The organism is Nocardiopsis sp. LOL_012, from assembly GCF_048060475.1.
GTDB lineage: Bacteria > Actinomycetota > Actinomycetes > Streptosporangiales > Streptosporangiaceae > Nocardiopsis.
Map to the genome: position 1 here is coordinate 1 of NZ_JBHMIV010000033.1, position 52,375 is coordinate 52,375.

63 protein-coding genes and 1 pseudogene (1 of these 64 cut by a window edge) are annotated in these 52,375 nt (G+C 70.9%); 38 read left to right on the forward strand and 26 right to left on the reverse strand.

What is annotated here, in order from left to right; translation table 11 throughout:
• The 7 genes and pseudogenes from ACFHWE_RS18680 to ACFHWE_RS18710 form a co-directional block, all read left to right on the forward strand.
• Window positions 1–586 (forward strand): chaplin family protein (locus ACFHWE_RS18680; protein WP_416602964.1); only part of this gene is annotated, 586 nt, incomplete at its 5' end.
• A 106-nt stretch (window positions 587–692) separates the two neighbouring features.
• Window positions 693–1,463 carry an SURF1 family protein gene (locus ACFHWE_RS18685; protein WP_416602965.1) on the forward strand — a complete coding sequence of 257 codons (771 nt, stop codon included), beginning with the start codon at window positions 693–695 and terminating at the stop codon, window positions 1,461–1,463.
• Window positions 1,464–1,471: 8 nt separating this feature from the next.
• Entirely contained in the window at window positions 1,472–2,305 is an 834-nt protein-coding gene (locus ACFHWE_RS18690; RefSeq protein ID WP_416602966.1) for a class I SAM-dependent methyltransferase, read from the forward strand.
• A 39-nt stretch (window positions 2,306–2,344) separates the two neighbouring features.
• A pseudogene (locus ACFHWE_RS18695) lies at window positions 2,345–2,606 on the forward strand (hypothetical protein).
• 47 nt (window positions 2,607–2,653) lie between these two features.
• Window positions 2,654–2,905, forward strand: coding sequence for a Smr/MutS family protein (locus tag ACFHWE_RS18700; RefSeq protein WP_416602967.1), 252 nt, complete (start codon window positions 2,654–2,656; stop codon window positions 2,903–2,905).
• A 50-nt stretch (window positions 2,906–2,955) separates the two neighbouring features.
• On the forward strand, window positions 2,956–3,234 hold the full coding sequence (locus tag ACFHWE_RS18705) for an antitoxin of toxin-antitoxin stability system (protein WP_416602968.1): 279 nt from the start codon (window positions 2,956–2,958) through the stop codon (window positions 3,232–3,234).
• A 29-nt stretch (window positions 3,235–3,263) separates the two neighbouring features.
• Window positions 3,264–3,512, forward strand: coding sequence for a type II toxin-antitoxin system RelE family toxin (locus ACFHWE_RS18710; RefSeq protein WP_416603028.1), 249 nt, complete (start codon window positions 3,264–3,266; stop codon window positions 3,510–3,512).
• A gap of 128 nt (window positions 3,513–3,640) precedes the next feature.
• Here ACFHWE_RS18710 and ACFHWE_RS18715 read toward each other — a convergent pair whose 3' ends face one another.
• From ACFHWE_RS18715 to ACFHWE_RS18725, 3 genes are all read right to left on the reverse strand, one after another.
• A complete protein-coding gene (locus tag ACFHWE_RS18715; protein WP_416602969.1) occupies window positions 3,641–3,949 on the reverse strand; it encodes a hypothetical protein in 309 nt (102 codons plus the stop codon).
• 452 nt (window positions 3,950–4,401) lie between these two features.
• Entirely contained in the window at window positions 4,402–5,169 is a 768-nt protein-coding gene (locus tag ACFHWE_RS18720) for a glutamine amidotransferase (protein WP_416602970.1), read from the reverse strand.
• A gap of 46 nt (window positions 5,170–5,215) precedes the next feature.
• Window positions 5,216–6,067: an AraC family transcriptional regulator gene (locus tag ACFHWE_RS18725; RefSeq protein WP_416602971.1), complete on the reverse strand. Its 852-nt coding sequence runs from the start codon at window positions 6,065–6,067 to the stop codon at window positions 5,216–5,218.
• 139 nt (window positions 6,068–6,206) lie between these two features.
• Here ACFHWE_RS18725 and ACFHWE_RS18730 point away from each other — a divergent pair, with 139 nt between their 5' ends.
• Window positions 6,207–6,752: a carboxymuconolactone decarboxylase family protein gene (locus ACFHWE_RS18730; protein WP_416602972.1), complete on the forward strand. Its 546-nt coding sequence runs from the start codon at window positions 6,207–6,209 to the stop codon at window positions 6,750–6,752.
• A gap of 391 nt (window positions 6,753–7,143) precedes the next feature.
• Here the strand turns inward: ACFHWE_RS18730 and ACFHWE_RS18735 are convergent, their stop codons facing one another.
• Together ACFHWE_RS18735 and ACFHWE_RS18740 are read right to left on the reverse strand one after the other, a co-directional pair.
• The gene (locus ACFHWE_RS18735; RefSeq protein ID WP_416602973.1) at window positions 7,144–7,332 is read right to left on the reverse strand and encodes a DUF397 domain-containing protein; all 189 of its coding nucleotides are present in this window, start codon (window positions 7,330–7,332) and stop codon (window positions 7,144–7,146) included.
• Between the two features lie 10 nt (window positions 7,333–7,342).
• Entirely contained in the window at window positions 7,343–7,648 is a 306-nt protein-coding gene (locus tag ACFHWE_RS18740; RefSeq protein WP_416602974.1) for a Scr1 family TA system antitoxin-like transcriptional regulator, read from the reverse strand.
• Window positions 7,649–8,099: 451 nt separating this feature from the next.
• Between ACFHWE_RS18740 and ACFHWE_RS18745 the strand changes: the two genes are divergently transcribed.
• On the forward strand, window positions 8,100–9,392 hold the full coding sequence (locus ACFHWE_RS18745; protein WP_416603029.1) for an MFS transporter: 1,293 nt from the start codon (window positions 8,100–8,102) through the stop codon (window positions 9,390–9,392).
• A gap of 77 nt (window positions 9,393–9,469) precedes the next feature.
• Here ACFHWE_RS18745 and ACFHWE_RS18750 read toward each other — a convergent pair whose 3' ends face one another.
• The gene (locus ACFHWE_RS18750; protein WP_416602975.1) at window positions 9,470–10,126 is read right to left on the reverse strand and encodes a fasciclin domain-containing protein; all 657 of its coding nucleotides are present in this window, start codon (window positions 10,124–10,126) and stop codon (window positions 9,470–9,472) included.
• 393 nt (window positions 10,127–10,519) lie between these two features.
• Here ACFHWE_RS18750 and ACFHWE_RS18755 point away from each other — a divergent pair, with 393 nt between their 5' ends.
• The gene (locus tag ACFHWE_RS18755; protein WP_416602976.1) at window positions 10,520–12,082 is read left to right on the forward strand and encodes an OmpA family protein; all 1,563 of its coding nucleotides are present in this window, start codon (window positions 10,520–10,522) and stop codon (window positions 12,080–12,082) included.
• A 102-nt stretch (window positions 12,083–12,184) separates the two neighbouring features.
• On the opposite strand, the gene ACFHWE_RS18760 is transcribed toward ACFHWE_RS18755, so the two are convergent.
• From ACFHWE_RS18760 to ACFHWE_RS18790, 7 genes are all read right to left on the reverse strand, one after another.
• Window positions 12,185–13,054 carry a hypothetical protein gene (locus ACFHWE_RS18760; RefSeq protein WP_416602977.1) on the reverse strand — a complete coding sequence of 290 codons (870 nt, stop codon included), beginning with the start codon at window positions 13,052–13,054 and terminating at the stop codon, window positions 12,185–12,187.
• A 125-nt stretch (window positions 13,055–13,179) separates the two neighbouring features.
• Window positions 13,180–14,586, reverse strand: coding sequence for a dihydrolipoyl dehydrogenase (gene lpdA, locus ACFHWE_RS18765; protein ID WP_416602978.1), 1,407 nt, complete (start codon window positions 14,584–14,586; stop codon window positions 13,180–13,182).
• A gap of 100 nt (window positions 14,587–14,686) precedes the next feature.
• A complete protein-coding gene (locus tag ACFHWE_RS18770) occupies window positions 14,687–15,502 on the reverse strand; it encodes a DedA family protein (RefSeq protein WP_416602979.1) in 816 nt (271 codons plus the stop codon).
• 115 nt (window positions 15,503–15,617) lie between these two features.
• Window positions 15,618–17,201, reverse strand: a complete 1,584-nt coding sequence (locus tag ACFHWE_RS18775) for a hypothetical protein (protein ID WP_416602980.1) — start codon at window positions 17,199–17,201, stop codon at window positions 15,618–15,620.
• 66 nt (window positions 17,202–17,267) lie between these two features.
• Entirely contained in the window at window positions 17,268–18,371 is a 1,104-nt protein-coding gene (locus tag ACFHWE_RS18780) for a winged helix DNA-binding domain-containing protein (protein WP_416602981.1), read from the reverse strand.
• Between the two features lie 10 nt (window positions 18,372–18,381).
• A complete protein-coding gene (locus ACFHWE_RS18785; protein WP_416602982.1) occupies window positions 18,382–20,742 on the reverse strand; it encodes a trehalase-like domain-containing protein in 2,361 nt (786 codons plus the stop codon).
• A 341-nt stretch (window positions 20,743–21,083) separates the two neighbouring features.
• Window positions 21,084–21,806 (reverse strand): class I SAM-dependent methyltransferase, encoded by a 723-nt coding sequence (locus ACFHWE_RS18790; protein ID WP_416602983.1) that lies wholly within the window; start codon window positions 21,804–21,806, stop codon window positions 21,084–21,086.
• Window positions 21,807–21,922: 116 nt separating this feature from the next.
• On the opposite strand from ACFHWE_RS18790, the gene ACFHWE_RS18795 reads away from it, so the two are divergent.
• The 3 genes from ACFHWE_RS18795 to hisG all read left to right on the forward strand — a co-directional run bounded on the left by ACFHWE_RS18795 (window position 21,923) and on the right by hisG (window position 24,023).
• Window positions 21,923–22,744, forward strand: a complete 822-nt coding sequence (locus ACFHWE_RS18795; RefSeq protein ID WP_416602984.1) for an SDR family NAD(P)-dependent oxidoreductase — start codon at window positions 21,923–21,925, stop codon at window positions 22,742–22,744.
• A gap of 102 nt (window positions 22,745–22,846) precedes the next feature.
• Entirely contained in the window at window positions 22,847–23,110 is a 264-nt protein-coding gene (locus ACFHWE_RS18800; protein WP_028649180.1) for a phosphoribosyl-ATP diphosphatase, read from the forward strand.
• Window positions 23,111–23,168: 58 nt separating this feature from the next.
• A complete protein-coding gene (gene hisG, locus ACFHWE_RS18805) occupies window positions 23,169–24,023 on the forward strand; it encodes an ATP phosphoribosyltransferase (RefSeq protein WP_416602985.1) in 855 nt (284 codons plus the stop codon).
• Between the two features lie 53 nt (window positions 24,024–24,076).
• Here hisG and ACFHWE_RS18810 read toward each other — a convergent pair whose 3' ends face one another.
• Window positions 24,077–24,487 (reverse strand): DoxX family protein, encoded by a 411-nt coding sequence (locus ACFHWE_RS18810; protein ID WP_416602986.1) that lies wholly within the window; start codon window positions 24,485–24,487, stop codon window positions 24,077–24,079.
• 118 nt (window positions 24,488–24,605) lie between these two features.
• Between ACFHWE_RS18810 and ACFHWE_RS18815 the strand changes: the two genes are divergently transcribed.
• Window positions 24,606–25,337, forward strand: a complete 732-nt coding sequence (locus ACFHWE_RS18815; RefSeq protein WP_416602987.1) for a spermidine synthase — start codon at window positions 24,606–24,608, stop codon at window positions 25,335–25,337.
• On the opposite strand, the gene ACFHWE_RS18820 is transcribed toward ACFHWE_RS18815, so the two are convergent.
• Entirely contained in the window at window positions 25,313–25,531 is a 219-nt protein-coding gene (locus ACFHWE_RS18820; protein WP_028649177.1) for an EF-hand domain-containing protein, read from the reverse strand. The two genes, ACFHWE_RS18815 and ACFHWE_RS18820, sit on opposite strands and share 25 nt — an antisense overlap.
• Before the next feature lie 105 nt (window positions 25,532–25,636).
• Window positions 25,637–25,849 (reverse strand): EF-hand domain-containing protein, encoded by a 213-nt coding sequence (locus ACFHWE_RS18825; protein ID WP_416602988.1) that lies wholly within the window; start codon window positions 25,847–25,849, stop codon window positions 25,637–25,639.
• A 561-nt stretch (window positions 25,850–26,410) separates the two neighbouring features.
• Between ACFHWE_RS18825 and ACFHWE_RS18830 the strand changes: the two genes are divergently transcribed.
• The 4 genes from ACFHWE_RS18830 (at window position 26,411) to ACFHWE_RS18845 (ending at window position 30,180) form a co-directional block, all read left to right on the forward strand.
• Window positions 26,411–27,394 carry a PstS family phosphate ABC transporter substrate-binding protein gene (locus ACFHWE_RS18830; protein ID WP_416602989.1) on the forward strand — a complete coding sequence of 328 codons (984 nt, stop codon included), beginning with the start codon at window positions 26,411–26,413 and terminating at the stop codon, window positions 27,392–27,394.
• 26 nt (window positions 27,395–27,420) lie between these two features.
• Complete coding sequence (pstC, locus tag ACFHWE_RS18835; RefSeq protein ID WP_416602990.1) at window positions 27,421–28,380, forward strand: phosphate ABC transporter permease subunit PstC; 960 nt, start codon at window positions 27,421–27,423, stop codon at window positions 28,378–28,380.
• Window positions 28,381–29,328 (forward strand): phosphate ABC transporter permease PstA, encoded by a 948-nt coding sequence (gene pstA, locus ACFHWE_RS18840; protein WP_416602991.1) that lies wholly within the window; start codon window positions 28,381–28,383, stop codon window positions 29,326–29,328.
• Window positions 29,329–29,454: 126 nt separating this feature from the next.
• Window positions 29,455–30,180, forward strand: a complete 726-nt coding sequence (locus tag ACFHWE_RS18845) for a response regulator transcription factor (protein ID WP_416602992.1) — start codon at window positions 29,455–29,457, stop codon at window positions 30,178–30,180.
• Window positions 30,181–30,316: 136 nt separating this feature from the next.
• On the opposite strand, the gene ACFHWE_RS18850 is transcribed toward ACFHWE_RS18845, so the two are convergent.
• From ACFHWE_RS18850 to trxA, 3 genes are all read right to left on the reverse strand, one after another.
• The gene (locus ACFHWE_RS18850) at window positions 30,317–31,120 is read right to left on the reverse strand and encodes a winged helix-turn-helix transcriptional regulator (RefSeq protein ID WP_416602993.1); all 804 of its coding nucleotides are present in this window, start codon (window positions 31,118–31,120) and stop codon (window positions 30,317–30,319) included.
• A gap of 45 nt (window positions 31,121–31,165) precedes the next feature.
• Window positions 31,166–32,020, reverse strand: a complete 855-nt coding sequence (gene pstB, locus ACFHWE_RS18855; RefSeq protein WP_416602994.1) for a phosphate ABC transporter ATP-binding protein PstB — start codon at window positions 32,018–32,020, stop codon at window positions 31,166–31,168.
• 374 nt (window positions 32,021–32,394) lie between these two features.
• Window positions 32,395–32,769, reverse strand: coding sequence for a thioredoxin (trxA, locus tag ACFHWE_RS18860; RefSeq protein ID WP_416602995.1), 375 nt, complete (start codon window positions 32,767–32,769; stop codon window positions 32,395–32,397).
• A 533-nt stretch (window positions 32,770–33,302) separates the two neighbouring features.
• Here trxA and ACFHWE_RS18865 point away from each other — a divergent pair.
• The 6 genes from ACFHWE_RS18865 to ACFHWE_RS18890 all read left to right on the forward strand — a co-directional run bounded on the left by ACFHWE_RS18865 (window position 33,303) and on the right by ACFHWE_RS18890 (window position 36,980).
• On the forward strand, window positions 33,303–33,881 hold the full coding sequence (locus ACFHWE_RS18865) for a hypothetical protein (RefSeq protein ID WP_416602996.1): 579 nt from the start codon (window positions 33,303–33,305) through the stop codon (window positions 33,879–33,881).
• The gene (locus ACFHWE_RS18870) at window positions 33,878–34,378 is read left to right on the forward strand and encodes an ATP-binding protein (protein WP_416602997.1); all 501 of its coding nucleotides are present in this window, start codon (window positions 33,878–33,880) and stop codon (window positions 34,376–34,378) included. The genes ACFHWE_RS18865 and ACFHWE_RS18870 overlap by 4 nt, the downstream gene beginning before the upstream one ends.
• A gap of 496 nt (window positions 34,379–34,874) precedes the next feature.
• The gene (locus tag ACFHWE_RS18875; protein ID WP_416602998.1) at window positions 34,875–35,639 is read left to right on the forward strand and encodes a transposase family protein; all 765 of its coding nucleotides are present in this window, start codon (window positions 34,875–34,877) and stop codon (window positions 35,637–35,639) included.
• Window positions 35,640–35,812: 173 nt separating this feature from the next.
• A complete protein-coding gene (locus tag ACFHWE_RS18880) occupies window positions 35,813–35,989 on the forward strand; it encodes a DUF397 domain-containing protein (protein WP_416602999.1) in 177 nt (58 codons plus the stop codon).
• A gap of 278 nt (window positions 35,990–36,267) precedes the next feature.
• Entirely contained in the window at window positions 36,268–36,615 is a 348-nt protein-coding gene (locus ACFHWE_RS18885) for a DUF202 domain-containing protein (RefSeq protein WP_416603000.1), read from the forward strand.
• A complete protein-coding gene (locus tag ACFHWE_RS18890) occupies window positions 36,612–36,980 on the forward strand; it encodes a DUF202 domain-containing protein (protein ID WP_416603001.1) in 369 nt (122 codons plus the stop codon). Before ACFHWE_RS18885 ends, ACFHWE_RS18890 begins: the two co-directional genes overlap by 4 nt.
• 83 nt (window positions 36,981–37,063) lie before the next feature.
• Here ACFHWE_RS18890 and ACFHWE_RS18895 read toward each other — a convergent pair whose 3' ends face one another.
• Entirely contained in the window at window positions 37,064–38,041 is a 978-nt protein-coding gene (locus tag ACFHWE_RS18895; RefSeq protein WP_416603002.1) for an NAD-dependent epimerase/dehydratase family protein, read from the reverse strand.
• A 108-nt stretch (window positions 38,042–38,149) separates the two neighbouring features.
• Window positions 38,150–38,863, reverse strand: a complete 714-nt coding sequence (locus tag ACFHWE_RS18900; RefSeq protein ID WP_416603030.1) for a PIG-L deacetylase family protein — start codon at window positions 38,861–38,863, stop codon at window positions 38,150–38,152.
• Between the two features lie 586 nt (window positions 38,864–39,449).
• Between ACFHWE_RS18900 and ACFHWE_RS18905 the strand changes: the two genes are divergently transcribed.
• Window positions 39,450–41,006 carry a glycosyltransferase family 2 protein gene (locus ACFHWE_RS18905; protein ID WP_416603003.1) on the forward strand — a complete coding sequence of 519 codons (1,557 nt, stop codon included), beginning with the start codon at window positions 39,450–39,452 and terminating at the stop codon, window positions 41,004–41,006.
• A 110-nt stretch (window positions 41,007–41,116) separates the two neighbouring features.
• Window positions 41,117–41,524, forward strand: coding sequence for a DUF3817 domain-containing protein (locus ACFHWE_RS18910; protein WP_416603004.1), 408 nt, complete (start codon window positions 41,117–41,119; stop codon window positions 41,522–41,524).
• Here the strand turns inward: ACFHWE_RS18910 and ACFHWE_RS18915 are convergent.
• Together ACFHWE_RS18915 and ACFHWE_RS18920 are read right to left on the reverse strand one after the other, a co-directional pair.
• A complete protein-coding gene (locus tag ACFHWE_RS18915; protein ID WP_416603005.1) occupies window positions 41,503–42,279 on the reverse strand; it encodes an SURF1 family protein in 777 nt (258 codons plus the stop codon). The genes ACFHWE_RS18910 and ACFHWE_RS18915 overlap by 22 nt on opposite strands.
• Window positions 42,280–42,665: 386 nt before the next feature.
• Entirely contained in the window at window positions 42,666–42,878 is a 213-nt protein-coding gene (locus ACFHWE_RS18920; RefSeq protein WP_416603006.1) for a type II toxin-antitoxin system VapB family antitoxin, read from the reverse strand.
• 131 nt (window positions 42,879–43,009) lie between these two features.
• Here ACFHWE_RS18920 and ACFHWE_RS18925 point away from each other — a divergent pair, with 131 nt between their 5' ends.
• The 3 genes from ACFHWE_RS18925 (at window position 43,010) to ACFHWE_RS18935 (ending at window position 44,672) form a co-directional block, all read left to right on the forward strand.
• Window positions 43,010–43,477 carry a fluoride efflux transporter FluC gene (locus ACFHWE_RS18925; RefSeq protein WP_416603007.1) on the forward strand — a complete coding sequence of 156 codons (468 nt, stop codon included), beginning with the start codon at window positions 43,010–43,012 and terminating at the stop codon, window positions 43,475–43,477.
• The gene (locus ACFHWE_RS18930; protein ID WP_416603008.1) at window positions 43,474–43,830 is read left to right on the forward strand and encodes a fluoride efflux transporter FluC; all 357 of its coding nucleotides are present in this window, start codon (window positions 43,474–43,476) and stop codon (window positions 43,828–43,830) included. The genes ACFHWE_RS18925 and ACFHWE_RS18930 overlap by 4 nt, the downstream gene beginning before the upstream one ends.
• A gap of 74 nt (window positions 43,831–43,904) precedes the next feature.
• Window positions 43,905–44,672: an alpha/beta fold hydrolase gene (locus tag ACFHWE_RS18935; RefSeq protein WP_416603009.1), complete on the forward strand. Its 768-nt coding sequence runs from the start codon at window positions 43,905–43,907 to the stop codon at window positions 44,670–44,672.
• A gap of 3 nt (window positions 44,673–44,675) precedes the next feature.
• On the opposite strand, the gene ACFHWE_RS18940 is transcribed toward ACFHWE_RS18935, so the two are convergent.
• Complete coding sequence (locus ACFHWE_RS18940; RefSeq protein WP_416603010.1) at window positions 44,676–45,080, reverse strand: VOC family protein; 405 nt, start codon at window positions 45,078–45,080, stop codon at window positions 44,676–44,678.
• Between the two features lie 205 nt (window positions 45,081–45,285).
• Here ACFHWE_RS18940 and ACFHWE_RS18945 point away from each other — a divergent pair, with 205 nt between their 5' ends.
• The 6 genes from ACFHWE_RS18945 (at window position 45,286) to ACFHWE_RS18970 (ending at window position 48,288) form a co-directional block, all read left to right on the forward strand.
• The gene (locus tag ACFHWE_RS18945; protein ID WP_416603011.1) at window positions 45,286–46,263 is read left to right on the forward strand and encodes an ABC transporter ATP-binding protein; all 978 of its coding nucleotides are present in this window, start codon (window positions 45,286–45,288) and stop codon (window positions 46,261–46,263) included.
• Window positions 46,260–47,114 (forward strand): ABC transporter permease, encoded by an 855-nt coding sequence (locus ACFHWE_RS18950; protein ID WP_416603012.1) that lies wholly within the window; start codon window positions 46,260–46,262, stop codon window positions 47,112–47,114. The genes ACFHWE_RS18945 and ACFHWE_RS18950 overlap by 4 nt, the downstream gene beginning before the upstream one ends.
• A gap of 76 nt (window positions 47,115–47,190) precedes the next feature.
• Window positions 47,191–47,385: a helix-turn-helix transcriptional regulator gene (locus ACFHWE_RS18955; protein WP_416603031.1), complete on the forward strand. Its 195-nt coding sequence runs from the start codon at window positions 47,191–47,193 to the stop codon at window positions 47,383–47,385.
• Window positions 47,382–47,507, forward strand: a complete 126-nt coding sequence (locus tag ACFHWE_RS18960) for a hypothetical protein (protein ID WP_416603013.1) — start codon at window positions 47,382–47,384, stop codon at window positions 47,505–47,507. The genes ACFHWE_RS18955 and ACFHWE_RS18960 overlap by 4 nt, the downstream gene beginning before the upstream one ends.
• Before the next feature lie 137 nt (window positions 47,508–47,644).
• Window positions 47,645–47,902, forward strand: a complete 258-nt coding sequence (locus tag ACFHWE_RS18965) for a type II toxin-antitoxin system Phd/YefM family antitoxin (RefSeq protein ID WP_416603014.1) — start codon at window positions 47,645–47,647, stop codon at window positions 47,900–47,902.
• Window positions 47,887–48,288 carry a type II toxin-antitoxin system VapC family toxin gene (locus ACFHWE_RS18970; RefSeq protein ID WP_416603015.1) on the forward strand — a complete coding sequence of 134 codons (402 nt, stop codon included), beginning with the start codon at window positions 47,887–47,889 and terminating at the stop codon, window positions 48,286–48,288. The genes ACFHWE_RS18965 and ACFHWE_RS18970 overlap by 16 nt, the downstream gene beginning before the upstream one ends.
• Window positions 48,289–48,291: 3 nt before the next feature.
• On the opposite strand, the gene ACFHWE_RS18975 is transcribed toward ACFHWE_RS18970, so the two are convergent.
• Window positions 48,292–48,954 (reverse strand): class II aldolase/adducin family protein, encoded by a 663-nt coding sequence (locus tag ACFHWE_RS18975; protein WP_416603016.1) that lies wholly within the window; start codon window positions 48,952–48,954, stop codon window positions 48,292–48,294.
• 249 nt (window positions 48,955–49,203) lie between these two features.
• On the opposite strand from ACFHWE_RS18975, the gene ACFHWE_RS18980 reads away from it, so the two are divergent.
• The 3 genes from ACFHWE_RS18980 to ACFHWE_RS18990 all read left to right on the forward strand — a co-directional run bounded on the left by ACFHWE_RS18980 (window position 49,204) and on the right by ACFHWE_RS18990 (window position 52,336).
• A complete protein-coding gene (locus ACFHWE_RS18980; protein ID WP_416603017.1) occupies window positions 49,204–50,757 on the forward strand; it encodes a GMC family oxidoreductase in 1,554 nt (517 codons plus the stop codon).
• 351 nt (window positions 50,758–51,108) lie between these two features.
• Window positions 51,109–51,609, forward strand: a complete 501-nt coding sequence (locus tag ACFHWE_RS18985) for a globin domain-containing protein (RefSeq protein ID WP_416603018.1) — start codon at window positions 51,109–51,111, stop codon at window positions 51,607–51,609.
• Between the two features lie 73 nt (window positions 51,610–51,682).
• Window positions 51,683–52,336 (forward strand): pyridoxamine 5'-phosphate oxidase family protein, encoded by a 654-nt coding sequence (locus ACFHWE_RS18990; RefSeq protein ID WP_416603019.1) that lies wholly within the window; start codon window positions 51,683–51,685, stop codon window positions 52,334–52,336.
• A gap of 36 nt (window positions 52,337–52,372) precedes the next feature.
• Here the strand turns inward: ACFHWE_RS18990 and ACFHWE_RS18995 are convergent, their stop codons facing one another.
• Window positions 52,373–52,375, reverse strand: the 3' portion of a protein-coding gene (locus tag ACFHWE_RS18995; RefSeq protein WP_416603020.1) for a hypothetical protein. Its footprint extends 237 nt past the window's final position; the window shows 3 of its 240 coding nt (coding positions 238–240); its start codon lies off the right edge, out of view; its stop codon occupies window positions 52,373–52,375.

Sequence of the window (52,375 nt, forward strand, 5' to 3'; positions counted from 1 at the left end):
CGACACCTCCACGAGCGGTTCAGGCAGCATCGCCGGCGGCAACCAGATCATCATCCCCGTGGACCTGGCGATCGACGTCTGCGGCAACTCGATCGGGATCCTGGGGGTGGCCGGTTCCCAGTGCACCCAGTTCGTCGAACTCATCGAGCAGTCCGCCGAGGAGGAGACGGGCGGAGGGTCCGGCGATGACTCCGGCGAGACCACCACGGACGGCTCCGGCAGCATCGGCGGAGGCAACCAGGTGGAGGTTCCGGTGGACGGCGAGGTCGACGTCTGCGGCAACGCGATCTCCGTCCTCGGCACCGGGGGCGCCTCCTGCGAGGAGGAGACCGTGGAGGAGGGCGGCGAAGAGGACGGCGGTGACGAGGAGACCCCGGACGACGGCGGCGAGGAGACCCCCGACGACGAGGGTGAGGGCGGTGACGAGACCGACCAGCAGTCCGCCCCCGAGCCCCAGGCCGACGAGCAGCTCGCGATGACCGGCAGCACCATCGGCGGCCTGGTGGCCGCCGGGATCGCCGCGATCGGCGCCGGCGGCGGTGCGCTGTACCTCGCGCGCAAGCGCCGGGCCGCCGCTCAGGGCTGAGCGTACCCGTGGTGAGGGGCGGCGGCCGCCGGGAGAGCGGCCGCCGCCCCCGCCCGTGCCCGGGGGCGGTGAGGTCCGGGCGGGAACGTCTCATAACCTCGAAGACGTGCTCAAAGTCCTGTCCTCCCCGCGCATGCTGGCCTTCCACGCGCTGGTCGCGCTGATCGTGCCCGGCTTCATCTGGCTGGGCTTCTGGCAGTTGGACCGCTGGGAGCAGCGCAGCGCCGCAGCGCACCTGCAACAGGCCAACCTGACCGCCGACCCCGTCCCCCTGGCCGAGCTGACCGGTGTGGGCGCGGACGTGGCGCGCGCCGACCGGTGGCGCACGGTCGAGGCGGCCGGCACCTGGGACACCGAACACGAACTCCTGGTACGGCACCGCGACGGCTCCGGCGGGGTGGGCTTCCACGTACTCACCCCTCTGGTCACCGACGAGGGCCCGGCCGTCCTGGTCAACCGCGGCTGGATCCCGCGCGGGGAGACCGCGCGGGACACCCCGGAGGCCCCCGCGGGTGCCGAAGGGCGGGTCACCGTCACCGGCCGCCTCCAGTTTTCCGAGACCGAGGAGAACACCGGGCTGAGCAACCGCGAGGGGCTGCCCGAGGGGCAGATCATGATCGTGGAGGTCGACGCGCTCGCCGAGGGCCTCCCCTACCCGGTCTACGGCGGCTACATGGAACTCACCCGGCAGGACCCCGCGCCCGACCCCGCACCGGAGCGGGTCGCGGTCCGGGAGCTGACGTCGGGCATGAGCCTGTCCTACGCCGTGCAGTGGTGGGTGTTCTCCATCGTGGCCGTGGTCGGCTGGGCCTTCCTCGTCCGCAGGGAGATCAGGGACGCCCGGGAACCCGTCCCGAACGTCGACGCCGGAGTGTGAGCAGACCCATGGACGACCGCACCGAGTACGCGGGGACGGGAGGGGTCGGCCGCCGCCCCGTCGGCTCCCAGGAGAGCGCCCGCGCCGGGCGCCTGTGGTGGGACGGCGAGGCCGACGACTACCAGGCCGAGCACGGCGGGTTCCTCGGCGACGCCGACTTCGTGTGGGGCCCGGAGGGGTTGACCGAGGCCGAGGCCGGCCTGCTGGACCTGGAGCGCACGCGCGGGGGACGGTTCCTGGAGATCGGCTGCGGGGCCGGGCAGTGCTCCCGGTGGCTGCGTGATCAGGGGGTCCGCGAGGCAGTCGCCTTCGACCTCTCCTTCCGCCAGCTCCAGCACGCGCGCAGGATCGACGAGGGCCGGGAGGCCGGTGCCGGGGCGGCGACGGTGCAGGCCGACGCGCAGCGGCTCCCGTTCGCCGACGCCTCGTTCGACGTGGTGTTCTCGTCCTTCGGCGCGTTCCCCTTCCTGCCCGCCGCCTCCGACGCGCTCGCCGAGGCGGCCCGGGTGCTGCGCCCGGGCGGGCGGATGGTGTTCTCGGTGACGCACCCGGTGCGGTGGTGTTTCCCCGACGACCCCACCGAGCACGGGTTCACCGTGCGCCAGTCCTACTTCGACCGGCGCGCCTACGTGGAGGAGGACGAGCGCGGCCGGGTGGTCTACGTCGAGCACCACCGGACGGTGGGCGACTGGGTCCGGGGCATCACCGCCGCCGGGCTGTCCCTGCGCGAGGTGGTGGAACCGGAGTGGCCGGAGTGGAACGACCGGGTGTGGGGCGGCTGGGGGCCGGTCCGCGGCCGGATGGTCCCCGGCACGGCGGTGTTCTGCGCGGTCAGGCCGTAGGATCGCGGGGCCGTTCCCAGCAGAACTAGGAGTCACCCCGTGACCGATGTCCGGATCCGAGCCGCCCGCCCCTCCGACCACGCGCGCATCGTGGCGGTCTGCGACCACTGGTGGGGACGGCCGATGACGCACCTGCTGCCGCGCCTGTTCCTCGACCACTTCCACTCCACCAGCCTCACGGCCGAGGCGGGGGAGGGGCTGGATCGCCTTCCACCGGGCGTTCGGCTTCACCGTGACGGGGCCGCACGCGAACTACGACGGCCCGGGTGTGGACCGGACGGTGTTCGAACTGCGGCTGTGAGCCCGGGTCCGTATCATCCGAGGACCACCGGGTACGGAGGAGGGGCGATGCGGCTCAAGCTGGACCTGCACGACGTCTTCAACAAGGGGCGGGACATCGACCGGGCGCTCAACGACATCATGGACGAGGCGGAGCGGACCCGGGCCAAGACGGTGGAGATCATCCCCGGCAAGGGGTCTGGCCAGTTGAAGAAGCGGGTGTTGCGCTTCCTCGACCGCAAGGACGTCAAGGCCCGCTACCACCGGGTGGAGAAGGACTCGAAGAACTTCGGTCGCCTATGGATCCATTTTCGTCACTGACACCAGGACCACGAGTCGCCAAGTTGGCCAACTTGGCGTAGAATGGCGATATGAGTGCTGACCCTGTCGAGCTGTCTGTGGCCGAGGCCCGTGACCACTTTTCCCAGCGCGTGAACAGAGCCGCTTTCGGGGACGAAGTCACCTACGTGACGAGAGGGCGCAAGCACGAGCGAGTCGCCGCCATCGTCCCGATCGAGTTGGTCGAGGCCTACGAAGAGCTTCTCGACCAGCAGGACGGCCGTGTCGCACATCAGAGGCTGGAAGAGATCCGGTCCGGTGACGCCGAGGTCGTGTCCGCCGAGGATGTGGCCAAGGAGCTTGGCCTGTGACGGATGGGCAGCCGAGCCACTATGAAGTGGTGTTCGACGGTCGGGCCGGTAAGGAGCTCGGCAAGCTGGACAAGCCTGTGGCTCGTCGCGTGTACGCAGCCGTGATGGCCTTGGCTGAGGAGCCACGTCCGGACGGGTGCCGTCAGCTCAGCGGTTACCCAGGTCTGTGGCGTATCCGAGTGGGCGACCATCGAGTGGTCTACGCGATCGATGACGGCCGACTCGTCGTCCTCGCCCTGCGTGTCGCCCATCGTCGTGAGGTCTACCGCAAACTCTAGGGTCAGCCTTCCGTAAGTACGTCGATGTAAGTACTTCGGCCGCCTGTTCGTGCACTTCCGGCACTGAGGGGCGGCACCTTCGAACGCCGGGGCGGTCCTCCGGCATCGGGCCTCTCAGCCGGTGTCGGTCACACCTGGCCGTACAGCGTCGGCAGGTCGATCAGCCGGACGTCGTGAGACGTGTCGGCCTCCGTGCGAGCTTTGTCGTTGAAACCGCCGTCGCTGAAACAGAACAGATGGGTTCGCTCGGTGTCGTAGCGTCCGGTGCGGGTGATCAGATCACGGATGTGTCGGAGGCGATCGATGTGGGCCGAACCCATGGTGCCGTTCCATCTGGCCTCACCGATGCCCAGCAACGGGGGCTTCCGACTGCCGTCGGCGATACCGATGATGGCGACATCCACCTCGTGTCCGGTGCGAGCCCTGGGGTCGTGCACGACTCCGTGTCCGACACGGGCCGGCAGGCCGCCGAGGAGGTCGGGGTCGGCGTGGTGCAGCGTCGTCGGGTGGGTCGTGGTGGCGCTCCTCGTCCTCGCCGCCCTCGCTGCCCTGGTCGCGGTGCTGCGCGGGCCCCGGGGGCCTCGCGCGCAGATCCCGAACGCCCGGCGCCAGGTCTGGTTCGTGCTCGTGATCCCCTTGGAGGCCGCCCTGATCGTGGTTGGCCGGGCCCGAGCACGCCCCCGCGGCGGTCTGAGGAACCCGCCCGCGCCGGATCGGCGCGGGCGGGCTGGCCATACCCCTGGTTGAGGCCCTGACCGCTCCAACCCCGCGTGCGTGGGGCCCACCCCCACGAGAACAAGTAGGACACCTCGGCATCGGGTCCATCCCCGCGTGCGCGGCGTCGGCTCGCCCGGACGCCTCACGCCGCACCAGTGCGAGGTGCTGGCGCTCACGGCACGGGGGTGCTCCGACGGCTCGATAGCCGCCGGGTCCGCGCCGTCCTGTCCCAGACGGAGGCCTGAGAGACCTCGTCGAGCCACCGCTCGAACACGCGTGCCGCGGCCTCGGCGAGCCGGGGGCCGTGCGCGGCGGCGTCCGCACGGACGCGGCCGGGGCTGATACCCGCGGTCGCGAGCTCGTGCGTGTGCCCGACCAGCCACTGCTCGATCCGTGTGTGGTCGGCCTCCAGATGGAACTGGAGCCCCAGCACGTGCGGTCCCGCGCCGAACGCCTGGTTCGGGAACCCGGGTGTCCGCGCGAGGCGGTCGGCTCCCTCGGGTACGGCGAACTCGTCTCCGTGCCAGTGCAGTACCGGGACACCGTCCAGGGGCGCCAGCGCGGAGCGGCGCCCCTCGTCCGTCAGCGTCAGCGGCGCGTAGCCGATCTCCTTGCGCCCGGTGGCGACGACGTCCGCCCCGAGGGCCGCGGCCATGAGCTGTGCGCCCAGGCACACGCCGAGGGTGGGCAGGCCCGCGCGCATCCTCGCCCTGAGCGCGTCCCTCTCGGCACGCAGGAACGGGTAGGCGTCGTCCTCGTACACCCCGACGGGGCCGCCGAGCACGATCAGGAGGTCGGGTCGCAGAGCCGCCTCCGGTGTGATCGGCTCGATCGGGACGTCCAGGTACGACGTCCGGTAGCCCCGGGCGTCCAGCAGGGGCGCGAGGAGCCCGAGGTCCTCGAAGGGCACGTGTCGGAGTGCCAGCACGTCGCGTGTCATGGGTGTTGTCGCTCCTCGGTGGATCTCAGACGGGGGACAGGGCGGGTCAGCGGGTGTCGGCCAGCCAGGCGCGGGGCGACCGCCCCAGCTCGCGGGCGAACGCGCGGGAGAAGGACGGGGGGTTGGCGTAGCCGAGCTCCGCCGCCGTCTGGGCGACGGACGCCCCGCCCCGCAGCCGTTCCTGGGCGATCGTGAGCCGCCACCCCGTCACGTACTCGGCCGGCGACTGCCCGACGGCCGACTTGAACCGGGCGGCGAACGCGCTGCGCGACATGTGTGCCTCCCGCGCCATCGTGGCGAGTGTCCACGGTCCGCCGGGGGTCTCGTGGACCGCCACCAGGGCGCGGGCGAGGCGCTCGTCAGCGAGGCCCGTCAGCAGGCCGGCGGGCAGGGCGAGTTCGTCGGTGTGGTCCAGGAGCCACTGGAAGAGGTGGATGAGCACCACTTCGAACAGCCGGTCGGCCAGCACCCGGTGGCCGCAGCGCACGTTGTCGATCTCGGCGAACAGCAGGTCGAGCGAGGGCTCCAGGCTTTCGGTCTCCGTCATGGGCAGGACGACCACGGCCGGGAGGGTGCGCACGAGCGGGTGTGTGGCCCCGCCGTCGAAGTCGAGCGTCGCGCACGCGAAGTCGGAATCCTCGGTCGGGGCGTTGTGGAAGGAGTGCTCCAGGGGCCTCGGATAGAAGAGCAGGCTCGGCCGGTCGATCGTCCGGCGTTCCAGGTGCCCGTCCGCGCCGAGGTGGTCCACCTCCATCTCCCCGCGCCGCAGCACGTGGAGGAAGCCCCGGCCCGGCTGCGCGGCGAACGTCGTGACGCCGCACAGCGGTCCGGTGTGGAAGAGGCGTGTGCGCACCCGGAACCGTTCCAGAAGGGGAGACAGCCGGTCGATGGAAGCCACAAACACAATGTAGCAGACGATATGGTACGAACTGCGGACGATTTCCCGCTTTTCGTCCACGACCCGCTGTCAGTCTGTGAGTACGCCCCCCGGGGACTTCCACGAGGGGGCTATCGCGTCACGACCGAAGGGGTATCCCATGTCCACCGTCCACCTCGTCGAGCACGAGTCGGCCACCGGCGGCGTCAAGGAGCAACTCGACCAGATCCACGCCGCGTTCGGCACCGTCCCCGCGATGTTCCGGGCCGTCGCGAACTCGCCCGCCGCGCTCACCAGCATGTGGTCGTCGTTCGGGGCGTTCGCCGACGGGGCGCTCGGTCCCGCGCTCGGCGAGCAGGTCGCCGTCGCCGTCGCCAACCGCAACTCGTGTGAGTACTGCCTGGCCGCGCACACCGCCCTGGGGCGCAAGGCGGGCGTCAGCCGGGAAGCCCTGACGGCCGCGCAGGACGGCACCTCCGACGACCCCCGTACAGCGGCGCTCCTCCGCTTCGCCCAGCAACTCGTGGAGCACCGCGGGCAGGTGGCCCCCGAGGACGTGCAGGCCGTCCGCGACCAGGGCTGGAGCGATGAGCACATCGTCGAGGTCATCGCCCAGGTGGCCCTGAACCTGTTCACCAACTACATCAACATCGCGCTCGACGTTCCGGTCGACTTCCCCGCGGTGCGGCTGCGGCCCGCGAGCTGACACCGGTCGGCGGGGGTGGGAGGACCCGCCCCCGCGTGCGCGGGGCTCACACCACCGAGCTGTACTACGGGTCCGTGGACGAGGGTCCATCCCCGCGTGCGCGGGGCTCACACGAGGAAGGCGTTCGGGTCCGCCTACGCGGCCGGTCCATCCCCGCGTGCGCGGGGCTCACACTAAACGACCTGGGACAACGCAGCGCTTGATCTTCTTGTGATATCGACTGCGAGGCCCGTCCTCAACCGTATCGCCCTGGGCTCGCGCACGCAGCCCTACGGGCTCGGCTTCTGGCCGCTCACCGCCCTGGCCGATAGACTCGGCGCGGGATCATGCTTCTGGTAAGTATGGACAAGGCCCCGGCCGTCATCGGACCGGGGCCTTCGTCTTGCCCGCTTCAAGCGCGAGCAGCGGCCTTGAGCAGGGCGTCCCACTCGTCGGAACCGAAAGCCAGGTACCCCGCCTCGCGATGCTTGGTGTCGCGGAGGGCGGAGCCGCCGGGGAAGTCGGCGACCTCCACACAGTCCTGGGTCTGGCCGCCGCTGTAGCTGCTCTTGCGGAAGGTCAGGTGGGATTCTTCTGGCATGGCTACTCTCTCAGAGGGCTGACAGTCGGGAGCGGATCAGCTCGCGGGACTCGTCGATGGACAGCGCGGACGCCTGGACGAAATCGAACACGCGTGTGTACCGGCGGACCTGCTCCTGGGCCTCCAGGTAGAGCTCCTCGGACACGGCCTCCAGGTACACGATCGGCGGATCCGGCATTGGGAACTCCAGAAGCACGAAGTGGCCCGTGAGCTGTTTGGCTTCGGCGGCGACGGCCTTCGCTGTGTAACCGGCCTTCTCGCACTGCTCGAAAAGGAGGCGGCTGAGGCGACGCCGACGCAGTGTCGGGCTGACCACGGCGCTGTCCTTCCTCGGAGATCCCTGTGGGTGGCCTGAGCCCACGCCGCCGAGCCCCCGTCCTCCGGGAAGCCGCAGACCTCGGGGAAGCGAGCCTCCGGCTCCATCCGGCGGGTGGTCTGACATGAGGCGTGTGTGCGACATCGCCCAACTGCCCACCCTGGCCGACCTCGCCTCCTGGGCGCGCGGGCTCCGCCCAACGAGCGGGGTCGAGGTGCGTTGTCGTGTAGTCGAGGTTCGCTCTGGGGCGAACCTCGGCGCTGAGTTTCGTCTTGGGGCGAACCTCGACAGTGCGGTGAGGCGGGTGTGTGACGCAGGACATCGAAAGGTCGGAGATACCCAGGGCGACATTTCGGTAAAAAGTTATTCATGACCCCATAATGGGTTTTATGAGACTTTCACCTTTTGACCGGTCCGTTCACCGGTCCACTGAGTTATGCCGCACGCAGGGATGACCGCCGAGCGGTGGCGCCCGTCCGCTCCCCTCTGGCGGCCCCTGCCGCCGAGCGGCGCGGACGGCTCCGGGGCGCTGCTCCGCAACCGCGACTTCCAGGCGCTCTGGAGCAGCCGTTTCTTCGCCGGGCTGGGCAAGGAGATCGGCGAGGTCGCCTACCCCCTCCTCGTCCTGCTCTTCGTCGGCTCGGCCACGACCGCCGGAGCCGTCGGCGCGGCCCAGGTCGCCACGGCGATGGTCTCCGTACTCGTGGGCGGGGCACTCGCCGACCGCGTCAACCGCCGGGTGGTGCTGCTCTGCTGCGACCTGGGAAGGCTCGTCCTGCTCGCCCTGTTCGCACTGCTGCTGTTCACCGGGCACGCCTCGATCCCCTTCGCCATGGGCGTGGCGATGGCCTCGGCCGCCATGTCGGGCGTCTCCAATCCGGTGGCGATGGCGGCCACCAAACAACTGGTCCCGCCCGCCCAACTGGCGGACGCCGCGGCACAGAACCAGGTCCGCCTCTTCACCACGACCGCCTTCGGGGCGCCCGTCGCGGGCTCCCTGTTCACCCTGGCGCGGGCGCTGCCCTTCCTCGCGGAGGCCCTCAGCTACCTGGCCGCCGCCGCGCTGGTGCTCTACGTACGGCGCCCCTTGCAGGGCGAGCGCACCGCGCTGCCGCGCGGGTGGAGCGTGCACAGCGCGGTCAGCGGGTTTTTGGTGCTGGCCAGGAACCCGATCCTGCGGCCGATGATGCTGTGGATCACCATTTTCAATCTGGCTTTCGCCCAGACGGGCGTCTTTCTCGCGATCATCGCCACCGCGGAGGGGATGGGCGCGTCGAGCGTCCGGATCGGTGCGGCCGTCTCCCTCGCCGGTGCGGGCGGCCTGGTGGGCTCCCTGGCCTCGGGGGCGGTCGTCCGGTGGGTGCGCCCGTCCACCACCTTCCTCGCCGTGGCGTGGGCGGCCCCGGCCTGCGCCCTGGCGCTGCTGGCCGCTCCGGACGTGCTGCTCCTCGGGGTGATCGTCGGCTGCCTGTTCGCGATGGTCCCGTGCGTCAACGCCGTGTTCTACGGCTACGTGGCCGCGTCGGTGGCCGACGGCCACCAGGGGCGCGTCCTGGGCGCGGTGTCGTTCCTCTCCCTGCTGTCCCAACCGGCGGGCATCCTCGGCATCGGCATCGTGTTCGACACGGCCGGTCCCATGTGGGTCTTCCTGATGATGGCCGTGGTGTCCGGCCTGGCCGCGCTGGTGAGCCTGGCCCCCGTCATGCGCCGGTTGCCGCGTCCGGAGGAGGTCACCGTGTCCTGACGGGGGCGCCGCCGGGGTGCCCGGACGGTCCGGCCTCATCGCGCGGACCGCCCGGGCGGTTCGGAGGGTCAGGAGGTTCAGGAGGGCATCAGCACGCCGTCGATCATGTACACGGTGGCGTTGGAGGTCTGGATGTTGCCGCAGACCACCTGGGCCTCGCCGTTCACGGTGTACTCCTCGCCGGAGCCCTCCGTGGTGATGTCCTCGCCCTGGAGCGAGGTGAACGTGCCCGACTCCAGAGCGGTCGGGTCCTGCTTGCCCTCCACGACGTGGTAGTTCAGGACGTTGGTGAGCTGCTCCTGGTCGGCGAGCAGGGCGTCGAGGTCCTCCTGCGGGATCGCCTCGAAGGCCTCGTTGGTGGGCGCGAACACCGTGATGTCCTCGGCGGAGTTGAGGGTGTCGACCATGTCGGCCTCCTCGATCGCGCTGACCAGGGTGGACAGGTCCGGGTTGTCGGAGGCCGCGGTCGCCACCGGCTCCTGGGCCATGCTGTCCATGCTGTCGGCGGGGATGTCCGCGCAGGCGGTGCCGAAGGGCTCCGTCGCGGCCATGTCGTCGCCGGTCGCCTCCATGTCGTCGGTGGTCTCCGTTCCCTCCGTCATCCCGGTGCCGTCGGTGGCCGTGGGAGACGCCGAACCGACGGCCTCCTCACCGGTCGATCCACCGCAGGCGGCCAGCCCGAGGGCCAGAAGAGCGGCGGAAGCGGTGACGGTGAGGGCGTTCTTCGCAGGCATGGGGAATCTCCTTCGATTCATTCGGATGGCAGCGGCCAAGGTGACCGCGAAGAGTGATTCTTTCATTGCTGAGCGTTGAAATGGTGCCGGTTCCGTCCAAAGGCGTGGCCAGTTGCGGGGAGGAGGCCCTGCTCCCGTGGCCGCCCGGGCGCTACCGGCCCCGCCGCCCCGCGTGTCGTGCGGGCGGGGGTGCTCCGCCGTCCCTGCGGTATGTGCCGACCCTGCGCGCTTTCCGTGCTCACACGGGATACTCGCGGGCCGACCGGAAGCGGATCGGCGGCCGGGAGAATCTTCTTCGGTGAGCGGCCCTAGGGGGGACGTGTGGTCGGCGGGGTTGACCGATTGGTAGAGGATGTTCCCGGTACATCCCCTCAACGATCGGAGTTCCCCCACATGGTGCGTCAGACGCCCCTGTCGGCGGTCGCGGTGGTCGCCGCGGGAGCCCTCCTGCTCAGCGGCTGTACGGTCGGCGACGGCCCGCCCGACGTGAGGGAGGACTTCCCCTACGTCCGCGAGGGCCGCATCTTCCAGGACACCGGCCAGGACAACGAGATGACCTTCTCCGTCACGGGTCTGGAGCGGACCGGCGACTACACGGTCATGTACTACGAGATCACCTACGACGAGGACTTCTCCGGCCCCAACCGCAACCTGAGCATGGCCCACACCCTGGTCGACCCCATGACCGGCCGCGTGTACCGGCAGTTCCTCGACGCGGAGGGGCTCAAGTACGGCTCGGAGAGCCCGAACGGCGACGGCCTGTACCCGGTGCACGACGGGGTCACCAACGAGTACGTCCGCTACTTCCCGCGCCTGCCCGACGAGGTGGAGCAGGTGACCTTCATCGGCAGCGGCCTGGGCGCGATGACCGGTATCCCGGTCCAGGACGTGGAGCAGGAGCGGCCGGACCCGGAGGACCCCAACGGTGCCGACCACCTCACGCTCGACAACCCCCCTCCGGCGGGGGAGAACCTCACCTTCGCCAACCGGCGTCCGGGCGAGGACGCGGTGGCCGACGAGGGCTGGGTACAGAGTTTCGTCGACTCCGAGGTCGCCTCCACGACCCGCGACGGCGACCGGGAGATCATCTCCCTGCACTCCGACGTGATGTTCGACTTCGACAGTTCGGAGCTGACGCCCGAGGCTGAGGAGGTGGTGCGCCGCGCCGCCACGACGCTGGCCGCCAACGTCGACCCCGACGACCCCGTCATCACCGTCATCGGCCACACGGACGGCATCGGCACCGCCGCCTACAACGACAACCTGTCCGTGGAGCGCGCCGAGACCGTCCGCGACCTGCTCGCCGAGGAGATCGGGTCCGGCTACGACCTGGAGGTCGAGGGGCGCGGCATGGACGAGCCGATCGCCCGGGAGGGCGGCCCCGACGACGAGCAGGCCCGGGCCCGCAACCGCCGCGTCGAGTTCTCCTACGTGTTCGACGAGTCGCCCGAGGTCTCCGAGGACGAGGCCTACGATGACGACGGCCTGGGCGTCGCCCAGCGCACCGTCACCTGGCCCGCGCCCTACACCGACGACCCGGGGCGGGTCGTGGCCACGGGCGAGCTGGACGGCGTCGAGCTGGAGATCCACCCGCTGCGCCGTGACGGCGCGTACGTGATCGGCACGTTCTCCCTGACCAACACCGGGGACGAGCCGACCCTGCCCGAACTGGGCGGGTCGGACACGATCGCCGGCGGACCGGAGCAGTTCAACAAGGGCACGCTCGGCGGCTTCCAGCTCCTGGAGCCCGAGAGCGGCCTGGTGCGGTACGTGGCGCAGATGGACTTCGGCGAGGGGCGCTACAGCAGCTTCGCCGAGGAGGTGCACATGCTCCAGCCGGACAACACCTACAACCTGGTCGCCGTGTTCCCCGCGCCCGCCGCGGGCGTCGAGCGGTTGACCCTGCGGGCCGGCCCGTTCGGGGTGTTCGAGGAGATCCCGGTCGAGACGCCCTGACCGCGTCCCGACCGAGCCGGGGGGCGCGGCAGCGGACTCCGCTGCCGCGCCCCCCGCGCGTCCGGCCCCGGGCGGGCACCGTCGGCCCCGTCCCGGGAGCGGTCAGTTCCTGACCAGGGAGGCCGCCTCCAGGACCACGCGCTCCAGATCGGCGCGCTCCACCTCGTCGTTGACGACGATGACGGTCACGTACAGCTCACCGGGCAGGGACAGGTACAGGTGGCGGCTCGAACCGTCCACGGTGCCCACGTACTCCAGGTCGCCGCCCAGGTTGTCGGACTCCTCGGTGTGGTAGGTGTCCACGTCCACGTCGACGTCCACCTCCCAGTTCATCTCCTCCTCGGCCCCGGGGACCTCGACGACGTCGGGGTTGACACTTGGGTCGGCGCCGTGGGTGAACACGACGGTCAGCGCCGGTGCGCCGGGCTCCCCGCTGCCGTCGCCGTAGGAGCACACGAGCTGCTCGGCGCCGTCGACGCCCTCGACGGCTCCCCTCTCCTCGGTGAGGGCGGTGCCCGGGGCGAGGTCGCCGACGGCGCCCGCGACGCCCGCGGCCGCGCAGGACTCGGGGAGCGTGTAGTCCGGGGCGTCGGAGGGCTCCTCCTCGGGCACGGGCACGGCACTGGGCAGGGCGATGCCCAGGTCCAGGTCGAGTTCGTCGCCGCCGCCGAACCAGTCGATGTCCCAGTCCCAGTTCCACTCCCAGTTCCAGTCGGGCCAGTCGAAACCGGTGTCCTCGGCGGCTTGGGAGGCGGCGTCGGAGGCGACGCCTTCGAGGTCCTCGGCCGCGTCGGAGGCGGCCTCGGACGCGGAGTCCTGGAGGTCGTCGGCGGCCTGGGAGGCGGAGTCCCCGAGTTCGGAGGCGGTGTCGGGTCCGGAGGCCTCACAGCCGACGAGGAGGACGCCGCCGACGACGACGGCGACGGCGGCGGTGCCCAGGCACGAGAGAGGGGTGGAGGGGATCAGGCGCATGGATGGGGCTTTCGGCTCGGGGAGTGCCGGGCGGTGGGAGGCGGCGCCGGCGGGGGACTACAGGGCAACTTAGCAAGTTCCCGGACGCCCCGCCGACGCGGCCGCGTCCCCTGAACCGCGGTGGTTCAGAGGTTGATCATGTGGCCGGCCAGGCCGTGCACGGCCTCCTTGACCGCCTCGCTCAGCGTGGGGTGGGCGTGGATGTTGCGCGCCACCTCGTGCACCGTCAGGTCCCACTGCTGGGCCAGGGTGAGCTCGGGCAGCAGTTCGGTGACGTCGGGGCCGATCATGTGGGCGCCGAGGAACTCCCCGTAGGTTCCGTCGGAGATGATCTTGACGAACCCCTTCGTCTCGCCCAGGCCGTGCGCCTTGCCGTTGGCCATGAACGGGAACTTGGCGACCTGGACGTCGAACCCGGCCTCCTTCGCCTCGCTCTCGCCGTAGCCGAAGCTGGCGATCTGCGGCTGGCAGTAGGTGGCACGCGGGACGAACCGGTAGTCGATCTCCTGCGTCTCGGCGCCGGCGATGGTCTCCACCGCGACGATGCCCATGGCCTCGGCGGTGTGCGCCAGCATGAGCTTGGCGGTCACGTCGCCGATGGCGAAGATGTTGGGGACGCTGGTGCGGCCCCGGGCGTCGATGTCGATCGCGCCGCGCTCGGTCAGCGCCACACCGGTCTTCTCCAGGCCGTAGCCCTCCACGTTGGGGGCGAAGCCGATGGCCTGGAGGAGCTTGTCCGCCTCCAGGGTCTGCTCCTTCCCGTCCTTGTCGGAGACGGTGACGCGGACGTTCGATCCGGTGTCCTCCACCGACTCCACGCGGGTGGAGGTCATGACCTTCACGCCGAGCCTCTTGTAGGCGCGGGCCAGCTCCTTGGAGACCTCCTCGTCCTCCAGGGGCACCATGCGGTCCAGGAACTCGACGACGGTGACGTCGACGCCGTAGTTGGCCATCACGTAGGCGAACTCGACGCCGATGGCCCCGGCTCCGGCGATGACGATGCTCCCGGGGAGCTCCTCGGTGAGGATCTGCTCCTCGTAGGTGACGACCTGCTCGGAGAGGGCCGTACCGGGCAGCAGCTTGGTGGAGGCCCCGGCGGCGATCACCGCGTTGTCGAACGTGACGGTCTCGGTGGAGCCGTCCTCGCCGCGGACCTCGACGGTGTTGGCGTCGAGGAAGGTCCCGCGCCCGTCGAGTTCGGTGATCTTGTTCTTCTTCATGAGGAAGTGGACGCCCTTGACGCGGCCCTCGGCCACCTCCCGGCTGCGGCTGAACGCCTTGCCGTAGTCGAACTCCACCGTTCCGTCGACCCGGATGCCGAAGAGGTCGGCGTCGTGGGTGAACAGGTGGGCCAGTTCGGCGTTGCGCAGCAGGGCCTTGGAGGGGATGCAGCCCACGTTGAGGCAGACGCCGCCCCAGTACTTCTCCTCGATGACGGCTGTGTTGAGGCCCAGTTGGGCGGCGCGGATCGCCGCGACGTAGCCGCCCGGCCCGGCGCCGAGGACCACCAGATCGAAGTGTCGTTGTCCCATGACGGGATCTCCCTTGAGTGTGCTCGTGACCCACCCAGTCGGTCGGCAGGCCCGGGGTTCGCCGAAGGCCAGCCTAGCCCCGGGGAGCGGCTCGGCGGCTTCAGGCGGCGCCGCTGCCAGCCTCCGCCCGCTTCTCCTCGGCGGCCTTGGCGGCGGCCCGGTCGGCCGCGCGGTCCTCGCGCATCTGCTTGAACACCGGCCAGAAGGCCATGGCGAAGATGATGGCCACGGTGAACCAGAGGGCGTAGCGGTCGACGAGGAGCACGATGTCGACGCCGACCTGTCCGGAGGCGTAGCCGACGGCGGTGACGACGGAGGTGAGGATCAGGGCGCCGAGCGCGTCGAAGAGGAAGAAGGTCCGCAGCCGCATCCCGGTCCAGCCCGCCGTGACGTGGATGAGCGCGGCCGGGACGCCGGGCAGGTAGGAGAGGGTGAGGGCGCCCCGGACGATCCAGGGGTTCATGTCGTGCATGCGGTCGGCGAGCCGTTTGGCCCGCTCGCCCGGGGTGATGATCGCGATGAAGCGGCGACCCCAGCGCCGACCCAGCCACCAGAACAGCCAGTCGACCTTGATCTTGCCGAACACGCCCGCGACCACCACGAGCCACAGCGGGATCTCGCCCAGACTGGCGAAGGCCGCGGCGGCGCCCACCCCGGCGTTGCTGCCGGTCAGGAAGGTCAGGGTGATCGGGTGGTCGGCGATGAGCAGGGGTTTGAGCGGGGTGAGGGCGAGGAAGACGGCGGGGATGCCGATGGCGCAGGCCAGGAGCGCCTTGTCCTGGCGGGTGGCCTTGCCCTCCCAGGGCTTCATGGCGCGCAGGGCCTCGCGGGCGTCCTCCTCCCGCCTGCTGCGCGCCGCGCCGGGGCCGGTGGGGGTGCCGTCGGTGTCCTGGACCGGGTCGCTGCTCATCGCCATGCCTCCAAGGATGCCGGTGGGCGGGGCGCGGCGACAGTCACACGTGTCACCGTGTCGGTGTGAGGGACGCGGAGGCCCCGGCGTGACACGCGCTGTGCCGGGGCCGGGGCGCGGGTCAGTCCCGCGGGGGGTTCGGCCAGCGCCAGGACGGCGCCCACCGGTGGCTCGTGGAGACGCCGGGGGGCATCGGGGGGAGGAGCCGTGCGCCGGGCGGCTCGTCCTCGTCGGACGGGTCGGGATCGGGGGCGTCCGCCTCGGGTGCGGGTGACCGGAGATCGGTGAGCGGGTCGGGGACGGGTTCGGCCGCCTGGCGGGGCGGTTCGGCCTCGGGCGTCCAGGAGAACGGTTCGTGTTCCCGGTCTGGTTCGGGGGCGCGGGGGGCGGGGTCGGCCTCGGGCGTCCAGGGCCGCGGGTCCGGCTCGGGGGAGCCGGAGGCGGAGTCCGGTCCGGGGGTCCACGGGAAGGGTTCGGCCGTGCGCGGTTCGGGCGACCAGGACGGCGGGTCCGGCTCGGCGAGGGCCTGTGGTGCCTCGCGGCGGGCGGATAGTGGACCCGAGTCCACCTCCGCGAAGTGGGCGGCCACACCGAAGTGGCCGGGGCGCAGGTGGGAGCCGGTGTCACCGTGTTCGAGGGGAGGGGCCATCGGGTGGCGCACCGACCCGGCCGGGTGCACGCGTGCCCACCAGGCCGCCGCCTCGTCACCGGGGAGTTCCTCGACGACCTCCAGGGACCCGTTGATGTGCGGGTGCTTGCGCCCCGCCCGCCAGGTGTGGGCGAGTGACTGCGCCTCCAGGACGAGCACCCGCTCGCCGTCGACGACCGGGACGTCCCGGGGGAGCGCCTCGTTGCCGATCCAGGTGCCGTCGCCGCCGACGAGGTCCCATTCCCCCCGGACGACGTCGGCGAGGGGGTCGGCGGCGGCGTTGAGGCAGGCGGCGGCCCAGCGCGGGTCCGGCCGGGTGCCGGGGAGGTCGCGGCCCTCCTTGCCGATGAGGGCGTCCGCGAGCAGGGTGTGCAGTTGGAAGTTGTCCCCCACACCGTCGAACCGCACCCGGAACCCCCGCCACGACGCGCGGTCCAGGACCAGGAGGCGGTCGGTCTCGGCCATGCGCAGGAGTTCGCCGACCTCGGCGAACACCTTCAGGTGCGGGGACAGGGCGTCGGCGATCCGTCCCAGTCCGGCGAGGGCGTCGGCGTCGCCGCGGACCGCGGCGCGTACCTCGGTGTCGCCCAGTACCGCCTTGGCGGCGAGCCCGTAGCGCTGCGACGCCCACCAGCCCAGTGTGGCCGAGGGGGCGTTCTCCCCGAGGGCGTCCGCGACCCGGCGTTCCTCGGCCTCGGTTACCTCGTGGGGGGCCGGGACCGGGCCGCCGCCGGTCGTCTCCCAGGCGCGGGCGAACGCCATGGCGGCCTGGCCGTAGCCGCCGAGCTGGCGCAGCACCTCCAGCCCGACCTGGCCCGCCGGAGCGCCGGACTCGACCAGGGACCCGGCGAGGACCGAGAGGTCGGCGGCGATCCCCGTGGCCCGCTCGCAGTCGCTGAGGACCGGGGCGAGCGCCTCCAGAGCGTGGGAGAGCTCTTCCCTGGGCACCCCCGAGGACAGCCGGAACACCTCGTGCACGGCCGGGGAGAAGTCCGGGTCCTGACTCGCAGCGGTGTCGAGGACACGTTGGAACGCGGCGCGGAACTCTTCAGTCACCCGTGAATCCTTCCATATCCAGACATGGCACCCATGCCCTGGTGTGAGGTGGGTCTGTGTCCGGGATCACGCCGGGGCGGCGAAGCGGACCTCGTGCCCGCCGCGTTCCGGTTCCAGGAACCCCAGCAGTTCCAGGCCCTCCGCGACCACCTCGTCGGCCTGGACCGGGGACAGGGGGGCGAAGGGGACGACCTCGACGGCGGCCGTGTTCCGCGTGCGGACCGCCCGCCAGGAGGCGCGGACGGTCCCGTCCACGAGCACGGTGGCGGGGGGCATCCCGTTGCGGGTGGCGAGGCGGCCCAGGTCCTCGGCGGAGACGACCCGGCTCCGGTCGGCGTGGCCGCGCAGGAGGTTGTCGAAGTCGTACAGGAACCGCACCGGTGCGGGGGTGTCCGGGTCGGGCCGCGGGGCGTCCGGCAGGTCGAGGAGTTCGGTGCCGTCCTCCCCGCGCAGCGCGATGAGGCGGTCGCGCAGGCGTTCGGCGACCTCGCGCAGCCGGGTCAGGCCGGACCAGGCCTGGACGTCCCGCACGGTGGCGGGACCGAAGGCGGCCAGGTAGCGCAGGAACAGCGCATCCGGGTCCGGAGCGTCCGTCATGGCCCGGCCGGTCCACGTGTCGGCGGGTGCGAACGCGGGCGGCCCGGAGGCGCCCCACACGCCCCGGGGCGGGATCTGTACCAGCGGGACGAGGGCGCGGACCACGTGGGAGAGGTCGCCCCCGGGTACGCCGGGCCAGCGCTCGGCCAGGCGGGCACCGAGTTCGCCCGGGGTGAGCGGCCCCTCCCTGAGGAGGGCGCGGCCCGCGTCGGCGATCTCCTCCGCGTCCAGGCCTCGCGTGGCCCGGCCGTGCGCACTGTGCGCCAGATTCCGCGTGATGACGGGCTGGACGGTGGGCCGCAGCCGGGCGAAGTCCTCCGGCGTGACCAGGTGGAGTGTGCCGCGCATCAGGGTGCCGCGGACCAGCTCGCCCCGGGCCAGCAGGGCCCCGGCCTCGTCGGGCACCAGTCCGTCGACCCGGTTCTGCAGGCCCACGTACCAGCTGTGCGTGGTCTGCGCCTGAAGGCCCGCCAGGTGGGTGACCACCTCCGCGACGGGTCGGCGGACCCGGCGGAGGAGGAACTGACGGGCGAGCGTGGCGCGGCCCACCGCGCGCCGTGACAGAGGGGTCATGGAACCCTTCCTACCCGGCCCGGTCCAGGAGTTGCGCGCAGCGGATCAGACCCAGGTGGGAGTAGGCCTGCGGGTGGTTGCCCAGGGCGCGTTCGGAGACCGGGTCGAACTCCTCCGGGATGAGTCCGGTCGGGCCCGCGCGGTCCACCAGGTGGGTGAACAGCTCCTCGGCCTCGGCGCGGCGCCCCGTGGCCAGGTAGGCCTCGATCAGCCACGACGTGCAGAGGTGGAAGCCGCCCTCGCCGCCGGGCAGGCCGTCGTGGCGCCGGTACCGGTACACGGTGGGGCCCTCGCGCAGTTGGGCCTCGACCGCCGTCACCGTGGCCTGGAACCGCGTGTCGGACGGGTCCAGCAGGCCCGACAGGCCGATGTGCAGCGAGGCGGCGTCCAGGTCGTCCCCGTCGTAGGCGGTGGTGTAGGCCCCGGCTGTCGCGCTCCACCCCTTGGCGGTGACCTCTTCCGCGATGTCGGCGGCCAGCGGCTCCCAGACGGGGTCGGCCGTCCTGCCGAACCGGGCTGCCAGGCCGACGGCGCGGTCCAGCGTCACCCAGCACATCACCTTGGAGTACACCCGCTGGCGGGGCTCGTCGCGCTCCTCCCAGATCCCGTGGTCCGGCTCGTGCCAGCGCCGGGCGACCGCCTCGGCCATGGAGCGCACCAGGTCCCAGTCCCGGTCCGCGAGCGTGCCGCGCGCCTCGGCCAACCGGTCGATCAGCTCCACGACCGGGCCGAACACGTCCATCTGCACCTGGTGGTCGGCCAGGTTGCCGACCCGGACCGGGCGTGATCCGGCGTAGCCGGACAGTGTCTCCACGACCTGTTCGGGGCCCAGGTCGGTGCCGCGCAGCGTGTACAGCGGCCTCAGCAGTTCAGGACCGGGGAGGGAGGCCACGACGCGGTGCACCCAGTCGAGGAAGGCGTCGGCCTCGGCGGTGGATCCCAGGGACAGCAGTGCCTGGACGGTCAGGGCGCCGTCGCGCAGCCAGCAGTAGCGGTAGTCCCAGTTGCGCACCCCGCCGATCTCCTCGGGCAGGGACGTGGTCGCCGCCGCCATCACCCCGCCCGAGGGCGTGCACAGCGCGCGCAGGGTCAGGGCCGACCGGGCCGACAGCCTCCGTGCGGTCTCCGGGAGGGTGAGGGTGTCCAGCCAGTCCGACCAGTGCCCGTGGAGGGCGCGGCGCCGGTCCTCCTCGCCGGTGGCGGGGGCGGAGAGGTCGTCGGTGCCGCACCGCAGTTCCAGGACGACCGGCCGCTCCGAGGAGGGGTGGACGGTGGCGCGGGCGGTGTCGCCGTTGCCCTCGTGGTCGATGTGCCACTCCACGCCCGGGGCGTGCAGCACCATCGGGAAGCCGGCGCCCTCCACCACCAGGCCCCGGGGGTGCGGAACCAGGCGCACGGCGGCGCGGCCGAAGTCGGGCCGGGGCGCGAACTCGACCGTGGCGGGGGTGGTGCCGCTGATCCGGCGCACCAGGTCGGTACGGCCCTCGCCTGCGGCGGGGGCGAGGTAGTCGGTGACCTCAAGGCGGGAGAAGCGGGTGCGCACGGTCATGGTGCCCCGCTCGTAGCGCTGGCCCAGGGGCAGGCCCTGGTGGGCGGGGGCGACGGCGAACACCCCGGCGCTGCGGCCGCCCAGAACCTCGGCGAACAGCGCGGGGGAGTCGGGTTCGGGGTGGCACATCCACACCAGGCGGGCGTCGGGGCCGACCAGGGCGACGGAGGCCTGGTTGGACAGCAGCGACATGCGTTCGATGGGGGAGGGGCGCTCCCCGAACACCCAGGAGCGGCGTTCGGCGGCCAGGGCGCACAGGAGGGCGGCCGCGGCGGGTGTGTCGGGCACGCGGTGCGCCGCCACGGTGGGCGTGTCCTCGTCGCCGACCCGGATTCCGGCGTCGGCTCCGGTCAGGCGGAGGAAGACGGGCTCCTCCCCGTCGCCGCCGCCGATGTAGCAGGTGGCGGTGGCCTCGGTGTGGGAGCGCAGGGCGTTCAGGGCGTCGGCCTTGTCCGCTGGGGCCGGGGCCATGTCCAGGGTGCCGTCCGGCTCGGCCCCGTGGGAGCCGACCAGGTGGATCTCGGCGGGCAGCCGGGAGAGGGTGGCCAGTTCGGACACGGTGCGGGAGGAGATGACCGAGCACGCGGTCCCGGGCAGGTCGGCCAGTTCCCGCAGGGCGCGCACGGCTTCGGGGTGGGGGCGTGTCGCGCCTGATCCGACCGGGGTCAGGGCGCCGTCGTAGTCGCAGGCGATGAGGAGGCGGGGTGTGCGCGCGAGCGCGGAGACGCGCCGCCGTACGTCCATGGGCAGGGGGTCGGGCACGGTGCCACCGGGGCGTGCGGGCACCTCGGGGGCGGCTTCGACCGCTTGGGAGAGCGTCACGTTGCCTCCTCCACTGGTCATCATTGACCGGGTGAAATGAGTGAAATGTCGGACTTTTGCGCGCAAAGGGCCCAGGTGTGGCGGGCAGGTGTGGAGAACGTAGAACCCAGGGCTTGTGGCGCGCGGGGGGATTCTGGGGACTTGGAGTAGGTCTTGGCAACTTTCTGTGTGAAAGCAGACAGACCGCTACCCCGGTCATCCGGGCGCAGGGCCGGATCCTCCAGAAGACAAGGTGAGACTACCTGTGCACGGGACCTTCCGCGACACTCCGGCCTCCACCGGACAAGGGACGCACGGCCGCGGCCCGGCACCCCGAGGGGTGCCGGGCCGCGGCCGTGCGGTCAGCGGGCGCGGGGAGGCGGCACCGTCGCCGGCCTGCGGAGGTGGTGCACCCACGCCGGCGGGAGGTTGGCCAGGATCCTCTCCGAACGGATGCCGTAGCGGTCGACCAGGTCCTGGACCAGCCAGCTCGTCCGCGCCTGGCGCAGGTACTCCGAACGCCGCGCGATGACCGCCCGGACCTCCTTCGTGTACAGGTAGCCGTAGAAGGAGAGGGTGCCGCCCGGCCTCAGCACGGCGAAGTAGTGGTCGACGATCTCCCCGACCTCCTCCGACGTGAAGTTGGCGAAGGGCAGCCCCGAGACGATCGCGTCGTAGCGGCGGTCGGTGCCCATCTCACCGATCGGCTTGGCGTGGACCGACGCCCCGTCGGCGATCACGGACAGCTCGGGGTCGGTCTTGAGGAGCCCTTCCAGGTGGGCGGCGAACTGCGGGTTGGCCTCCACCAGGTCGACGGTGTCCCCCGGGCGCATGGCGGCGGCGATGCCCCGGGTGACGGCACCCGTGCCCGCGCCCACCTCCAGGACGTTCATGGGGCGGTCGGGGTCGGGGCGGACGTGGACGTACCGTGCGAGGGCGTCGGCCAGGGCCCGGCTGCTGGGGGCGATGGCCCCCGTGGCGTGGAAGGTCCGCAGAGCCTGGGTGAGGAACAGCCTGGTGTCGCGCAGGCGCTCGTCCAGTTTGAGGGCGGTGAGAGGTCCGGCGGGACCCGGTGTCTCGGACATGGGGGAAACGCTAGCGTCCGCGGGGGCGAAGGGGGAGTGACCAGTGGCCGCCGTCACGCGTGTTTCGCCGACGGCTTTCCGAAGCGTCCCGAATTCTTTCCTCTAGGCTGGTCGGCATGAGCGAGCCGACGACCCCCCGGGCCGCCGGGCGGACCACCCTGGTCACCGGTGCCTCCAGCGGCATCGGGGAGGAGTTCGCGCGCAGGGCGGCCCAGCGGGGCCACGGCCTCGTGCTCGTCGCCCGGCGCGCCGAGCTTCTCGACGACCTCGCCGAGGACATCCGCGAGACCTACGGGACCCCCGTCGAGGTCCTTCCCGCGGACCTGTCCACGCGTGAGGGGGTCGCCGCCGTGGCCGAGCGCCTGTCCGCCGACGGCCGGGGCGGGGCGCCCCCGGTCGACCTGCTCGTCAACAACGCCGGGCGCGGTGACGGCGGCGTGTTCGCCGAGCAGGACCCCGAGGACATCGACCACATGATCGACGTCAACGTGCGCGCCGTCCTGCGCCTCACCCGCGCCGTCCTGCCCGTCCAGATCGCGCGGCGCGCGGCGGGCGAGACCGCGCGGATGGGCGTGATCAACGTGTCGTCCCTGGCCGGTGAACCGGCGGCCAACCCCGGTGGCGCCGTCTACGGCGGGGGGAAGAAGTTCCTCACCCTGTGGAGCGAGAGCGTGGCCGCCGAGGTGCGCAAGAAGGGCGTGCACGTCACCGTGGTCCTGCCCGGGTTCGTGCGTACCGACATGACCCGGGCGGTCCAGGAGCGCGGGCTCCCCGAGTTCGCGTTCGTCTCCAAGGCCCAGATCGTCCGCGACTCCCTCCGCGCCTGGTCCGCCGGGCGCTCCCGGGTGGTCCCGGGCGCCCAGTACAAGACCGCCGACGGCCTCCTGAGAGTGCTTCCGCGCTCGGTCGTGCGCGCACTCGCCCGCCGCATGGCGTGAACCGGATCACGGCCGCATCGCGGGACACCGGGGGCCGGATGCCGCATGCGGCCCCCGGAGCGCCTAGGCTGGGAGGGCACTGCCGGTCTGAGGAAAGAGACCATGAAGACCTTCGAAGAGCTGTTCGCCGAGCTGTCAGAGAAGGCGCGCTCCCGCCCCGAGGGGTCCGGGACCGTCGCCCAACTCGACGCCGGCGTCCATGCCATCGGCAAGAAGGTCGTCGAGGAGGCCGCCGAGGTCTGGATGGCCGCCGAGTACGAGACGGACGACCGGACGGCCGAAGAGATCTCGCAGCTCCTCTACCACCTCCAGGTCCTGCTGCTGGCCCGCGGCCTTCGCCTTGAGGACGTCTACAAGCATCTGTAGCCGGCTCTGTCCGGCTCAGCCGACGTCCCCACACGCGAACGACGTAAGGAAGCCACCCGTGTCCGACCTACTGCGCATCGCCGTGCCCAACAAGGGCCAGTTGTCCGAACCCGCGATCGAGATGCTGCGCGAGGCGGGGTACCGCCAGCGCAAGAGCTCCCGCGACCTGGTCATGGTCGACCCCGACAACGAGACCGAGTTCTTCTTCCTCCGCCCCAAGGACATCGCCGTCTACGTGGGCGAGGGCATCCTCCAGGCCGGGATCACCGGCCGCGACATGCTGCTCGACTCCGGGGCGGCGGTCGACGAGGTCCTCGCCCTGGGCTTCGGCGCCTCCACCTTCCGCTTCGCCGCACCGGGCGGGGCGGGCATGACCGTCGCCGACCTGAACGGCAAGCGCATCGCCACCTCCTTCGACGGCCTGCTCCGCTCCTACCTGGACGAGCGGGGCGTCGACGCCCGGGTGATCCACCTCGACGGCGCGGTGGAGAGCTCCGTGAAGCTCGGCGTGGCCGACGCGGTCGCCGACGTCGTCTCCACCGGCACCACGCTCCGCCAGGCGGGCATGGAGACCTTCGGCGACCCGATCCTGCGTTCGGAGGCGGTCGTCATCCGGCCCTCGGGCGCGGCCGAGGACCCCAAGATCGACCAGTTGCTGCGGCGCCTGCGCGGCGTCCTGGTGGCCCGGGACTACGTGCTGATGGACTACGACGTCCACGCGGAGCGGTTGGAGGAGGCGGTGGCGCTGACCCCCGGCATGGAGGGCCCCACCGTCTCGCCGCTGCACCGCGAGGGCTGGGTCGCGGTCCGCTCGATGGTGCCGAGCAAGGACGCCCAGCGCATCATGGACGACCTGTGGCGCCTGGGCGCCCGCGCCATCCTGGTCACCGACATCTACGCCTGCCGCCTGTAGCGGCCCTCCGGCCCCGCGTCCGGCGCAGGGCCGGAGGTGGTGTGCCGGAGCCCTCAGGCCGCCGAGCCGGGCTCCGGCCTGGGCCGGGACTGGAGGGCCGCCCAGACCAGGGGGATCTGGAGGGGGACCCGTCCCCAGGCGAGCGCCCTGTTGTCGGCGATCCCGGGAAGCCGTCCCGAGCCCGCGTCCAGGGCCATCCTCATGTTGGCGGGCCACACCGCGAGCAGCAGCGCCGCGCTGGCTGGCCCGGCCCACCGCCGACGGGCCAGCAGTCCGGCCCCGCAGGCCAGTTCGGCCGCTCCGCTGCCGTACACGAGGGCGCGGCGGGCGGGCAGGCTCCGGGGCACGATGGCCTCGAACGGTCGCGGCGCGGCGAAGTGGAGCAGCCCGGAGGCCACGAACAGGCCCCCGAGGGCGAAGGGGGCCGCCCCGCGCAGCCTTTCCCAGCGGTTGTCCGGTGTCATGTGCCTCTCCTCTCCTGGTGCGCCACCCCCCAAGCTACTCGTGAGTAGCTTCCAGGTCGATCCCGCTCCCGACGCCGGTGCCGCGCGCGAGCCTGGAGCCAGCGGCACAATGGTGGGCATGCAGACGCCACGCACCGAGGAAGACACGCGGACCCTGGCCCGGATCACGGGTGAGACCGGAGGCGACCTGGTCCTGCGCCGGGTGGGGGCGCACTACGAGATCTACTCCAACGGTGTGTTCCTCATGGACACCCGCGACGGGACCTCGGAGCGTGAACTGGTGCGCGCGGGCCTGGCCGCGCTGCCGCGGGGCAGGTCGCGCGCACGGGTGCTGATCGGCGGCCTGGGTGTGGGCTTCTCCGCCCGCGAGGCGCTCGACCACCCGAGGGTGGCCCGGGTGGACGTCGTCGAACTCGAACCCGCGGTGATCGCCTGGCACGACGGCGAACTCGGTGAGGCCGCCGGGTACGTCCACCGGGACCCGCGCTGCCGGGTGGTGGGCGCCGACCTCGTGGACTGGCTGGCGCGGGCCGCCGCCGAGCCGGAACCGGTCCGCTACGACCTCCTGTGCCTGGACACCGACAACGGTCCGGACTGGACGGTGGTGGAGAACAACGCCCGGCTCTACGACGCGGCCGGGCTGGACAGGCTCACCGCGCTGCTCGCCCCGGGCGGCCTGCTGTCCTTCTGGAGCGCCAACGCGGTCCCCTCCTTCGAGGCGGCGCTGCGGGAGCGCTTCGCCTCGGTGGAGGCCATCGAGGTGCCCGTCGCCCGGGGCGTGCCCGACATGGTCTACCTGGCCGGCCGGCCCTGGTGGGGCCGGGGTCAGGCCTGGGAGTCGGACATGTAGGCGGTGAACTCCTCCAGGGTGATCAGATGGTCGCCGTCGGTGTCCATCGCCTCGATCGCCTGCGCGGCCTGTTCCTCGGTGCAACTGTCGCCCAGGCGGTGCATGAGGTCGGCGTACTCCTGGGCGGAGATGCGTCCGTCGCTGTCGGCGTCCACGAAGGCGAAGGTCGTCGCGTACTCGTTGGTGTCGGACATCTGCGCTCGTCTCCAGGGGTCGGGGCCGTGTTCTCGCGGCGCAAGGCTATCGGGGCGGGGGCGGTTCCGGAAGGCGGATCCCCCGTGTCCGGCGGTGGGGGCCTCCTACTGCCGGTCCATGTACGCGGCGAACTCCTCCAGGGAGATGCGTCCATCGCCGTCGGTGTCCATGGAGCGCACCACGGCGGCGGCGCGCTCCCGGGTGCAGTCGTCGCCCAGGTTGCCCATGAGCGCGTGGAGTTCGTCGACGGAGATGAGTCCGTCGCCGTCGGTGTCGACGAGGTCGAAGGTGGCGGCGTATTCGCTGGCCTCGGCCATGGGGGCGTCCTTCCGGGGGTCGGTGCGGCTCGCGCCAGGGTATCGGTGGGGGCCGTCGGTCAGGAAGGTCGCGGGGCGTCGGCCCGGCCGGGCCGTGGGGGCCGCCGCGGCGGTCGGTGCGTGGGGAGAGGGCGCCCTCCGGGAGTTGCCGGGGCCGCCGCAGAGCGGGGCCGGACCGTCCTGTCGTTGGTCGATCTGAGTCCGTACATGCCGGATTTCGGGGCGGATTCGAACCCGGATCCGGGTCGGACCGATAACCGGGTCTGGCCGGATCGGCGCGTGTTTTCGCAGCTCATAAGGGGTGGGAGCCGATTTTCCCGGAGGGTGGGGACCGATGCGCCTATCGCACTCGGTGATATGACGCATCCTCGGAGTCGCGGTTCGGTGGGGGGGCGGCCGAATTGAGTCGGCCCCTTCACCTTTCGTTCACCTTTTCTCTCTTCCCTGATCAGTTGGACGGCTTTGCATGGTGGTCGTGCTCGGCGGGACTCGCCGAGTGGTCCCTGCACCGGGTCGGCGGCTCCCCCCGTCGGCCGAAAGTTATGAGTCGAGGATTTCCACGTGATCTCTAAGAAGTGGCTTCAGGTCGCCGGTGTCGCCGTAGCGATTCCGTTCGCGCTCACCGCCTGCGGTGGCGGCTCCGAGGGCGGATCCGAGGGCGGCGACGACGCCTCCGAGGGCGGCTCCGAGGTGTCCGGCAGCATCCAGATCGACGGTTCCAGCACCGTCGGCCCCCTCTCCGAGGTGGCCGCTGAGCTGTTCATGGAGCAGTACCCCGACGTCCAGGTCTCGGTCGCGATGTCCGGCACCGGTGGCGGTTTCGAGAAGTTCTGCAACGGCGAGACCGACATGAACGACGCCTCCCGCGAGATCAAGGACGAGGAGGCCGCGGCCTGCGAGGGCAACGACATCGCCTTCGAGCAGGTCCAGGTCGCCAACGACGCTCTCGGCATCATCGTCAACCCCGAGAACCCGATCGACTGCATCAGCATCGACCAGGCCAACCAGATCTGGAACGAGGGCTCCACCGTCGCCACCTGGGGCGACGTGGACGGCCTTGAGTCCGGTGACCTCTCCGGCGAGGACATCACCCTCTACGGCCCGGGCACCGACTCCGGCACCTTCGACTACTTCACCGAGGCCGTCAACGGTGAGGAAGGCGTGATCCGCACCGACTACACCGACATCGGTGAGGACGACCAGGCCGCCATCGTGGGTGTCGAGGGCGACCTCGGCGCCATGGCCTACGTCCCCTACTCCTACTTCACCGAGGCCGGCGACTCCGTCAAGGCGCTCCAGATCGACGGTGGCGAAGGCTGCGTCGAGCCCACCCTGGAGAACGTCCAGAACGGCTCCTACAGCCCGCTGGGCCGTGGCCTCTACGTCTACGCCAGCGACCTGGCCCTGCAGGAGCAGGCCGCCGTCGAGTTCATGAACTTCTACATCGACAACTCCGGTGAGATCACCGAGCTCGCCGGTTTCGTTCCGCTGACCGACGACCAGATGGCCGACGCCACCGCGAAGATCGAGTCGCTCACCAGCTAGTCGAAACGCGATCTGAAAGCTAAGCCATGGCTGATAGCAACATGGCGACCCCGGCGGCCGGCGCTGACCAGCGCCGGCCGCTCAAGGGCGCCGGTCGTTCACGCATCGGCGAGAAGGGCATCAAGACCTTCCTCGCCATCTGTGCGGCCTTCTCCATCATCGTGACGACGGGTATCGTCGTCGCGCTCGTCATCCCCACGGTGAACTTCTTCGGACAGATCACCATCACCGAGTTCCTCTTCGGGACCACGTGGGCGCCGGCGTTCGCCAACCCCTCGTTCGGTGTCCTGCCGATCGTCGTGGGCACGATGATCGTCGTCGTGACCGCCCTCGCGGTCTCGATCCCGATCGGCCTCGCTTCGGCGATCTACCTGTCCGAGTACGCCTCGCCCGCGGTGCGCAAGGTCGTCAAGCCGGTGCTGGAGGTCCTGGAGGGCATCCCCACCGTCGCGATCGGCCTCTTCGCGTTCTTCTTCATGCGGCCGCTGGCGGAGAGCCTGTTCCCGTTCTTCCCCTGGGAGACCCCCTTCTCCATCGGTGTCGCCGGTGTGGCCGTGGGTCTGCTCATCGTGCCGCTGGTCGCCTCGGTCGCCGAGGACGCCATGCGGTCCGTTCCCGGCGGGCTCCGGGAGGGCGCCTACGCGCTCGGGGCCAGCAAGATGCGGGTGACCCTGCGCGTGGTGTTCCCCGCCGCGATCTCCGGCATCATCGCCGGCATCGTGCTCGGCACCTCGCGCGCCATCGGTGAGACGATGGTCGTCCTCATCGCGGCGGGCGCGGGCAACCCGAACCTGACGTTCGACTGGTTCAACTCGGCGCAGACCATGACCGCCTACATCGGTGGTACCGCGACCGGTGACATCGCGCAGGGCACGGTCGTCTACGACACGATCTTCGCCGTCGGCACCCTGCTGTTCACGATGACGCTGATCATGAACATCATCGCGACCCGTCTGGTCCGCCGCTTCCGTGAGGTGTACGAGTAAATGGTCATCGACAAGGGAAAGCAGCCCCAGAGGTCGCGACTGGCCGTCGCGGGCGCGCGGGCGGCCACCGACAGCATCTTCACCACGTCGTCCAAGGGCGACCGCGTGGCCAACGTGCTGTTCCGTGCCCTGCTGCTGCTCGGCATGGGGTTCGCGCTGCTGGGCCTGGCGGCCATCATCATCTGGTCGCTCGTCGAAGGTGCCCCGCGCCTGGGGCCCGAGCTCATCTTCGAGGGCCCCTCCTCCATCCGGCCCGAGAGCGCCGGATACCGGACCGCCATCCTCGGCACGCTCTGGGTGATCGGCGGCGTCGTGCTGTTCATCGTCCCGGTGGGCGTGGGAGCGGCGATCTACCTGGAGGAGTACGCGGACAACACCCGCTGGTGGAACCGCCTCATCGAGGTGAACATCCAGAACCTGGCCGCCGTGCCCTCCATCGTGTTCGGCATCCTGGGCCTGGCGTTCATCGTCCGCGGACCGCTCAGCCTCGGGTTCGTGGCCGCCGCGGGCTCGCTCACACTGTCACTGCTCGTCCTGCCGACGGTCATCCTCGCCTCCCGTGAGGCGATCAAGGCCGTGCCGAACTCCACCCGCCTGGGTTCGCTCGGCCTCGGGGCCAGCCAGTGGCAGACGATCTGGCACCACGTCCTCCCCGGCGCGCTGCCCGGCATCCTGACGGGGCTCATCCTCTCCGTCTCGCGGGCCATCGGTGAGGCCGCTCCGCTGCTGCTGGTCGGAGCGGTCACGTTCGTGACCTTCGACCCGTCGTTCTTCGAGAACCAGTACTCGGTGCTGCCGGTGCAGATCTACAACTACGCGGGCCGTCCCCAGGAGGAGTTCCGGGTTCTCGCCGCGGCAGGTGTGATCCTCATGCTCGCCGTGCTGTTGACGATGAACTCGTTCGCCATCTGGCTGCGCAACCACTATGAGAACAAGAACAAGAGATGAGGGGAGCGCCTGCGGGCGCGCCCCCGTCGGTGCCCGTGGTCACCCGTCGGTCCTCTCGTTCGGTCAGTACACCGGTCGGCGCCACCGTCGCCGTACCGGGTCCGTCCCGTCACTGGAGGACCACGCGTGGAGTCTCCGTTGGTCTCGGAGCGACGACCGCTGCTACTGGCGGTCGAGTCCGACGAGCATGCCGAGGCCCGGTTGCGCGCACTGTTGGCGGACGAGCCGATCGATGCCCTCTACTGCGCCGAGGCGCCCAGAGCCCTGCTGCTCCTCGGCAGGGAGGCCCCCGACGCCGTGCTCCTAGGAGCTATGGAGGGGCCGATCGACACGCTGGAGTTCCTGCGCATCGTGCGTAGCTCCGACCCGGCCCTGCCCGTGGTCGTGGGGGTACCGTTCGGGGACGCGCCGTACACCGAGACGGCGCGTTCCCTCGGGGCGACGCTCACGGTCGAGCGCCCCCACCGCGGCGACGACCTGCTGCCCGCGCTGCGGTCGGCACTGGTCCGGGGCATCGGCCGCGGTCCCCAGAGCGCGGACGCCATCGACCTCGGACGGCTGCTGGTGGAGGGCGGAGCCCCCGCGCTGCGCCTGGACGGCGTGTTCGTGGCCTTGCCGCCCACGGAACACCTGCTGCTGCGGCACCTGGCCGTCAACGTCGACGCCGTGGTCCCCCGTCACGAGCTGATCCGCGCGGCCTGGGCGGACGACACGTCGGTACGGAGCAACACCCTCAACGTCCACATCATGCGGCTGCGCAGGCGTCTGGGAGACGACCGGGCGCGCCCTCGGTGGATCCGCACGGTCCACGGGGTGGGCTACCGGCTCACCGTGCCCGAGGCCGACGCGTAGGCGCGGCCCGGCCGCCGACCCCGGAAGACAGGACGAGCCCCCGCTGTGCGGGGGCTTCGGTACGTTCGGGGTCCGGCCGTTCGTGCGGGCCGGCGCCGGGGCGGGTGGAGGAGCGCCGGTTCGGGGAGGCGGGGGGTCAAGAGGTGAGGGTGTCCAGCCGGTAGCCGATGCCGCGGACCGTGTGGATGAACCGCGGCTGGGACTCGGAGTCGCCGAGCTTGTGTCTCAGGCGCCGGATGTGCACGGCGATCGTGTTGTTCACCGGGGGCAGCGGTTTACGCCACACCTCGGTCCACAGTTCCTCGCGGCTGACCACGCGCCCGCTGTGCCGCATGAGGAAGTCCATGATGCCGAACTCCCGGAGCGCCAGGTTGACGGGGTTCCCGTCGACGAAGAGCCGGTGCCCCAGGGCGTCGAGCTCCAGCGAGCCGGATTTGAGGGCCACAGGCTGCCGGGCGCCGTCCACGGGGGAGGAGGCGTCGGAACCCGGGAGGGAGCCGCGGAGCAGGGCGGAGAGTTCGGGGATCCGGTAGGGGCGGTTCACACACGCGGTGGCGCCGGCCGCCAGGGCGCGCAGGGCGAGCTGGGAGTCGCCCGTGCCCACCCCGATGAGGATGGGGATGTCCGTGGCGCGCCGCGTGACCCGTACCAGTGTGTCCAGTTCGATCTCGGGAGGGGCGGCGCTGGTGATGAGGGCGTCTGGGCGGATCATGCCGATGCGCAGCAGCGCCTCGGCCCCGTCCACGCACACGGTGATGTCCATGTCGTGTCCGCTGAGGGAGAGCACGAGCTGGTGGGACTGCTCCGACTCCGGTTCGACCAGCAGGACGCGGACCGGCCCTTCCAGCCGATCCGCGCCGTCGGACCGCTCCATCCGCTCCCCCTCGTCCGAAGCAGCCGACGGCCGCGGGACTGAGGCGGAGGGGATGAACGCGGTCATGGGTGATCCACTTCGTCGAAAGGGGGAGCGGCCGGGGTGTGTGGCTTACCCGAAGCGGCCGGAGATGTAGTCCTCGGTCCGCTTGTCGGCGGGCTTGCTGAAGATCGTCGGCGTCTCGTCGAACTCGACCAGGCTCCCGTAGCGGTCGCCGTTGTCGTCGACGGCCGCGGTGAAGAACGCGGTCCGGTCCGAGACGCGCGCCGCCTGCTGCATGTTGTGGGTGACGATGACGATGGTGAACTCGTGGGCGAGTTCGTACATCAGGTCCTCGATCTTGAGGGTCGCGATGGGGTCGAGCGCCGAGCACGGCTCGTCCATCAGGATGACCTCGGGGTTCACCGCGATCGCCCGCGCGATGCACAGGCGCTGCTGCTGACCGCCGGAGAGGGCGAAGGCGCTGTCCTTGAGCTTGTCCTTGACCTCGTCCCAGAGGGCCGACTTGGTCAGGGCCTCCTCGACCACGTCGTCCAGGCCGCTGCGCTTGCCCATGATGCGGGGGCCGAAGGCGATGTTGTCGTAGATCGACTTGGGGAACGGGTTCGGCTTCTGGAAGACCATGCCGATCCGGCGGCGGACCTCGATGGGGTCGACGGCCGGGTCATAGAGGTCCTCGCCGTGGAAGGTGACCTTGCCCTCGACGCGGGCCTCGGGGATGAGGTCGTTCATGCGGTTGAGGGTCCGCAGCACGGTGCTCTTGCCGCAGCCGGAGGGGCCGATCATGGCGGTGATCTGGCGGGGCCCGACCTTCATGTTGACGTCGCGGACGGCCTTGTTGCTGCCGTAGTGGATGGAGAGGTCGCTGACCTCGAAGACGGGGTCGTCCAGTCCGGGGACCTCCCGGTTGTACCGGACGGTGTCGGGGGAGACGCCGTGGGAAGACTCGGTGTTGCTGACAGACATGAGGCCACTTCCGGTCGGACGGAACTTGTGCGGTCTTGAGGGGGCAGATGCCGCAGTACGCGGTCGTACCCATGCAAAGGTGTCCGAATGAAGTGGAGGTGAACGAATCCGGAGGTCAAAGTGAACGCGGGCGGTGATCTCAGAAGCGGCCGCGCGCCGTCCCTACCTCGGGGGTCGGGGCGCCGGACCCGTGCGCCGGGTTCGTCGCTCCGAAGGCCTTGGTGACGGTTTCCGTGCGTTCGGCGAACGGGTGGATGACGTGCCCGCGGGGCGGTCGCCGCCTCGCGCGGCGGCGTTCGCGGCGCAACGCTAACAGGAGGGCCCCGGGTACCCGTCGATCGGGGTGCCCGGGGCCTGTCGCCGGTGCCCGCCCGCTACTGCTGGCTCCCGGCCTCCTGCTCGGCGAGCTTCTCGCGCACCTCGTCCATGTCCAGCTCCCGGGCCTGGGTGATCAGGCTCTCCAGGGCCTCGGAGGGGAGGGCGCCCGGCTCGTTGTAGATGATCGTGGCGTCGCGCACGATCATCAGGGTCGGGATGGACTGGATCTTGAATTCGAAGGCGAGTTCGCGCTGGGCCTCGGTGTCCACCTTGGCGTGCACGATGTCGGTGTGCTTGTCCGCGGACTTCTCGAACACGGGGGCGAACTGGCGGCAGGGTCCGCACCAGTCGGCCCAGAAGTCGATGAGAACGAACTCGTTGTCCTTGAGCGTCTCGGCGAAGTTGTCTTTGGTGAGCTCGACTGTGGGCACGGGGGCTCCTGGAACTGATCGTCGTCTGCGGGTCGGCCGTCGGCCAACCGCCTTCCTCCTCCAGTCCTACAGCGGATGCGTGCGCGTGTTTGTTCCATGGAGCCGTGTCTCCGTGAGCCGTTCGACACGGACGGGAGCACGCCCTGCCGCCGGGGTTCGCCGTGGGGCGAACCTTCGGCCCGGGGTTCGTCCCAGAGCGAACCCCGGCGCTCGATCTCGCCGTGGGGCGAACCCCGGTCTCCCTTTGTGTGCCCGGTGGGGTGTGCAAATGCTTTCAATTCGGACCAACGGGATAGTTCTGACGCGGGCACGAAAAGGACTCATCCCTTTCTGTGAACCGCTCTGAGCTGGGAGAATGCCCGTCAGGGCGAACTTTCTCACCCCCGACTTCGCAGAAAAGTGCGACACCACACCCCGCATGCCCTAACCTTCTTCTCGAAAGCCCAACTGCATACGACGAAGACCCCGCGACGGTTATCAACCGGCCGGGGTCGTGGTCAGCAAGACACACCTTGAAGCAAAGGATTGCCGACATGGCTCATTCTAGCCGTGCGGTCCTCAGGTCTGCCCTGGAGACCCTCGAAGCCCTCCTCCTGCCCGCGCGCGGACGCCACGTCCGCCGCCGCGCGGCCCGGGTCCGCCGCTACACGCCGGCGCCCGCCCCCGAACAGGACGCCGGGCCCGCCGTGCCTCCGGTACCGCACGCCACACCCGCGGTTCCCGAACCCGCACCCGGACTCGCGCCGCCCACCGTGCGCATGCCCGCTCGCGAGGCCGCCCTGGTGCGGCCCTACTACACCGCCTACGAGCGCGCACTGGCCTACGGCCAGGCCCACCCCGCCCGCCGCCTGCGCGCCCGCGCCACCACCCCCGGCCCGCGCCGCCCCCGGGTTCCGGCCTCCGCCCGGAGGGAAACGCCCTACGTCCCCGCCCACGCGGCGCCCGTGCCCACCACCGCGCACCCGGACGTCCCCGTGCCTCGCCCGACCCCGGCCGGGGACCTGCTCGCCGGTCCGCCCCCGCCGGTACCCGGCGAGTTCGACGAACTCGCGCGACTGGTCCGCCTCTGGCAGGACCAGCGCGCCGACCGGCGGAGCGGGGTGGCCGCGTGAACACCGTGATCGTCGAGCAGCCCCGCCCGCTCGTGTTCTGGGAGCCGCGCGTCTACGCCGGAGAACTCCACGAACTCGCCCGGGTCCGCGCCGACCTCGCCGCCGACCTGGCCGGGTTCGCCCCCGACCTGGTGGACACCCTCCAGCTCTGCGCCAGTGAGCTGCACGCCAACTGTGCGAAGTACACCGACCCCGGGCGGGCCTGGGGCGAGGTGATCCGGGGCCTGTCCATGCCCGACGAGCGCACGCTGCGTCTGTCCTTCAGCGACTCCGGCGGCGGGGGCGGTGCGCCGTGTATCCCCACCGGGCGCACGGGGCAGGACTGGGACCGGGCCGAGGGCGGGCGCGGGCTGCTGCTCGTCGAAGCGCTGTCCACAGCCTGGGGATACTTCCGCCTCGCACCGTGGGCCGACCTGGGCACGCACGTGTGGGCGGTGTTCGACGTCGCCCCCGGGGCCGTTCCGGGCGGCCTGCGCCCGTTCGTCTTCACGCACTGACGGCGCAGCGGTCGTGGAACGCGCCGTGTCCCGCTCGCAGGCCCCCGGTCGGACGGTTGCCGGGGGCCGGGGCGAGTTCAGGACAAAGACTCGATCAGGTCTGCCTGGACGGAGCGCAACCGCTCCAGGTGTTCTGGTCCGTGCGTTCTTTCGATATCGGCGCGCGATAGTTTATAGGAGATCCACAGTTTGCAGATCCTCCCGTCTCGCGAGGAGAGATCGTCGTGAAAACGTCTCTGGACCTCCTTCACCAGTTCGGGTACGCAGAAGGCGGAAGCCCAGAGTGTGGCCGCGTCGGCTCCCCTCGGCAGCCTGCCCCAGCACTCCCAGTCCAGAATATGGAGACGGGGGGCGGTGAGGTTCGCCCAGTGAGCCTTTTTCATCCTGAAGGTGCTGGTCACAGGCTCGCACCGACTACCCGAAACCTCCCCTGACAGCAAGAAGCCCCTGGTAGATGAGTTAACGACCAAGAAAACCAGCCCACCAGAGGCTCCACATGCTTTTCTACCGTGCCGCGCTGCCCCTGTCACGCCGGACCTTGAACCTGGCCGCCCGCACCATCCGCACCCACCGCAAGAACACCGGTTCCCGATGGCGGCGCCTGGATCCAGCGCAGCAGGCCCTGCTCGTCCTGGTCCACCTGTACAAGGGCGAGACGTTCACCCACCTCGCGGCCGGTTTCGAGGTGGGCACCACGACCGCCTGGCGGTACGTGCGCGAGACCACGGCCCTGCTCGCGAAGCAGGCACCCACCCTGGAACAGGGGCTGCGCCGGGCGCGCCGCAAGGGATGGGGGTACGTGATCGTGGACGGCACCTTGATCGCCTGTGACCGCGTCGCGGCCGACCGCCCGTTCTATTCCGGTAAGCACAAGCAGCACGGCATGAACATCCAGGTGGTGGCAGCGCCCGACGGCGAACCCCTGTGGACGTCGTGGTCGCTGCTCGGCTCGGTGCACGACACCAGAGCCGCCCGGGTATGGAAGAACGCCGAGCGCATCAAGGCCTCGGGCCTGCTCGGCCTGGGTGACAAGGGGTACGTGGGCCTGTCGGAGGCGGTGTTCTGCCCGTTCAAGGGCCGGGGTAAGCCGCAGTGGAAGAAGGACGCCAACTCCGAGCACGCCAAGCTCCGCTCACCTGGTGAGAGGGCCAACGCCCAGCCCAAGAACTGGGACGTCCTGCGCCGGCTGCGGTGCTGCCCGCACCGAGCAGGAGAGATCACCCGAGCCGTGCTCGTCCTTCAACTCCGCGAAGCAGGATGAAAAGCGCTCATTGAAGGACGGTACGGAGGTGGCTACCAGCGATCACGTGCGGGGTAACGTGGTGTTCAGTGAACCCTCTGACCTGACACAGATCCGAGATCTTGCACGCGCTGCGTTGGGCTACGCGCGTCCGCTCGAAGACTCCCTAAGTGTCTTGAAGGAAGCTGCTGAAGATGCTTAGCGATGGCTGGAAGAAGTCCCCGTACTCAATGAACGGCGGCAACTGCGTAGAGGCACGGCTGTCCTCTACGGGGAGCGCCGATGTCAGGGACACCCAGAACAGGGACCAGGGGACGGTCTCGGTATCCGCTGGCGAGTGGGTGTCACTGCTGTCCCTGGTGACCCGCTAGACGCTCCGAGAGCCGTCGGCACAACCCCGGGCGCACACAGAGACTCGCATCTTGCCGTCGAGGTTCGCCCTATGACGGATTCTCAGTCCGAGGTTCGCCTCAGGGAGAACCTCGGCGCTTGATCTCGCCGTGGGGCGAACCTCGGACCGGGCCGCACCCGCCCGCCCTCCTCCCCCTCCGGCGCGACACGGGCGCCGGTCCTGTTGGAGGGCGGGAAGCACGAGCACTAGGGTCGGTGACAGAGCGGTATCCCCCCGGTCAGGGAGAACGGAGCGGCGATGGGCTCTGAGGAATCCGGGAAGGGCGGTCCCGTCGACTACCGCTTCACCCTCGCCAACGAACGCACCTTCCTGGCGTGGCTGCGTACGGCGCTCGCCCTCCTCGCCGGGGCCGTCGCCGTCCTGCACCTGCTGCCGCTCGACTGGGCCGGGGTCCAGCGCACCACGGTGGGCCTGGTCCTCGCGCTCCTGGCCGCCGTCATCGCGGTCTACGCGCCGCTGCGCTGGTACCGCGTGCAGCGGATCATGAGCCGGGGCGGAACCCTGCGCATGGGTCTGCTGCCGGCCGTCGCCGCCTTCGCGGTCTTCGCGGTGTGCGTGATCATCCTCTGGGGGAACCTGCGGTGACCGGCGACGGGGAGCGCGACCCGGGCCTGCAACCCGAGCGGACCCTCCTGTCCTGGTACCGGACCCTGCTCCTGGCGCTCGTGGTGGGCGTGCTGTACGTGCGGGGGGAGCTGGCCCCCGGACAGAGCCCTGTCCCTGCGGCACCGCCGGTCCTGCGGATGGCGGCCCTGACGGGGATGCTCCTCCTGTGCGCCGTGCTGAGCCTGCACCTCTGGCTCCGGTGGCGGCGCACCGGGCGGGGCACGCGGGAGCCCGGGACCGGGCTTCCACCGCTCACCCTGGCCCGACCGTGGGCGATGGGGGTGCTCAGCGCCGGGGTCCTGGGACTGAGCGCGGTGCTGGCGGCGGGCGCGCTGCTCGCCTGACGTGTCGCCAGCGGTGTCAGACGGCGTGCGCGGCACCCGGTGCGGGCGGGACGCACCGGGGGCGCCGGGGGTGGAACCGCGGGTCAGGCGGGCACGGGGCGGGCCGCGCGGCGGTGGTCGACGATCGAGCGGATGATGTCGTCGAGGCCGCGCGTGGGCTCGAAGCCGATGAGCTGCTTGGCCAGCGAGGTGTCGGGGTAGCGGCGCTGCATGTCCTCGTACCCCTCGCCGTAGGCCTCCTCGTAGTCCGTGTAGGTGATGGCGCTGGCGGAGCCGGTCAGCTCCACCACGCGGTCGGCGAGGCCCTTGATCGAGACCTCCTCGCGCCCGCCGAGGTTGACGGCGCGGTTGTAGGCCTCGGGGGTCTCCATCAGCTTGGGCAGGGCCGGGACGACGTCGAACACCGAACCGAAGCACCGGCGCTGCGTGCCGCTGCCGTACACCGTGACGGGCTCGTCGGCCATGGCCTGGCCGACGAAGCGCGGCACCACCATGCCGTACCGCCCGGTCTGGCGGGGTCCGACCACGTTGAAGAAGCGGGTGATGACGCACGGGACGCCGGATTGGGACCCGTGGACGTAGGCGACGAGTTCGTCCAGCCCCTTGGCGGCGGCGTAGGACCAGCGGCTCTTGATCGGGGAACCGTAGATGCGGTCGTCGTCCTCCCGCAGGCCGTCGGCGTCGTTCTTGCCGTACACCTCGCTGGTCGAGGCGACCATGTACGGGACCTTGTGCGCGACCGCGGCCTCGACCACGTTCTCCGTCCCGTGCAGGTTGGTCCGCAGGGAGCGCAGGGGGTTGTCGACGATCGTGTGGACACCCACGGCCGCGGCCAGGTGGTAGACGCAGCCGGCTTCGGCGACCAGGCCGTCGACGAGGTCCCGGTCGAGGATGTCCCCGTGGACGAAGGTGAAGCCCGGGGCGTCCATGACGCCCGCGAGGTTCTCGGTCGTGCCCGTGGACAGGTCGTCCAGGACGGTGACGTGGTGTCCGTGCGCTACGAGGTGGTCGCACAGATGCGAGCCGATGAAACCGGCTCCGCCGGTCACCAGGGTCTTCATGGTTGGAACCCTCCATTAGAGGTGTTGTTCTGTCTGTACTTCACTGGACGGATTGCACACAGGTGACGGGTGGGGACGTGTGCCGATCTTGAGGAGACGCTCCGTCGGTCAGGCCAGGCAGCGCAGGACGTGGAACCCCTCCGCGAGGGGGACCCCGGCCTGCATACCGCGCAGGACGGCGAGGCTGCGCAGGGTGAGGGAGGAGCGGGTGTGCGGGTGCGGATGGCTCTGCGACCCGTAGGTCTCCATCGCCAGGAGTTTGTCCGACAACTCCTTCTCTGACAGTTCGACCAGGAGGTTGGGCGGGATGACCGCCTCGGTCCGCCACTGGTCGGCGGCCTCCTCGTAGGCGAGCGCCAGGCGCGGGTGGTGCCGTGACGCGGCGTTGGAGGGCCGCAGCGCGGTGTGCGCGGCCTCGGCGACCGCGCGGTGGTCCTGGTTGTAGCTCGTGGGGTGGGGGGCGAGGACCACCGTCGGCCGGATGCGCGCGATCGAGATCGGGCTCTCCTGCTCGAACACCTGGGCGAGCCGGAGCCGGCCGGCCAGGTCGAGCCTGAGATGGAAGTCGTCACCGGGCAGGGCCATGTGCCAGTCGTCCCACCCGTAGTGCTCGCAGACCTTCTTGATCTCGACGAAGCGCTCCTCCGCTGTGGAGAAGCCCCGGGGGGACCGGTCGGCGGTGTCGCCGACCGTGGCGAACTGGACGAAGACCTCGGCCCCCGCGTTCTTGGCCTTGCTGATGAGGCCGCCGCAGCCCAGGGTCTCGTCGTCCGGGTGGGGGGCCAGGACCAGGAGGCGTTCCTGGGACCAGTCAGTGTTCAACATGCCGCTGTCCCATCCTTCGAGGGGGTGGTTCGGGAGAGTCGTGCACCGGGTCCAGGGGTGATCGGTCCGTGTGCGTGAGACGTGCCGGGGCGTCCGTGTGCCGCCTTCCGTCGATACGTGTTGTCTACTTGTGACCCTTGTCCCTTTAGGGTGCTTCATGTAATTTTCTGGTGGCCGGTGAGGAAGATGCGCAAACCGGGGTACGTAGTTTCACCGGAGCTTCGGGTGTCTTCCAGTCGTCCTACGTTTCGCGCACCGTTCTGGTGGCGTCGAACCCTGTTTTGATGGGTGTGGTATGCGTTCCGCCTGGTGTTCTCGGTGTCACCGTGTGTCCTGTATCGATGTCAATTCCCACTGATATCGGGCACCGCTCTATCAACCGGCGCACCTGGTGCCACCGGGTGCCGGCTCAAATATCCTCTAATGGGTACCACCTCCCGCAAGCCCGTGGATACGATTTGCGTGGCCTACATAGGACGCGAAGTCGGGTGAACCGATCCGTGTCGTGAGGCGTCAACCTAACGCCGACCTTACGTTTCATGTCGGTCCGAAAACCGATGCCTTTCGGAAAGGTTCCAAGGCTGTGCGTATCGCGCGTTTGATCGGAGGGCTGGTGGCCGGACTGGTCGCCCTCGCCCTGGCGGTCGTGTTCTTCGCCTACTGGCTCGACTTCGCCACCACCACCGCGGAAGGTGCGGGCGGTGGCACACTGGCCTACGTCTTCCTGTGGCTGGCCTTCGGTGCCAACCTGCTGCTGTGGACCGTTATCGGGCTGCTGCGGCTCGGTGAGGACTCGGTCCGGTCCCTCACCCGCGGCCGCGGGGAGGCCGAGCCCGAGCACGAGCGGATCGCCGAGGGGGCCGAGCCCGAGCGCGTCCTGGTCGGCGCGGCCCCGGGCGGCGGGTCCGCCGTGGCCGGACTCGGAGCGGAGCCCGGTTCCACGGACCTCCTCGCCCCGCCCGGCGGCGGTGCGCCGGCGGAGGCCGTCGAGCCCGAACTCCGGCTCGCCGTCATCATCCCGGCCCACAACGAGGAGCCCGTGATCGGCGGCGCCATCGCGTCGGCGCTGCGGCTGTTCGAGCGCAAGGACGTCTACGTCGTCTCCGACTCCTCCAAGGACGCCACCGCCGAGATCGCGGCCGGAACCGGGGTCAATGTGCTGGAACTGCTCACCAATCGCGGGAAGGCCGGCGCGCTGGAGGCGGTGATCGACGAGTTCCAGTTGACCGAAAACTATGACGGCGTGCTCATCCTCGACGCCGACACCGAGCTGGACAGCGGGTACGTGGCGGGGGCCAAGCGCCAACTGCGGGACCCGGATGTCGCCGCCGTCGCCGGGTTCGTCGTGTCGGAGTGGAAGCCGCGCGAGCGCTCCTTCATCGGCCGACTGATCTCGGCCTACCGGGACCGCCTCTACTTCATGCTCCAGTACCTCATGCGCTTCGGGCAGACCTGGAAGCGCACCAACACCGCCTTCATCGTGCCCGGCTTCGCCAGCGTCTACCGCAGCAGCGCCCTCCGGGAGATCGAGGTCAACCCCAAGGGGCTGGTGATCGAGGACTTCAACATGACCTTCGAGCTCCAGCGCAAGAGGCTGGGCCGGATCTCGCTGAACCCCGACACCAAGGCCTACAGCCAGGACCCCTTCACGCTCAGGGACTACTACAAGCAGGTGGGCCGCTGGACGCTGGGCTTCTGGCAGACGATCCGCCGACACGGGGTGTGGCCCGGATCGTTCTGGCTGGCCCTGGCCCTGTACGTGGTCGAGGTGGTGCTCGTCTCCGCGGTCCTGCTGGTGACGGCCGCCATCGGCCTGTTCGTCCTGGTGGGCGTGGTCGGCGGGGAGGCGGTCCTGGGATGGCCCTACTACGGCGAGGGGTACACGGCGGTGACGGCCCTCCTGCCGCCGATGGCGATCCTGGTCGGCCTGTTCGTGCCGGACTACGCCCTCACCTGCGTCATGGCGATGGTCCGCCGTCGGCCGTCCTACCTGGTGTACGGGCTGTTCTTCTTCCCGGTGCGCCTGGTGGACGCCTACCTGTCGCTGCGCATGATCCCCCGCGCCTGGACGGCCAGTTCGGACGGGCGCTGGAGCAGCCCGCTGCGGACGGCGGTCCGCAACCGGTCGGTGGCGGTGTGATCCCGCTCCACCTGCGGGTACCCCGGAACCGGGCGGTTCCGGGCGGCGTTTAGCCTCGGGAGGGAGCCCCGGCCGCCGGGGCACAGTCTCGTGGATGGGGTGAGGAGAAGGTGGACAGCGCACGCGTGTCGTTCACGCTGTACCGGGTGCTGGCGTACGTGACCGGTGTCTTCCTGCTCGGCCTGACCTTCGTGGCCATGCCGGCGAAGTACCTGGTGGGGGAGACGGCGCGGTTCTCCCTGGTCCCGGCTCCCCCGGGGCTGGAGCACTGGTTCGGCCCCGAGTCCCCGCTGATGTTGTTCATCGCGATGCCGCACGGCTACATCTACATGGTGTACGTGCTCGTCGTGCTGTGGGTCTCGCTCGGCCGCCGCTGGGGTGCGGGCCGCACCCTGGGCGTGGTGCTGGCGGGCACGGTCCCCGTGCTCGGTTTCGTGGTCGAGCGCAGGGTGGTCAGGGACGAGCGGGCCGCACGGGAGGCGGACCCCGCTCCGGCTCAGCCCGCCGCGACCGGCTGACCGCCGCCGGTGTCCCGCCCGCTCCCCTCGGAGCGGGCGTCCCTCAGCTCGCGGCGCACGAGCAGTATCCAGAAGGCGACGGCCGAGACCCCGAACATCGCCCACTGGACGGTGTAGCTCGCGCTGCGCCAGTTCACGGTGATCTCCGTGGGCGGCTCGGGCGGGGGGACCGGGGCCAGTGACCCGGTCGCCGGATCCTGTTCGGGAAGGGTGACGTACCCCTCGTAGAGCGGGTAGTCCCACTCGTTGACCAGGACCGAAGCCGCGATCCGCTCCACCTGCCCCCCGGAGGTCTCGACGGGGACGACTCCGTCGGCCCCGTCGGGCGGAAGGAGCCACCCGCTGACGGTGACCTGTCCCTCGGGAGCCTCGGCGACGTCCCCGGGCGTCTCGGTCCACCCCCGGTTGACGGCGACGGCCGATCCGTCGGCGGTGACCAGGGGGAGGACGACGTCGAACCCCCGGACCCCGTCCTGGAGACGCGGTACCAGCAGTTGGGCGCCGGTGTCGTAGGTGCCGGACACCTCGACGGCGGTGTTGGCGAAGGAGCCCGGATGCATGTACTCGCCGGGCTCCAGGAGCGTGTCGAGGGGCCGGGCGTCGGCGAGGTCCTCGGCCGGGTTGGTGATCACCTCGCGCTCGGGCTCGAAGGCGCTGACGAACTGCCAGTAGGTTCCGGCCGAGCACACGGTGACCACCAGCAGGGCCATCAGGTGCAGGCCGAGCCAGCGGGGACTGAGCAGCGGTGATCTCACCGGACCAGGCTATGCGCGGCCTCCGGGCGGTGGCTCATGACCCCTGGTTGACACTGGCGCCGCAGGCTTGGCCCGGGCGGGAAACAGGAATGACGATCACTTTAAGTAATTATCTGTGACTGAGGGTTGTTAATCGGGGGGTGCCTGGGTAGTGTCTCTATCAACGCGGGAGGGACAGAGTCGCTCCCGCCGAACGGACCTTCAAGGCCGCGACTCCAGGGGGGAGGAGTCGTCGGCCGCTTCCCAGAGCGAGGGCCGTCTCCGTACTTTGAGGGGGGATGCGGGGACGGCCCTCGCCACCTTTGTGCGGGTGGCGTGCGGGTGGTTCAGCGGGGGTTCCCCGGCTTCCTCGCAGGTCGTCGGCGCCTCTTTCCCCGGTCACCGGATCACTCCTCGGGGTTCCTCTCCCGGGCGCGCGAGTCGGACCAGCCCTCGTAGTCCCACGTCCGGGAGAGACAGGCGAAGTGTTCGAGTGCGACGCCGCGTCGGTGGCGCGCCGCGTGCCTTCTGAGCACGGTGTCGACGGCCTCCTCCTCAGTGCGGGCACCGGAGAGCCTCATGGTGTCGCGCGGGACCTGGTCATCGATACCGATACGCATCCGGCCCACAGCGTCCTCCGGTTCACGGGTGTGTCCAGGGACACCACCATGATGCCGGGGCGGCCGAGCCCTCGGGGGAGATCCGGCTGCGGGCGGTAGGATCCCCGTGTCCGGCGACAGGGAGGGCGGGCATGGAGCGCCAGGAGGACGGGCTGCCCGTCGACAGCGACATCGACGTGCACGTCCCCCGGCAGCGCCGCGAACTCGACCGCGCCCCGCGGCGCGTGCTCGCCGCGATCTCGCTCGGCGGGGCGCTCGGTGCGGTCGCCCGGCACGGGGCCGACACCGCACTGCCCGGGGGCGGCTTCGCCGTCTCCACCCTGTTCGTCAACGTCACCGGCTGCCTGCTCATCGGCGTCCTCATGGTGGTGGTCGCCGACGTCCTGCCGCGCCTGACCCTGCTCCGCCCCTTCCTGGGGGTCGGGTTCCTCGGCGGCTACACGACCTTCTCGACGCACATCGCCGACGCCCAGGGCCTGCTCACCGCAGGACAGGCCGCGATGGCACTGCTCTTCCTGGCGGCCAACCTGGTCGGCGGACTGACCGCGGCCTGGGCCGGGGTGGCCCTGACCGAGCGCCTGGCCGGGCGGCGCGGATGACCCTGCTCATGGTGGCGATCGGCGGCGCTCTGGGCGCGCCCCTGCGCTATCTCACCGACCGGTTCGTCCAGACGCACCACGACTCGGTGTTCCCCTGGGGGACGCACACGGCCAACGCGACCGCCTGCCTGCTCCTCGGGTCCGTCACGGTCCTGGCCCTCCCCGAGTGGGCCTACGCCATGGTCGCGACCGGGTTCCTCGGCGCCCTGTCCACCTACTCCACGTTCGGGTACGAGACCCTGCGGCTCATGCGGCGCGAGACCTGGTTCCTGGCGGTCGCCAACGTCCTGGCCTCCGTGGGGGCGGGGCTGGGCGGGGCGTTCGTCGGCGCGGCCGTCGCCGCCGCGCTCTGAGGCGGCCCGCCGCCCTTCTGGAGGGTTCGGGCGGTCTGGGGATAACCTGGCCTCCGTCGACCCGGAGGTTCTCGTTGGCCCTTGTTCCGCTCCAGTACCGCCTCGACGGTCCGCGGCACGCGCCCGTCGTACTCCTCGTTCCGCCCTTCGGCACGACGATGTCGGTGTGGGACCCCCAACTGCCCGCGCTGACCGGTCAGCGGCGGGTCCTGCGGATCGACCACCGGGGGCACGGCGTCTCCCCCGCCCCGAAGGGGCCCTACACAGTCGAGGAACTGGCGCTGGACGTCCTCCACCTGCTGGAGGAGCACGGGTTCTCCCGTGTCTGCGCGGTCGGCGCCGGTCTCGGCGCCTCGCTGCTGGTGTGGATCGCCGCCAACGCGCCGCGCACACTGGACCGGCTCGTGCTGGTCACCGCCGCCCCGCGCACACCGGAGTCCCACGACTGGGGCCGTGTCGCGTCCGAGGTCCGTGCCTCCGGTACCGCCGCCGTCGCGGAGGAGGTCGTGCTGCCCTGGTTCACCCCGGGCATGGCGGAGCGGCGACCGGAGGTGGTGGAGGGCTTCACCGAGGGGATCGGCGCACTCGACTCCGGGGCGTTCGCGTCCATCTGCGACGCCGTCGCCGACATGGACCAGCGCCACCTGGTGTCGGCGGTGCGCTCGCCGACCCTCGTGGTGTCGGCGGCGCACGACCCGCTGCTGCCACCGGGGCACGGCCGCAGGCTGGCCGACGGGATCGGTGACAGCCGGTTCGAGGTGGTCGACGGCGCCGCGCACCTGGTGGGGGTGGAGCGCCCCGAGCGGGTCTCCGAACTGCTGGCGGAGCACCTCGTCCACTGACGCTCAGCCGAGGTCGGGGACCAGGGGCCGGCTGATCTCCACCAGGTATCCGTCGGGGTCGCGGAAGTGGGCGGCCCGGATGCCCCACGCGGTCCAGTCCCTGGGGTCCAGGACCTGCCGTGCCCCGTTCGCCGTCAGCTTGGCCGCGGTTTCGTCGACGTCGTCGACCTCGAAGACCACCGCGATCCGGTCCTGGTGGGGGAGTTCGGGGTCGGCCATGTCGGTCTCCAGGGCCTCGGCCATCACCTCGCGCTGGTTGAGGGCCAGGCGCGTGCCGGAACCGACGTCGAACTCGGCGTAGCGGCTGGCGGTGTCCCCACGGAGGACGGGGAGGCCGATGGTCTCGGAGTAGAAGCGGAAGCACGCCTCGTAGTCGTTGACGAGGAGTCGGATGTAGCTGCAGCGCATGGAGCCTCCTGGCGGTCGCGTCCGGCGTCGGTCGGATCCCTACCCGTTCACCGGAACCATCGCCGTTCCCGGCCCCGCGCGCTCGGCGACGCGCCGAGAGGCCGGTACTGGACATGTCCAGATGTGGCCATATTGTCACTGTACTTCGTAATGTAGTACCTCTACTATCGATCACAGTGCAACAACGACGAAAGGAGGGAGGGGTATGACGGACGCATCAGCAGCACCGACGTCCAGAGCCGTGTCACAGGCGTCGGGAGAACCGGCGGACACCGTGATCCGGGTCAGCGGACTGCGGATGGCCTACGGCACCACCGAGGTGCTCAAGGGGGTGGACTTCACCGCCGCCCGCGGTGAGGTCGTTGCCCTGCTCGGACCCAACGGCGCGGGCAAGACCACCACAGTCGAGATCCTGGAGGGCTTCCGCAGGCGCTCCGGGGGCGAGGTGGAGGTCCTCGGCGCCGACCCCGCCCGGGGCGGAGAGGACTGGCGCGCCGGGATCGGCGTGGTCCTCCAGTCCTGGCGGGACCACGGCCGCTGGAAGGTACGCGACCTCCTGCTCCACTTCGGCCGCTTCTACGCCCCCTACTCCACACCCGACCACGTCCGGCCGCACGGGACCGACGCGCTCCTGGAGCGGGTCGGCCTCGCCGAGCACGCGGACCGGCGGGTCAACAAGCTCTCCGGGGGCCAGCGGCGCCGTCTGGACGTGGCGATCGGTGTCGTGGGCCGCCCCAGGGTCCTCTTCCTGGACGAGCCGACCGCCGGCTTCGACCCCGAGGCGCGCCGCGACTTCCACGCCCTCGTACACGACATCGTCGACCAGGACGACACCACGGTCCTGCTGACCACGCACGACCTGGACGAGGCGGAGAAGCTCGCCGACCGGATCCTGCTCCTGGCCGGCGGCACCATCGTCGCCGACGGCAGCGTCGAACAGTTGTCGGGCCTGGTCGAGCAGGACAGCGAGGTCTCCTGGCGGGTCGGGGGAAGGCGGCACGTGCACACCACCGCCCACCCGGCCCGCCACGTCGCCGAACTGTACGGCAAGCACGGCGCGGACTTGGCCGACCTCCGGGTCAGCAGGGCCTCGCTGGAGGACGTCTACGTGGAACTGGTCCGGCGCCACGAGTCCGGTGACGCTGACCTGGCCGCCCGCGAGTTCGTGAAGGGGATGCGGTGAAGAACGCCAGAGGCAACGCGGTCCGTGCGGGACTCTCCCGAGGGCTCCTGGAGTTCCGGGGGACCTTCACCAACCCCATGGACCTGTTCGGCTACCTGTACATGCCCGCCGTGTTCATCGTCCTGGGTGTCTTCTTCGCGGATGAGCGGGTCGACGACGCGCCCGTCCCCTACGGGGCGGTCTCCTACTCCGGCGGAGTGGTGCTCACCCTGATCGTCCTGGGGACGCTGACCGTCGCCCAGGTATTGGCGGCCGAACGCGAGGACGGCACGTTCCTGCGGGCCAAGGCCCTGCCGCACGGGATGATCGGCTACGGGGCCGCCAAAGCCTCTCACCTGGTGCTCATGTCACTGGTGGCGGTCGTGCTCATGGCGGTTCCGGGACTGTTCGTCGTGGAGGGCTTCGGCCCCCGGGACTGGGCCGCCGCGGTCACGCTCGTGTGGGTCTGCCTGCTGGGCCTGCTGGCCATGGCACCGATCGGGGCGATCGCCGGCGCGCTGCTGGGCAACCCCCGGTTCGTGGGGCTGATGATGGTCCCGATCATGGCCCTGGTCATGCTCTCCGGGGTCCTGTTCCCCATGGAACTGCTGCCGGACTGGGCGCTGACCGCCGCCCAGGTGCTGCCCGTCTACTGGCTGGGTCTCGGCGTGCGTGCGGGAACCCTGCCCGCCGACTACGCCGCGCTCGAACTCGCCGGGTCCTGGCAGTTGCCCGTGGTGGCGGCGGTCCTGGCCGCCTGGGCGGTGGTCGGGTGCCTGGTGGCTCCGGCCGTGCTGCGGCGCATGGCCCGCCGCGAGTCGGGGTCGCGCGTCCAGGCGGCCAAGGAGAGGGCGATGAAGCGTGCCTACTGATGACGGCGGAGGCGGCGCGGGCCGCAAGGGGCGGTCCGCGGTCGGCAACGGCGAGGCGATCTACAACCGGATCGCGATGCTGCGAGCCGAGCGGGGCGTGTCCCGCCGCGAGCTCTCCGAGGCGCTCGGCGTGCACTACCAGACGGTCGGCTACCTGGAGCGGGGCGAGTACAGCCCCAGCCTCCACCTGGCGCTGCGCATCGCCCGCTACTTCGAGGTGCCCGTGGAGGTGGTGTTCTCCACCGAGCCCTTCCCCCGTATCGGCCAGTGACCGCTCCTGAGGAACCGTTCAAGCCCGTGCTGTGGCTGGTCTACATGGCGCACACCGCGGTTCCCGCGCTCCGCCCGGCCTGGACGCAGCCCGACGAGGCCCCCGACGGCGAGGACGGGTAGGGCAGGGCGGTCGTGCGAGGCGGGCGGGTCCTGCTCCGGACCCGCCCGCAGGGGCCGTTCCGATGGGGCCGGGCAGGCGCATTCCCCCGTTCTCCTGCGGGAACAGAAAAATCTGATAGTCAGATATCATGGTGTGCATGCGTACGATCACCGCGACCGAGGCCGCGAGAAAGTTCTCGGATCTCCTGGACGCCATCGAGAGCGGCGAACGGGTGACCATCACGCGGGGCAGGACCCCGATCGCCGAGATCGGCCCGGCCAGGCGCCGGACCGGTGCCGATCTGCACGCGGCTCTGGAAGGCGTCGCGCCGCTGGACGATGACTTCGAGAAGGACATCGACGGGGCACTGGCCTTTCTCACGGACAAGGAGGCGGACCCGTGGGCCGACGCCTGATCCTGGACACCAATGTCCTGATCTCCTATGAGCGGTGCACCATCGACCGATTGATGTTCCATGAGGACGAGCTTGCGATCGTCGCGCTGACGGTCGCCGAGTTTCGGGTGGGCATCGAGATGGCGGGCACCGCCGCGCGGGCGGCCGAACGCTCCAGGGCGTTGACTGCCATCCTCGACAACGTGGAGGTCCTGGAGTACACGGAGGCGACAGCTGCACACCATGCGGCTCTGATCGCCTGTACCAAACGCAGCGGTACGCCCCGTGGCAAGCACGACCTCATCATCGCCGCGCACGCCGCACAGACCGGGCGGACCGTCGTGAGCCGCGACGCCAAGGCGCGCTTTGGCGACCTCCCCGGTGTCCTGGCCACGGGCGTCGAGTAGGCCCTAGAAGATGTCCGGGCCCGCCCAGCCGTAGGTGTCGCGCACGCGCACCCGCGCCAGCTCGTCTTCCGACAGCACTCGGGGCTCGCCGAACTGCCGGGCCCTCAGATAGGTGGCACTCAGCCAGTCCAGCAGGCGCAGGTTCTCCAGCGCGTGCTCCAGACCCCGGCCCAGGGCCACCCCGCCGTGGTTGGCGAGCAGCGCGGCGTCGCGCCCCTTGAGGGCCTTGGCCGCCTGGTCGGAGATCTCGCCGGTGCCGTAGGTGGCGTAGGGGGTCACCGCGATCACCCCGCCGAGGGCGGCGGCCCGGTGGTGTACCGGTGGCAGCTCCACCAGCACGGACGAGGCGGCGACGGTGTCGGCGGTGAAGGCGTTGACCACGGCCGTGACATCGCGCCCGTACTCGGCGGCCCCGCGGTGCACGGCCAGGTGCAGGGTGGCCTCCGCGGCCGGGTCGCGGCGCCCCTCCAGTACGCGCTCGTCGAGGGACATGACCGGGCAGTCGACGGGCTGGAGCTGGTCGAGGGCGACACCGTGGGGGGTGAGCACCACGAGGTCCCCGTTGCGGACGCTGACGGTTCCCGCCTCTCCCGGTGCGGAGCCGGCGGAGGCGGCGAGGTTGCGGGCGGTCAGGCAGACGTCACGGCGTTCCTGCTCAAGCAGCATGTGTTCCTCGGAAAGGCGGTCGTCGCGGTCCTGGGACCGCAGCGGGGACTGTCCGTTGAGGCCGGGGCGTGCGGTCGTCCGGGCCGGACGAGCAAGCTTAGGTATACCTAAATGTACGTCACATGACCGTCGTGTGTCGCCCCGCCTCGGGAAGTCGTCCGCGCGGACCCTCCCCGCGCCGACCGCGCGCGGAGTACGGTCGCCCTGGGGCGGAGCGCGCCCCGGCGGGGCCGAGCGGGAGGAGTCGGAGTGACGGAGACCACGTACGACTACGTGATCGTCGGCGGGGGCACGGCCGGGTCGGTGATCGCCGCCAGACTCAGCGAGGACCCCGCGACCACCGTCTGCGTCGTCGAGGGCGGGCCCGACGACCGCGACCACCCGAACGTGATCCGCCTCCGCGACTGGATGAGCGTCCTCGGCGGCGACCTCGACCTGAAGTACACCACCACCGAACAGCCGCGCGGCAACTCCCACATCGTCCACTCGCGGGCCCGGGTGCTCGGCGGCTGCTCCTCCCACAACACCCTCATCGGGTTCCGGCCCTTCGCGGAGGACCTCGACACGTGGGTCGCCCTGGGGGCGCAGGGCTGGGACAACGCCACGGTGCAGTCCTACGCCGACCGGATCAGGTGCGACATCGTGCCGGTCGCCCGCCAGGACCGCAACGCCATGGTCGCGGACTGGGTGGCCGCGGCCTCGGTGGCCACGGGCGTCCCGGTGGTCGAGGACTTCAACGCCCTGACCTCGCACGGCGGCGGGTTCTCCGGCGGGGCGGGCTTCCTGTCCATCGCCTACGACCCCTACACCGGCCACCGGTCCTCGGCCTCGACCGCCTACCTGCACCCCGTGATGGGTGTGCGCGAGAACCTCACCGTGATGCTGGAGACCTGGGCCGACCGGATCGTGTTCGACGGCGACCGGGCCACGGGTGTCAGCGCCGCCACCGCGTCTGGCGGGCGCGTCACCTTGCACGCCCGCGAGGAGGTCGTCCTCGCCGCCGGAGCCATCGACAGCCCCCGGCTGCTCCTGCTCTCGGGGGTCGGCGAGGCGGGGCAGTTGCGTTCGGTCGGCATCGACCCCCGCCACGACCTGCCGGGGGTCGGGGAGAACCTGCTCGACCACCCCGAGTCGATCATCATGTGGGAGACCGTGCGGCCGGTACCCCCGGAGACGGTCATGGACTCCGACGCGGCCCTGTTCGTGCGGCGCGACGCCTCAGACCCGCGCCCGGACCTGATGTTCCACCTGTACCAACTGGCCTTCGACGACCACACCCGGCGGCTGGGCTACGACACCCCGCCCGAGGGGCACGCGGTGTGCATGACCCCGAACGTCCCGCGGGCGCGCTCACGCGGCAGGCTCTTCCTGACCAGCGCCGATCCTGCGGTGGCGCCCGCGCTGGACTTCCGCTACTTCACCGACCCCGGCGGCTACGACGAGCGCACGATCGTCGACGGCCTCAGGATCGCCCGCGAGGTGGCCGCCACGGAGCCGTTCCGCTCCTGGATCAGGCGCGAGGTCGCCCCCGGCCCGGACGTGCGGACCGACGAGGAGCTGTCCGAGTACGGCCGCCGCGTGGCGCACACCGTCTACCACCCGGCCGGCACCTGCCGGATGGGCGCGGTCGACGACCCGGCGGCGGTGGTCGACCCCCGGCTGCGCGTGCGCGGCCTGCGCGGTCTGCGTGTCGCCGACGCCTCCGTGTTCCCGGCCCTGCCCACGCCGAACCCGATGGTGACGGTCCTGGCGTTGGGCGAGCGCGCCGCCGACCTCATCCGCGCCGACCGCGACCGGCCCTGACGGCCTTCCGGGCGGTGCCGCTGTGTCAGCCACGCCGTGACCACGGTGAGTGTGTGCCAGAGGGTGAGCTCTGTTACAGTACGACCGCTTCTGTGACAGGTAGGTGTGATGCGGACTCCAACCCCTCCACGACGATTCCGGAGGTGCCGTCGCTTCGGCGGCCTCCCGTTTCGCGACCTCGTGAACCGGGGTCCGGTGAACCTGCCGTCTCCCAGCGGGGCCCGGTGACGACGGCGTGCCGGCAGCCCTTGTGCTCTCTCTCCACAGCACCCCCGCCACGAGCGGTGTGTACGGTCGCTCGTTCCCCCGACGGTCCGGTGCCTCTCTGCTCACCGACCCATCTGGAACATCATGCCTCCCCGCTCGCTCAGCAACGTCCCCCTTCCCGACCAGTCGGCCATCGAGGCGGTCCGCATCTCCTGCTCGGAGCTGCCAGCCGGGTCGACCCTCCTGGCCGAACGCTTCTACCAGAACCTCTTCAAGATGGCCCCGGACCTGCGGAGCATGTTCGCCGAGAACCTGCACCCGCAGCACAAGCGCATGGCCGACGCCCTCCTCCAGGTCGTCCACTACCTGGACGCCCCGGACGACCTCGCGCACCAACTGCGCGTACTCGGCGCCCAGCACCGGCGGGAGTACGGGGTCGAACCCAGGCACTACCCCTACGTGGGCCGCGCCCTGATCCGCGCCGTCAGCGAGATCTCGCCGACCTGGTCCTCCTCGATGAGCTCCTCGTGGGTGCTCGTCTACGAGTGGATCACCGCCAACATGCTGGCCGGAGCCGAGGAGCCCGACCAGAGGGTGTCCGGAGCCGGTCGCGGCCGTGCCCGGCCCGCGCGGTCCTACCGCTGACCGCTCGCCACGCACCGCCCCCGCAGTCTTCCCGCTCCCGTAGCCCCTTCCCCCGACGCCACGAGGAATCCCCATGACGCGACAGGACCGGCCCGTTCCCGGAACGGAGGGCGAGCGCTACGTACAGGCGGCGCTCGGCAGTGCCGACCGTGCCGACCGCTTCTACCGGGACCAGATGCTCGACCACCTGAACCCGCGTATGCGCGAGTTCATCGCCCGGCAGGAGATGCTGTTCATCGCCACCTCCGACGGCAGGGGCGAGTGCGACTCCAGTTTCCGGGCGGGACCGCCGGGCTTCGTCCACGTCATCGACGAGTACAGCGTCGCCTACCCGGAGTTCCGGGGCAACGGCGTCCACGCCAGCCTCGGCAACATCACGGAGAACCCGCACGTCGGGATGATGTTCCTCGACTTCACCCGCGACCGGATCGGTCTGCACGTCAACGGGCGGGCCAGGCTGGTGGAGGACGGGCGGATCCGCGAGGACGTCCCGGGGCTCCCCCTGCCCCAGGTGCCCGGACAGCGGGCGCTGATCTGGACCCTGGTCCAGGTCGAGGAGGCCTACATCCACTGCCGCAAGCACATCCCCCACCTGCGCAAGGCCGGGCAGGACGAGGACTGGGGAACCGACGACGCCAAGAGCAAGGGCGGCGACTTCTTCGGGGCCAAGCGGACGTCGGGCCCCTGGGCGGAGCCACTGCGCGGTGAGCCCGTCGGACGCGCCTGACCACGAGGGGCTCCGGGCCCGCGGCCCGAAGCCCCTTCA

Excerpts from the sequence above, each read along its gene's own strand:
- ACFHWE_RS18820 (WP_028649177.1), bottom strand. The coding sequence starts at position 25,531 with ATGTCCGACACCAACGAGTACGCGACGACCTTCGCCTTCGTGGACGCC.
- ACFHWE_RS18885 (WP_416603000.1), top strand. The coding sequence starts at position 36,268 with ATGGGCTCTGAGGAATCCGGGAAGGGCGGTCCCGTCGACTACCGCTTC.
- ACFHWE_RS18920 (WP_416603006.1), bottom strand. The coding sequence starts at position 42,878 with ATGCGTATCGGTATCGATGACCAGGTCCCGCGCGACACCATGAGGCTC.
- ACFHWE_RS18815 (WP_416602987.1), top strand. The coding sequence starts at position 24,606 with ATGCAGACGCCACGCACCGAGGAAGACACGCGGACCCTGGCCCGGATC.
- ACFHWE_RS18690 (WP_416602966.1), top strand. The coding sequence starts at position 1,472 with ATGGACGACCGCACCGAGTACGCGGGGACGGGAGGGGTCGGCCGCCGC.
- ACFHWE_RS18720 (WP_416602970.1), bottom strand. The coding sequence starts at position 5,169 with ATGACACGCGACGTGCTGGCACTCCGACACGTGCCCTTCGAGGACCTC.
- pstC (WP_416602990.1), top strand. The coding sequence starts at position 27,421 with ATGGCTGATAGCAACATGGCGACCCCGGCGGCCGGCGCTGACCAGCGC.
- ACFHWE_RS18945 (WP_416603011.1), top strand. The coding sequence starts at position 45,286 with ATGACGGACGCATCAGCAGCACCGACGTCCAGAGCCGTGTCACAGGCG.
- ACFHWE_RS18990 (WP_416603019.1), top strand. The coding sequence starts at position 51,683 with ATGACGCGACAGGACCGGCCCGTTCCCGGAACGGAGGGCGAGCGCTAC.
- ACFHWE_RS18705 (WP_416602968.1), top strand. The coding sequence starts at position 2,956 with ATGAGTGCTGACCCTGTCGAGCTGTCTGTGGCCGAGGCCCGTGACCAC.
- ACFHWE_RS18780 (WP_416602981.1), bottom strand. The coding sequence starts at position 18,371 with ATGACCCCTCTGTCACGGCGCGCGGTGGGCCGCGCCACGCTCGCCCGT.
- ACFHWE_RS18755 (WP_416602976.1), top strand. The coding sequence starts at position 10,520 with ATGGTGCGTCAGACGCCCCTGTCGGCGGTCGCGGTGGTCGCCGCGGGA.
- ACFHWE_RS18850 (WP_416602993.1), bottom strand. The coding sequence starts at position 31,120 with ATGACCGCGTTCATCCCCTCCGCCTCAGTCCCGCGGCCGTCGGCTGCT.
- ACFHWE_RS18975 (WP_416603016.1), bottom strand. The coding sequence starts at position 48,954 with ATGCTGCTTGAGCAGGAACGCCGTGACGTCTGCCTGACCGCCCGCAAC.
- ACFHWE_RS18955 (WP_416603031.1), top strand. The coding sequence starts at position 47,191 with ATGCTGCGAGCCGAGCGGGGCGTGTCCCGCCGCGAGCTCTCCGAGGCG.
- ACFHWE_RS18750 (WP_416602975.1), bottom strand. The coding sequence starts at position 10,126 with ATGCCTGCGAAGAACGCCCTCACCGTCACCGCTTCCGCCGCTCTTCTG.
- ACFHWE_RS18875 (WP_416602998.1), top strand. The coding sequence starts at position 34,875 with ATGCTTTTCTACCGTGCCGCGCTGCCCCTGTCACGCCGGACCTTGAAC.
- ACFHWE_RS18895 (WP_416603002.1), bottom strand. The coding sequence starts at position 38,041 with ATGAAGACCCTGGTGACCGGCGGAGCCGGTTTCATCGGCTCGCATCTG.
- ACFHWE_RS18825 (WP_416602988.1), bottom strand. The coding sequence starts at position 25,849 with ATGGCCGAGGCCAGCGAATACGCCGCCACCTTCGACCTCGTCGACACC.
- ACFHWE_RS18925 (WP_416603007.1), top strand. The coding sequence starts at position 43,010 with ATGGAGCGCCAGGAGGACGGGCTGCCCGTCGACAGCGACATCGACGTG.
- lpdA (WP_416602978.1), bottom strand. The coding sequence starts at position 14,586 with ATGGGACAACGACACTTCGATCTGGTGGTCCTCGGCGCCGGGCCGGGC.
- ACFHWE_RS18965 (WP_416603014.1), top strand. The coding sequence starts at position 47,645 with ATGCGTACGATCACCGCGACCGAGGCCGCGAGAAAGTTCTCGGATCTC.
- ACFHWE_RS18810 (WP_416602986.1), bottom strand. The coding sequence starts at position 24,487 with ATGACACCGGACAACCGCTGGGAAAGGCTGCGCGGGGCGGCCCCCTTC.
- ACFHWE_RS18790 (WP_416602983.1), bottom strand. The coding sequence starts at position 21,806 with ATGTCCGAGACACCGGGTCCCGCCGGACCTCTCACCGCCCTCAAACTG.
- ACFHWE_RS18770 (WP_416602979.1), bottom strand. The coding sequence starts at position 15,502 with ATGGCGATGAGCAGCGACCCGGTCCAGGACACCGACGGCACCCCCACC.
- ACFHWE_RS18940 (WP_416603010.1), bottom strand. The coding sequence starts at position 45,080 with ATGCGCTGCAGCTACATCCGACTCCTCGTCAACGACTACGAGGCGTGC.
- ACFHWE_RS18730 (WP_416602972.1), top strand. The coding sequence starts at position 6,207 with ATGTCCACCGTCCACCTCGTCGAGCACGAGTCGGCCACCGGCGGCGTC.
- ACFHWE_RS18930 (WP_416603008.1), top strand. The coding sequence starts at position 43,474 with ATGACCCTGCTCATGGTGGCGATCGGCGGCGCTCTGGGCGCGCCCCTG.
- ACFHWE_RS18795 (WP_416602984.1), top strand. The coding sequence starts at position 21,923 with ATGAGCGAGCCGACGACCCCCCGGGCCGCCGGGCGGACCACCCTGGTC.
- pstB (WP_416602994.1), bottom strand. The coding sequence starts at position 32,020 with ATGTCTGTCAGCAACACCGAGTCTTCCCACGGCGTCTCCCCCGACACC.
- ACFHWE_RS18745 (WP_416603029.1), top strand. The coding sequence starts at position 8,100 with ATGACCGCCGAGCGGTGGCGCCCGTCCGCTCCCCTCTGGCGGCCCCTG.
- ACFHWE_RS18985 (WP_416603018.1), top strand. The coding sequence starts at position 51,109 with ATGCCTCCCCGCTCGCTCAGCAACGTCCCCCTTCCCGACCAGTCGGCC.
- pstA (WP_416602991.1), top strand. The coding sequence starts at position 28,381 with ATGGTCATCGACAAGGGAAAGCAGCCCCAGAGGTCGCGACTGGCCGTC.
- ACFHWE_RS18760 (WP_416602977.1), bottom strand. The coding sequence starts at position 13,054 with ATGCGCCTGATCCCCTCCACCCCTCTCTCGTGCCTGGGCACCGCCGCC.
- ACFHWE_RS18880 (WP_416602999.1), top strand. The coding sequence starts at position 35,813 with ATGCTTAGCGATGGCTGGAAGAAGTCCCCGTACTCAATGAACGGCGGC.
- ACFHWE_RS18800 (WP_028649180.1), top strand. The coding sequence starts at position 22,847 with ATGAAGACCTTCGAAGAGCTGTTCGCCGAGCTGTCAGAGAAGGCGCGC.
- ACFHWE_RS18865 (WP_416602996.1), top strand. The coding sequence starts at position 33,303 with ATGGCTCATTCTAGCCGTGCGGTCCTCAGGTCTGCCCTGGAGACCCTC.
- ACFHWE_RS18735 (WP_416602973.1), bottom strand. The coding sequence starts at position 7,332 with ATGCCAGAAGAATCCCACCTGACCTTCCGCAAGAGCAGCTACAGCGGC.
- ACFHWE_RS18700 (WP_416602967.1), top strand. The coding sequence starts at position 2,654 with ATGCGGCTCAAGCTGGACCTGCACGACGTCTTCAACAAGGGGCGGGAC.